The 44753-nt window shown below is 58.4% G+C and carries 42 protein-coding genes and 2 pseudogenes (1 of these 44 running past the window's edge); 14 read left to right on the top strand and 30 right to left on the bottom strand.

The genetic code is table 11. The features are described from left to right. Nucleotides 1–312: 312 nt before the first annotated feature. The 5 genes from hcnC to ACP7EE_RS17255 all read right to left on the bottom strand — a co-directional run bounded on the left by hcnC (nt 313) and on the right by ACP7EE_RS17255 (nt 5244). Nucleotides 313–1572, bottom strand: coding sequence for a cyanide-forming glycine dehydrogenase subunit HcnC (gene hcnC, locus ACP7EE_RS17275; protein ID WP_426235505.1), 1260 nt, complete (start codon nt 1570–1572; stop codon nt 313–315). Beyond that, nucleotides 1565–2974 carry a cyanide-forming glycine dehydrogenase subunit HcnB gene (gene hcnB / locus ACP7EE_RS17270; protein ID WP_420648909.1) on the bottom strand — a complete coding sequence of 470 codons (1410 nt, stop codon included), beginning with the start codon at nt 2972–2974 and terminating at the stop codon, nt 1565–1567. The genes hcnC and hcnB overlap by 8 nt, the downstream gene beginning before the upstream one ends. Beyond that, a complete protein-coding gene (locus ACP7EE_RS17265) occupies nt 2971–3285 on the bottom strand; it encodes a (2Fe-2S)-binding protein (protein WP_426205344.1) in 315 nt (104 codons plus the stop codon). The genes hcnB and ACP7EE_RS17265 overlap by 4 nt, the downstream gene beginning before the upstream one ends. A 243-nt stretch (nt 3286–3528) precedes the next feature. Continuing rightward, nucleotides 3529–4068, bottom strand: a complete 540-nt coding sequence (locus ACP7EE_RS17260; RefSeq protein WP_420648911.1) for a hypothetical protein — start codon at nt 4066–4068, stop codon at nt 3529–3531. Between the two features lie 237 nt (nt 4069–4305). Next, a complete protein-coding gene (locus ACP7EE_RS17255) occupies nt 4306–5244 on the bottom strand; it encodes a hypothetical protein (RefSeq protein ID WP_426235503.1) in 939 nt (312 codons plus the stop codon). 299 nt (nt 5245–5543) lie between these two features. On the opposite strand from ACP7EE_RS17255, the gene ACP7EE_RS17250 reads away from it, so the two are divergent. After that, nucleotides 5544–6227, top strand: a complete 684-nt coding sequence (locus ACP7EE_RS17250; protein ID WP_420648913.1) for a response regulator transcription factor — start codon at nt 5544–5546, stop codon at nt 6225–6227. Next, a complete protein-coding gene (locus tag ACP7EE_RS17245) occupies nt 6205–7599 on the top strand; it encodes a sensor histidine kinase (protein ID WP_426235501.1) in 1395 nt (464 codons plus the stop codon). Before ACP7EE_RS17250 ends, ACP7EE_RS17245 begins: the two co-directional genes overlap by 23 nt. Nucleotides 7600–7719: 120 nt before the next feature. On the opposite strand, the gene ACP7EE_RS17240 is transcribed toward ACP7EE_RS17245, so the two are convergent. The 3 genes from ACP7EE_RS17240 to ACP7EE_RS17230 are packed head-to-tail and all read right to left on the bottom strand — an operon-like array spanning nt 7720 to nt 9969. Further along, complete coding sequence (locus tag ACP7EE_RS17240; RefSeq protein WP_426205347.1) at nt 7720–8130, bottom strand: SRPBCC family protein; 411 nt, start codon at nt 8128–8130, stop codon at nt 7720–7722. 22 nt (nt 8131–8152) lie between these two features. Continuing rightward, on the bottom strand, nt 8153–8950 hold the full coding sequence (locus ACP7EE_RS17235; protein WP_426235499.1) for an SDR family NAD(P)-dependent oxidoreductase: 798 nt from the start codon (nt 8948–8950) through the stop codon (nt 8153–8155). Then, a complete protein-coding gene (locus ACP7EE_RS17230) occupies nt 8947–9969 on the bottom strand; it encodes an aldo/keto reductase (protein WP_426235497.1) in 1023 nt (340 codons plus the stop codon). The genes ACP7EE_RS17235 and ACP7EE_RS17230 overlap by 4 nt, the downstream gene beginning before the upstream one ends. Nucleotides 9970–10083: 114 nt before the next feature. On the opposite strand from ACP7EE_RS17230, the gene ACP7EE_RS17225 reads away from it, so the two are divergent. Next, nucleotides 10084–10977: a LysR substrate-binding domain-containing protein gene (locus tag ACP7EE_RS17225; RefSeq protein ID WP_426235495.1), complete on the top strand. Its 894-nt coding sequence runs from the start codon at nt 10084–10086 to the stop codon at nt 10975–10977. Nucleotides 10978–10990: 13 nt separating this feature from the next. Here the strand turns inward: ACP7EE_RS17225 and ACP7EE_RS17220 are convergent, their stop codons facing one another. Both ACP7EE_RS17220 and ACP7EE_RS17215 read right to left on the bottom strand, forming a co-directional pair. After that, entirely contained in the window at nt 10991–11659 is a 669-nt protein-coding gene (locus ACP7EE_RS17220) for an HAD family hydrolase (protein ID WP_426235493.1), read from the bottom strand. Between the two features lie 63 nt (nt 11660–11722). Further along, on the bottom strand, nt 11723–12139 hold the full coding sequence (locus tag ACP7EE_RS17215; RefSeq protein WP_426205352.1) for a response regulator: 417 nt from the start codon (nt 12137–12139) through the stop codon (nt 11723–11725). 190 nt (nt 12140–12329) lie between these two features. Here ACP7EE_RS17215 and ACP7EE_RS17210 point away from each other — a divergent pair, with 190 nt between their 5' ends. Continuing rightward, entirely contained in the window at nt 12330–13271 is a 942-nt protein-coding gene (locus ACP7EE_RS17210; RefSeq protein ID WP_426235491.1) for a class I SAM-dependent methyltransferase, read from the top strand. Between the two features lie 18 nt (nt 13272–13289). Here ACP7EE_RS17210 and ACP7EE_RS17205 read toward each other — a convergent pair whose 3' ends face one another. Beyond that, nucleotides 13290–13871: an NAD(P)H-dependent oxidoreductase gene (locus ACP7EE_RS17205; RefSeq protein WP_420648922.1), complete on the bottom strand. Its 582-nt coding sequence runs from the start codon at nt 13869–13871 to the stop codon at nt 13290–13292. 66 nt (nt 13872–13937) lie between these two features. On the opposite strand from ACP7EE_RS17205, the gene ACP7EE_RS17200 reads away from it, so the two are divergent. From ACP7EE_RS17200 to ACP7EE_RS17190, 3 genes are all read left to right on the top strand, one after another. After that, nucleotides 13938–14570, top strand: a complete 633-nt coding sequence (locus tag ACP7EE_RS17200) for a TetR/AcrR family transcriptional regulator (protein WP_426235489.1) — start codon at nt 13938–13940, stop codon at nt 14568–14570. Nucleotides 14571–14800: 230 nt separating this feature from the next. Beyond that, entirely contained in the window at nt 14801–16318 is a 1518-nt protein-coding gene (locus ACP7EE_RS17195; protein WP_426235487.1) for a hypothetical protein, read from the top strand. Then, nucleotides 16315–17121: a C1 family peptidase gene (locus ACP7EE_RS17190; protein WP_426235485.1), complete on the top strand. Its 807-nt coding sequence runs from the start codon at nt 16315–16317 to the stop codon at nt 17119–17121. Before ACP7EE_RS17195 ends, ACP7EE_RS17190 begins: the two co-directional genes overlap by 4 nt. 94 nt (nt 17122–17215) lie before the next feature. Here ACP7EE_RS17190 and ACP7EE_RS17185 read toward each other — a convergent pair whose 3' ends face one another. From ACP7EE_RS17185 to ACP7EE_RS17175, 3 genes are all read right to left on the bottom strand, one after another. After that, entirely contained in the window at nt 17216–17902 is a 687-nt protein-coding gene (locus tag ACP7EE_RS17185) for a GNAT family N-acetyltransferase (RefSeq protein ID WP_426235483.1), read from the bottom strand. Between the two features lie 66 nt (nt 17903–17968). After that, nucleotides 17969–18526, bottom strand: coding sequence for a YceI family protein (locus tag ACP7EE_RS17180; protein ID WP_426235481.1), 558 nt, complete (start codon nt 18524–18526; stop codon nt 17969–17971). Between the two features lie 92 nt (nt 18527–18618). Continuing rightward, the gene (locus ACP7EE_RS17175; RefSeq protein WP_426235479.1) at nt 18619–19980 is read right to left on the bottom strand and encodes an MATE family efflux transporter; all 1362 of its coding nucleotides are present in this window, start codon (nt 19978–19980) and stop codon (nt 18619–18621) included. Between the two features lie 265 nt (nt 19981–20245). Between ACP7EE_RS17175 and ACP7EE_RS17170 the strand changes: the two are divergent. After that, nucleotides 20246–20527: pseudogene (locus ACP7EE_RS17170) on the top strand (hypothetical protein); the annotation flags it as partial. An 82-nt stretch (nt 20528–20609) separates the two neighbouring features. Here ACP7EE_RS17170 and ACP7EE_RS17165 read toward each other — a convergent pair. Further along, on the bottom strand, nt 20610–20945 hold the full coding sequence (locus tag ACP7EE_RS17165; RefSeq protein WP_426205360.1) for a hypothetical protein: 336 nt from the start codon (nt 20943–20945) through the stop codon (nt 20610–20612). A 179-nt stretch (nt 20946–21124) separates the two neighbouring features. Between ACP7EE_RS17165 and ACP7EE_RS17160 the strand changes: the two genes are divergently transcribed. Next, nucleotides 21125–22765, top strand: coding sequence for a sensor domain-containing diguanylate cyclase (locus ACP7EE_RS17160; protein WP_426235477.1), 1641 nt, complete (start codon nt 21125–21127; stop codon nt 22763–22765). Here ACP7EE_RS17160 and ACP7EE_RS17155 read toward each other — a convergent pair whose 3' ends face one another. Next, entirely contained in the window at nt 22766–23854 is a 1089-nt protein-coding gene (locus tag ACP7EE_RS17155) for a polyamine ABC transporter substrate-binding protein (RefSeq protein ID WP_426235474.1), read from the bottom strand. 51 nt (nt 23855–23905) lie between these two features. After that, on the bottom strand, nt 23906–25207 hold the full coding sequence (locus ACP7EE_RS17150; RefSeq protein WP_426235472.1) for an NAD(P)/FAD-dependent oxidoreductase: 1302 nt from the start codon (nt 25205–25207) through the stop codon (nt 23906–23908). Nucleotides 25208–25367: 160 nt separating this feature from the next. On the opposite strand from ACP7EE_RS17150, the gene ACP7EE_RS17145 reads away from it, so the two are divergent. Then, nucleotides 25368–26255 carry a LysR substrate-binding domain-containing protein gene (locus ACP7EE_RS17145; protein WP_426205364.1) on the top strand — a complete coding sequence of 296 codons (888 nt, stop codon included), beginning with the start codon at nt 25368–25370 and terminating at the stop codon, nt 26253–26255. On the opposite strand, the pseudogene ACP7EE_RS17140 reads toward ACP7EE_RS17145, so the two are convergent. Both ACP7EE_RS17140 and ACP7EE_RS17135 read right to left on the bottom strand, forming a co-directional pair. Then, nucleotides 26237–26608 (bottom strand): annotated as a pseudogene (locus ACP7EE_RS17140) (c-type cytochrome); the annotation flags it as partial. The gene ACP7EE_RS17145 and the pseudogene ACP7EE_RS17140 overlap by 19 nt on opposite strands. 170 nt (nt 26609–26778) lie before the next feature. Continuing rightward, complete coding sequence (locus ACP7EE_RS17135; protein ID WP_426235470.1) at nt 26779–28110, bottom strand: PLP-dependent aminotransferase family protein; 1332 nt, start codon at nt 28108–28110, stop codon at nt 26779–26781. Between the two features lie 91 nt (nt 28111–28201). On the opposite strand from ACP7EE_RS17135, the gene ACP7EE_RS17130 reads away from it, so the two are divergent. Further along, nucleotides 28202–29095, top strand: a complete 894-nt coding sequence (locus ACP7EE_RS17130; RefSeq protein ID WP_426235468.1) for a DMT family transporter — start codon at nt 28202–28204, stop codon at nt 29093–29095. A gap of 3 nt (nt 29096–29098) precedes the next feature. Here ACP7EE_RS17130 and ACP7EE_RS17125 read toward each other — a convergent pair whose 3' ends face one another. Then, nucleotides 29099–29920, bottom strand: a complete 822-nt coding sequence (locus ACP7EE_RS17125) for a cupin domain-containing protein (RefSeq protein ID WP_426235466.1) — start codon at nt 29918–29920, stop codon at nt 29099–29101. Between the two features lie 130 nt (nt 29921–30050). On the opposite strand from ACP7EE_RS17125, the gene ACP7EE_RS17120 reads away from it, so the two are divergent. Beyond that, nucleotides 30051–30569 carry a carboxymuconolactone decarboxylase family protein gene (locus ACP7EE_RS17120; RefSeq protein WP_420648936.1) on the top strand — a complete coding sequence of 173 codons (519 nt, stop codon included), beginning with the start codon at nt 30051–30053 and terminating at the stop codon, nt 30567–30569. A 19-nt stretch (nt 30570–30588) separates the two neighbouring features. On the opposite strand, the gene ACP7EE_RS17115 is transcribed toward ACP7EE_RS17120, so the two are convergent. The 9 genes from ACP7EE_RS17115 to ggt all read right to left on the bottom strand — a co-directional run bounded on the left by ACP7EE_RS17115 (nt 30589) and on the right by ggt (nt 42821). Further along, nucleotides 30589–32034 (bottom strand): SulP family inorganic anion transporter, encoded by a 1446-nt coding sequence (locus ACP7EE_RS17115; RefSeq protein ID WP_426235463.1) that lies wholly within the window; start codon nt 32032–32034, stop codon nt 30589–30591. 392 nt (nt 32035–32426) lie between these two features. Beyond that, nucleotides 32427–32687 (bottom strand): PAAR domain-containing protein, encoded by a 261-nt coding sequence (locus ACP7EE_RS17110; protein ID WP_426205369.1) that lies wholly within the window; start codon nt 32685–32687, stop codon nt 32427–32429. A 175-nt stretch (nt 32688–32862) separates the two neighbouring features. Then, nucleotides 32863–33186 (bottom strand): hypothetical protein, encoded by a 324-nt coding sequence (locus tag ACP7EE_RS17105; protein WP_426235461.1) that lies wholly within the window; start codon nt 33184–33186, stop codon nt 32863–32865. 58 nt (nt 33187–33244) lie between these two features. Continuing rightward, nucleotides 33245–34411 (bottom strand): T6SS immunity protein Tli4 family protein, encoded by a 1167-nt coding sequence (locus ACP7EE_RS17100; RefSeq protein WP_426205371.1) that lies wholly within the window; start codon nt 34409–34411, stop codon nt 33245–33247. A 107-nt stretch (nt 34412–34518) separates the two neighbouring features. After that, a complete protein-coding gene (locus tag ACP7EE_RS17095) occupies nt 34519–36225 on the bottom strand; it encodes an esterase/lipase family protein (protein ID WP_426205372.1) in 1707 nt (568 codons plus the stop codon). 75 nt (nt 36226–36300) lie between these two features. Next, nucleotides 36301–38799 (bottom strand): type VI secretion system Vgr family protein, encoded by a 2499-nt coding sequence (locus tag ACP7EE_RS17090; protein WP_426235459.1) that lies wholly within the window; start codon nt 38797–38799, stop codon nt 36301–36303. Between the two features lie 606 nt (nt 38800–39405). Then, nucleotides 39406–40461 (bottom strand): lysozyme inhibitor LprI family protein, encoded by a 1056-nt coding sequence (locus ACP7EE_RS17085; protein ID WP_426235457.1) that lies wholly within the window; start codon nt 40459–40461, stop codon nt 39406–39408. A 35-nt stretch (nt 40462–40496) separates the two neighbouring features. After that, entirely contained in the window at nt 40497–41030 is a 534-nt protein-coding gene (locus ACP7EE_RS17080; protein ID WP_426205374.1) for a cysteine hydrolase family protein, read from the bottom strand. Between the two features lie 63 nt (nt 41031–41093). After that, a complete protein-coding gene (gene ggt, locus ACP7EE_RS17075; protein WP_426235455.1) occupies nt 41094–42821 on the bottom strand; it encodes a gamma-glutamyltransferase in 1728 nt (575 codons plus the stop codon). Nucleotides 42822–42956: 135 nt separating this feature from the next. On the opposite strand from ggt, the gene ACP7EE_RS17070 reads away from it, so the two are divergent. Continuing rightward, a complete protein-coding gene (locus tag ACP7EE_RS17070) occupies nt 42957–43472 on the top strand; it encodes a methylated-DNA--[protein]-cysteine S-methyltransferase (RefSeq protein WP_426235453.1) in 516 nt (171 codons plus the stop codon). Here the strand turns inward: ACP7EE_RS17070 and ACP7EE_RS17065 are convergent. Further along, nucleotides 43469–44059 (bottom strand): NUDIX domain-containing protein, encoded by a 591-nt coding sequence (locus ACP7EE_RS17065; RefSeq protein ID WP_426235451.1) that lies wholly within the window; start codon nt 44057–44059, stop codon nt 43469–43471. The genes ACP7EE_RS17070 and ACP7EE_RS17065 overlap by 4 nt on opposite strands. Before the next feature lie 202 nt (nt 44060–44261). Here ACP7EE_RS17065 and ACP7EE_RS17060 point away from each other — a divergent pair, with 202 nt between their 5' ends. After that, a protein-coding gene (locus ACP7EE_RS17060) for an RHS repeat-associated core domain-containing protein (RefSeq protein ID WP_426235449.1) crosses the window boundary here: on the top strand, nt 44262–44753 show its 5' end (the start). It continues 4293 nt past the right edge of the window; the window shows 492 of its 4785 coding nt (coding positions 1–492); the start codon lies at nt 44262–44264; its stop codon lies off the right edge, out of view.

Below are 44753 nucleotides of genomic sequence, written 5' to 3'. Positions count from 1 at the left end.
CAGGCTGAGTGGAGGGATTGATCAGGGGGTGGGAGCGCAGCGACCGTTTGGCGCAGCCAAACACATCGAGAGGAGGTGCAGCGCAGCAAACCGGAGGCGATGCCCCCGGATCAATCCCGGAGCGAAGGAACCCGAGCCCCAGCGAGGGCCGAACGTCAGGGTAAAGCCTTTTGGGTTACCTTTTCGGCGTCTGGAAAAGGTGACCCGCCGTAAGGGCGGAACCCCAGGAAGCCGTTACCGCAACAACGGATATGTACTCAGTCAAAAACAGGTTTGGGGGCTTCCCCCCAAACCTAGAATCTCCCAAAGGGGTCAGGCCATTTCCAGCTCCCGTTCTGCCGCGACCGGTGCCACTTCGAAGCGATCCGCCAGAAACGGTGTGATATCCAGCGGCAACGGTTCATCGTTGACCAGTTTGTCCAGCAACACCCCGGTAATCGCCGACGTCAGAATCCCCGTGCGGAAATGCCCGCAAGCATTCAAATAGCCTTCCACCCCCCGCATCGGCCCAAGAATCGGTAGCTCATCCGGCGAACCCGGACGCAGCCCCGCCCACGTACGCTTGAGGTTGATGTCAGCCAGTTCCGGCAGGCAACGCACCGCGCCCTGCACCAGCCCGGCGATTTCCGGCCAGGTGGTGGTGACGTCGAAGCCTTTGTCTTCGGTGGTGCTGCCAATCAGGATCTCGCCGTTGTCCTTTTGCGCCATGTAGCAATCGCTGGTGGTCAGGCAGCCATTGAGAATTTTCGGCAGGCGTTCGGTGAGCAGAATCTGACCCTTGACCGGTTTCACCGGGATGCGAATGCCGGTGGCCCACTCGCTCAAATCTGCAGCCCAGGCACCGGCAGCGTTGATCAGGGTTTTACAGTGGAATACGCCGGCCTCAGCCGTTTGCACGCCGGTCACGCGCGTGCCGTGGTGCAACACGCCGGTGATGTTGGTGTTGACGTACATGTCGACGCCGTTCTGGCGCGCGCCTTCGGTGTAGGCATCGGAGAGACGGAACGGGCTGACCTGATGGTCGCAGAGAAATTCCAGCGCCCCGCGCGCTTCGTGGCTGACGCTCGGTTCGGATTCGCGCAGTGCCGCCTGATCGAGCCAGCGCACCTGATCCGCCAGGTGCGGAATGCAGCCGACGATGTGTTCGGCGTAGGCGCGATCCTCGTCGTCATAAATCACGAACTTCAGCCCGGTCTTCTCGAACTTGAAATCCATGCCGTGATTGTCTTTCAGCTCGCGGTGCAGCGCCGGGTACAGCGCGTTGGACTGCAAGGCAAAATCGAAGAACGAATCCGGCAGGATGTGCGGCGTACTCGAATCCACCGCCACCGCCGCACCCTGGGTTTCGCGCTTGCGGTTGGCCGACATCATGCGGAAGAAAATCACCCCGCAGCCCAGCCCCACCGACTCGCCAATCGCCCACAAGCCACCGGCCGAAGCGCGGGTCGCATTGCCCGGACGCTTGGCGTCGATCAGCGCGACTTTGAGGTTTTTGCGCTTGGACAATTGATAGGCGATGGACGCGCCGATCACACCGCCGCCAGCGATGACCACGTCATAGAACTTACTCATGGGAAACGGCCTCCGTGCCGAGGGACTGGAATGCGGAAAAAGGAATCGGATCAATCGGGAAACGCGGGCGCAGCCAGCCGACATCCTGGCGACCTGTAGCCTGACGCAAGCGGTCGCTGCAATAGCCGACGCACATCCGTCCCTGACAGTCGCCCATGCTCACGCGGGTGCGCATTTTCAGGCTGGCGATGTCTTGCACGCCTTGCTCCAGCGCCAGATCGATATCGGCGCGGGTTGCGTGTTCGCAGCGGCAGATGACTGTGTCGGCGGCCGGCAACGCGGTTTGGCCGACACCGCGTTCGGTGTAGCGATCAACCGCCGCACGGAAGCGCACGATGGCTTTGAGCTTGCCCAGATAACGGTCACGACGAACTCGCGCCAGGTCTTCTTCGAGCACACCGCGTTGCAGCAGGATCGAGGTCGCGGCGATCTTGCCGGCGAGCATCGCTGCTTCGCCGCCGCGAATCCCGCCCATGTCACCGGCCAGATGCACGTGCGCCTCGTTGCTTTGCTGCCATTCATTGGCGTTGGCGCGCAGATAACCGTCATCGCTGAAGCCGTGATCCAGCCCCATCTGCTGACTGAGTTGAGTGCGCGGAATGAAGCCGTAGCCGACCGCCAGGGTCTGCGCTTCGAAGCGCTCGACGCGGCTCATGTCGGCCTCCCATGTCGCCGAATACGGCGCCACGCTGACGCTCTTGAGTTCGCCTTCACCGTGCGCTTCAACCACGCCCCAGCCGTAATTCATCGGGATGCCGTGCAATTTCAGGTAGGCGAGCATGCTTAAGCCATCGAGGAACAGTTGCGGTTTGTTCAACAGTGCCAGGCTCTCGCGGGCGATCTTGCCGAAGGCGCAGGCCTCATACACCCCGGCCACTTTGACCCCGGACGCGTGCAGCTGCGTCGCCACCAGCGGCAACAACGGCCCGGTGCCGGCGATCACCACCGGGCCTTGCGGTTTGACCACGCCGCTTTTGATCTGCAATTGCAGACCGCCCAGCATGATCACTCCCGGCAGGGTCCAGCCGGGAAACGGCACGCTGCGTTCGTGGCAACCGGCGGCGAGCAGCAACTGCGGATACTCGATCTCGTGCAGATGCTCATCGCCATCCAGCACCACCAGCGAACGCGTGCCCTCAGCGCCGACCACCCGGTGATTCAGGCGCACGTCGATCAGCCCGGCCTGTTCCTGAAATTCGCCATGCAGTTTGCTCAGCGCTTCGGAGTAGCGCGGCCCCAAGTAGTCAAGCTGCACGCCATCGCGCAGCGGCCCGCGATAAACCACGCCGCCGAGGCGCGAGGCTTCTTCGAGCAGGGTCGAGCGCACGCCGTGGCGCGCCAGTTCAATGGCCGCCGCCATTCCCGCCGGACCACCGCCGACGATCACCGGTTGCAGGCTCATACGACCTCCTGCCCGTGGATGCGGTTGACCTGGGTTTCAATCAGCATGCCGTCGCGCACCACGGTCTGGCAGGCGCGGCGTTTGTGGCGGCCGTTGATTTTCACCAGACAGCATTGGCACACGCCCATGCCGCAATAGGCACCGCTGATCTGATCGTGATCATTGCGTGCAACCTGGCGCACGCCGAGGGCTTGAATGACGCTGAGGACGGTTTCGCCGATGGCGGCGCTGACCGGTTGGCCGTTGACGTGGACGGTCATGTCCGCCTGCGCCAAAGGCTGGATATCGAAGGTTCTTTCTTGGCAGTGCATTGCGTTGATCTTCCGTGAAATGTTCAGTGAGTTTGCGACAGCTCCTTGCTGCACTACACCTGACCGGCTCGTGGGGGTTATCTCTCTATCGGGCCGGCAGGGTTACTCCGTCAGCGGCACAAGGTGCGCGCGCAAGCAATGTAGTCGATCCAGCGGCAAGGGCCGGGTTATTTCACGGTAGGGGATATTGCGCGGTGAAATATTGATCCAGGCCAGTGAAACCGCTGGGGGCATTTCCGTCGGTCAGTTGGAGAACACGAACTGCCCTTTGATCTTTTTCGCACCGATGAAGCCGAGGTCCGGGAACAGCAGGGTTTTGACCCAAGCGGTGTAAAACACCAGCGCCAGAGTGATGGCGACGATAATCAGAGTCGACACCGGCTCCTCGGCGTAGCCTTTGAACATGCGCGGCATCTGACTGATCGTCAGCAACACGAACACGGTGTAGAACGCGGCGATATTTTTGTAGAAGCCCCAAGCGAACAGCAGCGGAATGCCCCCCACCATCAGCGTGACCGCCAGGGCGACTCCCAGACTGACTTCGTAAAACAGGAAAAACCCTGCAAACGCGCCAAGCAGTGCCTGAAGGCAGGTCAGCACTACCAGAATGGTGACCTTTAGCGAGTGCCGCTCTCTAAGCGCCGGATCCGGGCGAGCGCCAATCCATGCGGCGAGAACCCGATCCTTGACCTTGCCACCCGACAACGCCTTGAACGTTTCGGTTTTGGAGCGTCCGGCATCGAGCATCTCGACCAGTTGCCGTTTGATTTCCTTCTTGTCCAACGTGCTCATCCTTAAAAACAGACAGAAGCGGCCAATCCCCTTCCGCCGCGAGATTGTCCCTGCTCGTCCTGCAGAAAGCAAAAAGCCGCTTTCACCCGAAGGTGAAAGCGGCCGAGGCAGATGCCTCAATCAATCAATTACGTGAACAGAGCGATCAGGATGATGATCGGGATCGGGATGCCAAGGAAAAACAGCAGTAGTGAACGCATGGAGGTACTCCTTGATCAAGAGATCTGATTAACGAACCGGAGGAATGGTGGTCGTGGTGTAGGTTTCGACTTCGACGTACTCGACTGCATCCCGGCGGCGACCGCCGAAAGTAGCGGCGAAACTGGCGAAGAACGCACCGGCCAGCAGCGCGACGAACATCCACAGCGCAGTCAGGGCAGCGATTTTTGCAGCAGCATCAGCCACCTGTTGCGCTTTGACTTTGGCATCGGCAATGGCTTTCTGAGTGCGAGCGTAGACTTCATCAACCCGACGTTCGGCATCGGCCTGAGTCAGGTTGGTACGCTGGGCCACCAATTGCGCGAGGTAGGTACGGTCTTCGGCGCTGAGCTGACCGTTGGCCAGACTTTGCGCGAAGATGCGGGCAACAGCGCCATGCGCAGCATCGTCGCTGACAGCAACCGGACGATCATCGCGGAACAGGCTGTCAATGAAGTAGCCGTACTGATTGCTATCGGTATTGGCCGCTGCTGTACCAGCCGCTTGCGTTACGGCACTGGCTGCACCGCCGGCCACACTGGCACCGGCCTGCACGCCACCACTGATGACGCTACTGACCGAGCCGACCACCAGAATCGCGGTGACCAGAGTCGCTACGCACCAGGCCAGGAAGCCATGCGCGGTGTCGCGGAAATACACCTCGTCACCGTGCATGTTCGCCCACTTGACCCGCAGGCGACCGGCGATATAACCACCCAGACCGGAAGCGATGATTTGCGTCGCAGCCAGCCAGACGATTGTCGAAATACCCAGGCCCTTGGCGCTGACGCCCTCTCCGGCCCACGGTGAAACAGCCGAGAAGCCCAGACCGAAACCGAGCAGCACCAGGATCAACGACAATGCCGCAGCCGCAGCCGCGCCAGCGAAGATCGCGCCCCAGGACACACCTGAGACGTTGCTCGAATCTCCTTCAAAGGCAGGATAAAACCCATCAGAGGATCTATTCATTGTTGTTCTGCTCCAGGCATGAAAAATGGTGTTACAACTCGTCGAGAGAGGAATTGCAGCGACCGTGCCAGCCGCACAAATAAAATAAATCGTTATTTTTCAGATGATTACAAAGACTGAACTTCCCTGAACCTTGCAAATTGCAATAAATGATCGAAAACAGCGTGCTTTCTGCACTGGCGCAAAAGCCTCGGCGATCTGACTGTGCATCAGCCACAACATGAAAGTTAATTTAAAGCGGGACGCTAAAATCTTGGCAAAATGCTGCCATTGCGTTTAACCAGATCAGCAGGCCCCTCATGACTCGCATCCTGACCATCGAAGACGACGCCGTGACCGCCCGGGAAATCGTTGCCGAACTGAGCAGCCACGGCCTCGACGTGGATTGGGTCGACAATGGCCGCGAAGGCCTCGACCGCGCCGTCAGCGGCAATTACGACTTGATCACCCTCGACCGCATGCTCCCCGAGCTGGACGGTCTGGCCATCGTCACCACCCTGCGCACCATGGGCGTGTCGACGCCGATTTTGATGATCAGTGCCCTCTCCGACGTCGATGAGCGCGTGCGCGGCCTGCGCGCCGGCGGCGACGATTACCTGACCAAACCGTTCGCCACCGACGAAATGGCCGCCCGCGTCGAAGTATTGCTACGGCGCCAGAGCAGCGGTGGCACCCAGCCGACGACGTTGCGTGTGGCCGACCTGGAGCTGGATCTGATCAGCCACGAAGCACGCCGCGCCGAGCAGGTTCTGACGCTGTTGCCGACCGAGTACAAGCTGCTTGAATTCCTCATGCGCAACTGCGGTCAGATCCTCTCGCGCATGATGATTTTCGAGGAAGTCTGGGGCTATCACTTCGACCCCGGCACCAACCTGATCGACGTGCACATCGGCCGTCTGCGCAAGAAGATCGACCCGCCGGGCAATGTCCCGCTGATCCGCACCGTGCGAGGCTCGGGTTATGTCATTGCCGAACCCGTCTGACGGTTGGCGTTCCTCCAGCAGCCGACTGCTGGCGCTGTACAGTTCGTTGTTCGTGGCGTGGAGCGCGATCCTCATGGGGGTCATGTATTACGAGGTCTCCGGCTACCTCGACAACCTCGCCAAGCATTCGCTGATGCAACGCCAGCACCTGTTTTCGCACTTTCGCGGCGAGCAACTGGAAGACGCCTTGGCCGCAAGCATGACCTTCGACATTCGCGGAATCGACGCCTACGGCCTGTTCGATGCGCAACAACGCTACCTCGGTGGCGCGTTGCAGCAAATCCCCGATGGGTTGCCGCTGGACGGCAAGATCCACATGCTCGCCGACTGCGCCAACTCCGATGATCCGACCCTGCCCAACGACAGCTGTGATGCGGTTGCGACCCAGACTCGCGATGGTCGCTGGCTGGTGCTGCTGCGCGACAACGGTTCGCTGTTCGCAGTGACGCGGATCATTCTGCATGCGTTGTTCTGGGGCGTGTCGCTGACGATTGTGCCGGGGATCGTTGGCTGGCATTTGCTGCGGCGCCGACCGCTGCGGCGAATTCGGGCGATTCAGGCCAGCGCACAGTCGATTGTTGCCGGTGACTTGACCCATCGGTTGCCGCTCTCGAATCGCCGCGACGAACTGGACATGCTCGCCGCCATCGTCAACGCCATGCTCGATCGCATCGAACATTTGATGAATGAAGTCAAAGGCGTGTGCGACAACATCGCCCACGATTTGCGCACGCCGCTGACCCGATTGCGCGCGCAGTTGTATCGCATGCAACAGCAGGCGGGCGAAGGTTCGCAGGAAGGCGCGCAACTGGATCTGGTACTGGCCGAGGCCGATACGCTGATGGCGCGCTTTCGCGGGTTGCTGCGGATTTCCGAACTAGAGGATCGTCAGCGCCGTTCAGGCTTTGTCGAGCTGGATCCGGTGTTGTTGCTGGAGGAGTTGCACGACTTCTATCTGCCGCTGGCCGAGGAAGGCGAGTTGACTTTCCAACTGGCCATGCCCGAATCGTTGCCGCTGATTCATGGCGACCGCGCGCTGCTGTTTGAAGCCCTGGCCAATCTGCTGAGCAATTCGATCAAGTTCACCCCGGTTGGCGGCGCAGTGATTTTGCGTGGCGTGAATGACGCTGGGCAGACGCGCATTGAAGTGCTGGATTCCGGGCCGGGCATCCCCGAGGCCGAACGCGAGGCGGTGTTTCAACGGTTTTATCGCGCCGAGGGTGGGCAACCGCAGAGCGGCTTTGGTTTGGGACTGTCGATTGTCGCGGCGATTGTCAGCCTGCATGGCTTCAAACTTGAGCTGGGCAACAGTGACCTGGGTGGAGCGCGGTTGGTGCTCGATTGCCGGCAGAGCTTGATCGCACAATCTTGAAAGCACCCAAAAAACCTGTGGGAGCGGGCTTGCCCGCGATGGCGGCAGTTCAGTCGAAACAGTGTTGACTGACACACCGCTATCGCGGGCAAGCCCGCTCCCACAGGTTATGCGTGAATCTCAGGATGGATAATTGGCGCGCAGCGCTTCGAGGCCGCCCTGGTAGATGCCGCCAAACAGCGCCACCACTTCCTCGTCGCTCACACCCTTGGCGTTGAAACGTCCCGACCACGTTACCCGCGCGCCCTGCCCTTGGGCTTCAACGCGAATCGTCGCCAGATAATCAGTCGCCGGGAACGGTGCCTGCTCAATCGAATAGCTGTAAGTCTTGCCGGCGTTATCAAACGTCTGCAGACGCTCGATCACCACCGCGCCGTCCGCCGTTTGCAGGCTGCGCACGCGCCCGCCTTCGCTCAGCTCACTCTTGGGAATGAACGGCAGCCAGTCCGGCAGCGTGTTGAAGCCACCAATCAATTGCCAGACCTGATCGGCCGAGGCCGGGATGTCGATTGTTGCTGATGCAGTTGCCATAAAAATCTCTCTCAACAGGAATTCAGATTGTCATGCTGTCGACCACACCGCCATCGACCCGCAAAGCGGCGCCGGTGGTGGCCGATGACAACGGCGAAGCGATATAGGTGACCAGGTGCGCAACTTCTTCGACGTTGGCCACGCGCTGAATGATCGAGGTCGGGCGGGCCCGACGTACAAACGCGTCAGCTTCTTCGCGCAGGCTGCGGCCGGATTCGGCGGCGGCGTCCTTGAGCATTTCCTCGACACCGTCGGTGAAGGTCGGCCCGGGCAGGATCGCATTGACGGTTACACAAGTGCCAGCCAGACGTTTGGCCAGACCATGCGACACCGCCAGATTGGCGCTTTTGGTAACGCCGTAGTTGATCATGTCGGCCGGCGTTGCCACCCCGGATTCTGAAGAAAGGAAGATCACTCGGCCCCAGCCCTTCTCAACCATCGCCGGCACGTAATGCCGCGACAGGCGCACGCCGGAGATCACGTTGACCTCATAGAAGCGCGTCCACTCCTCATCTGGCGCATCGAAAAAATCCACGGCGTTGTAGATCCCGAGATTGTTCACGAGGATGTCGGCTTTTGGCTCGGCGGCGAACAGCTTTTCCGCGCCTTCGGCGGTGCCCAGATCGGCCGTCAAGCCGCGCAACTGTGCGTTCGGCACGTGCTGACGAATGCTCGCCAGCGCCTGCTCAACCTTGGCCGAGTCGCGGCCAATCACCACCACCGTGGCACCCGCCTCGGCCAATGACTGGCTGATGCCCAAGCCAATGCCAGCGGTGCTGCCGCTGACAATCGCGAGTTTGCCGCTCAGATCGATCTTCATGCTTTCACCTCATCAATTGGGAGTGGCGCACGTTCAGAAATCAATTTCGCTTCACGCAGCGCCTGCCAGAATCCAGCAGGAATGACTGCCGACAACGCAGCCACATCTTCAGCAATCCGCCCAGGCTTGCTTGCGCCGGGAATCACCGCCGCCACTGCCGGATGAGCCAGTGAGAATTGCAGCGCGGCGGCTTTCACATCCACGCCATGCGCGGCGGCGATGCGTTTGATCTGTTCGACCCTGGCGATGACTTCAGGACTGGCCTTCTGGTATTCGAAGTGCGCGCCACCGGCCAGGATCCCTGAGCTATAAGGGCCACCGACGACGATTTCAACCTTCTGCGCCAACGCCGCATCCATCAGGCGCTGCAAGGCGCGGTCGTGATCGAGCAGCGTGTAGCGGCCGGCGAGCAGGAAGCCGTCGGGTTGCGCTTCGCTCAGATCGAGGGTCAGTTCGCACGGCTCGACTTTGTTCACACCCAGGCCCCAGCCTTTGATCACGCCTTCTTCGCGCAGGCGAGTGAGGACTTTGAACGCGCCGGTACGTGCCTGGTTGAAGTATTCCAGCCATTGATCGCCGTAGAAGTCTTGCGCGATGTCGTGGACCCAGACGATGTCCAGGCGATCGGTTTTCAGGCGGTTGAGGCTGTCTTCAATCGAACGCAGGGTCGCATCGGCGCTGTAATCGTTGACGATTTTGTTCGGGCGGCCATGTTCGAATACGCCGCTCTTTTCGCCGAGATCACGGGCCGCAGCGTCTTCGACTTCATCGAGAATGACGCGGCCGACCTTGGTGCTAAGCACGAAGTCATCGCGTTTGTATTGCGACAGCGCTTCGCCGAGGCGGATTTCCGAGAGGCCCGAGCCGTAGAACGGCGCGGTGTCGAAGTAGCGCACGCCAGCATCCCAAGCGGCGTGCACGGTGGCTTGCGCTTCCTCTTCAGGAATGGCGCGAAACATATTGCCCAGTGGCGCGGTGCCAAAGCCGAGTTGGCCGGGGAGTTTGTCTTTCAGGCTCATGAAATTTTTCCTCAAGTACAGTGGGTCGTGGTTGACCGTTGAGCAGATCGTAGATTGCGCGACCCAGACCGTCCAAGACATAATCCGCAGCACTTGAGTCCCTTTAGGTCTGACATGATCGATATCCGCCAATTGCGCTACTTCGTCGCCGTCGCCGAGGAAGAACACGTCGGTCGCGCCGCCGAGCGCCTGCACATTTCCCAATCGCCACTCAGTCGGCAGATTGCCCAGCTTGAAGAACGCCTGGGCCTGACGCTGTTCGAGCGCAGCCAGCAACGCATCCGCCTGACCCGCGACGGCCAGACTTTCCTCGCTGAAACCCGCGCCTTGCTGACCCACGCCAATCGGCTGGAATCCCTCGGCAAGCGCTTGGGCCGTGGCGAGGAAGGTGGGTTGTGCATCGGCTACATAGAAAACGCCATGCATGCCGGGGTTTTACCGAATGCTTTGCGTGTGCTGCGCGTGGATCGGCCCGCCGTGCATGTCGCGCTGTACAACCTGAGTTCCGCCGAGCAACTCGAGGGCCTGCGTCAGCGTAGTCTCGATATCGCACTGGTGAGTGAACCGCCGACGGCTGACGATCCAGACTTGCTGGGGTTTCAAGTACTGGACGATCCGATGCTGCTGGCGCTGCCGGAGCAGCATCCGCTGGCGCAGCAGGCTTCGCTGGAACCCACGGATCTGGCCGGTCAGGAATGGATCAGCGTGCAGCCGCGCCAGGACGCGGGCGACGAGTTTGTCAGTGCGTGCATCCGGGCGGGCTTCACGCCGGATGTGCGGATGCAGGCCACCGAGCCGTTTACTGCGCTCGGACTGGTGGCTTCGGGACTGGGAATTGCGATGATTCAAAAGGGTCTGAGCCACAACGCACCGCCCGGCGTGGTGCTGCGGGAAGTGCCGTGGCTGGTGTTCACCACGCCATTGTGGGCGGCCTGGCATCGGGTGAATTTGCGGCCGTTGGTGGAGACATTTCGCAAAGTGCTGACTGACACCCCGCCAACACTGTAGGGATTGCGTTGGGTCAGATGGGTTGCAGATGCAGGAGGCCGTCGCTGGCGATATTGAGAGTGATCGCGTTGTAACTGGCGATGGTGGCGTGTGGGGTTTCGATCGGATGGTGATGCGTAGCGGTGATGATCATCAATTGCGCACCCGCAGCTTCCGCTGCAAGAATTCCGACCGTGGCGTCTTCGAAGATCAGGCAATCCTGCGGTTCCAGCCCCAGTCGTTTGGCTGCCAACCGGTAACCCGCCGGATCAGGCTTTCCGGCCGTCACGTCCTCAGCCGTGATCATCACCGCAGGCTCGGGAATCCCGGCGGCGGCCATTCGCCGCAACGCCAGATCACGTGGTGCGGAAGTCACCATCGCCCAGCGATCCGCTGGCAACGATTGGAGAAATGCCGCAGCACCCGGAACCTCGACAATGCCGTCGACATCGCCAATTTCCGCCTCGGTAATAAACGCCGCTTGCGCCTCTGCATCCACACCCGGCAGGTTCAACCGACGAATCGTATCAATCGCCCGCACACCGTGAATGGTCGGCAAAAACGCTTCCACATCCACTCCATGACGCACGGCCCACGCTGACCAGATGCGCTCGGCGGCCGCGATGGAGTTGAGGACGGTACCGTCCATGTCGAACAGGAACGCGCCAAACGCGCGGTTGAAAACAGCATCGTGAGCGGACAATGGATTGCATCCTCGCAAGGGGCCGGAAAAATGTGCCCGGCAATGTAGCACTTGCGCTGGCCCTCAATGCAGTTGGTGCGACTCCTTGGAGTTGAACGCATCCTGCACGCAATCGAGCAATTGGCCGATCGCCCAAGGCTTTTTGATAAACGCTACCGGACGCTTGACCCCGGACGTCTCTGGCGTTTCATAACCGGACATGACCATCACCGGTTTGTCCGGCCAGCGCTCGCCCACCAGGTTCGCCAGATCCGCGCCGTTAAGCTTGCCGGGCATGGTGATGTCGGTGAGCAACAGCGCAACTTCCGGCGCGTGGGTTTCCAGATAGATCGAGGCCGCGTCAGCACTTGAATACGGCTCGACGGTGAAACCCTCCTCCTGAAGAATTTCGCATAGAAACTCCAGAATCAACGGATCATCCTCGACCACCAGAATCAACCCGCCAGGAAGGTGCGCGCTCGGCGTCGGAATTGGACTCATGAACTGACTCTCCCTGAATTGCATGAACATTTTGTAGCGGCTTGTTCCGCTGCTTATCTGGTATGAGCGGCGGCCTTTGCAGAAATTCATTTTTGATACAGCTCTTTTTGATAACACCCGACCGTAAGCCCTTCGTGCGGCTGCATTTGTGGTTAAAATGCCCGCCCTTTTGCTTTGCCGATCCCGATTGATGACCCCTGAAGCTCTCGCCACCCTGCACGCCCATCTGCTCACCGCGCTGACCTCCCCGCCGGCTGAAACCCGGCGTCTGTTCCACGGCCGCGGGCGTTGCTGGGCGGGCCTGGAGCAGCTGACGGTCGACTGGCTGCAAGGCGTGGTGCTGGTGGCGTTGTTCAAGGAACCAGAGCCTGCGCAACTTGCTGACCTGAAAGCCTTGCTGATGAACATCACTGGATCGACGCAATGGCAGCAGTCCGGCGCCCACACTCTGCTGATCCAGCATCGCTACCTGCCGCAAAGCACCGCCGAATGGCAGCTCGGTGCGGAAATCGACGAACTGACCATCGTCGAGGGCGGGCTGAAATATCTCGTGGATCTGGGCCGCAAACAGAACGCCGGACTGTTTCTCGACATGCGCTACGGCCGCGACTGGGTGCGCGAGCAGGCGGCGGGCCAACGCGTGCTCAATCTGTTCGCCTACACCTGCGGCTTTTCCGTGACGGCGATCGAGGGTGGCGCCAGCCATGTAGTCAACCTCGACATGTCGCGCGCCGCGCTCAGCCGCGGCCGTGACAATCACCGTTTGAACGGGCATGACCTGAGCAAAGTGACATTCCTCGGCCACGACCTGTTCAAGTCCTGGGGCAAGGTGATCAACAGCGGCCCGTATGACCTGGTGATCATCGATCCGCCGTCGTTCCAGAAAGGCAGTTTTCTGCTGACCAAGGATTACCGGCGTGTGCTGCGCCGTCTGCCGGAACTGCTCACCGAGCATGGCACGGTGCTGGCGTGCATGAACGATCCGGCGTTGGGCTCGGACTTCTTGATCGAAGGCGTGACGCAGGAGGCGCCGAGTTTGCGTTTTGAAAAACGTCTGGAGAACCCGCCGGAATTCCCGGATATCGACCCAGAAAGCGGCCTCAAAGCGCTGATCTTCAAACGCGCCGACTGATCAGATATCCCCACAGCGTCAGCGGAATAACCGGGTTCCGAGTTCGCGCGCCGTTTGCAGATGCTCTGCAGAATCGCGCGACTCGGATTCCAGCAACAACGTCGAACTGCCCACCGTCGCCCCGCAATAATCAAAGATGCCGTGATCGATCTGCGCCTTCATCGCCGCGCCATAACCGTGGCGTTGATAAGTCCCGGCATCCGCCCCGCCGATGCCAACCAGATGCACCCGCAGGCGTCCGAGTTTCTTTTCCAGCTTGGCATCGCTGGCAAAATCAAACGCCCAGCCATTACTGAACACCCGATCGATCCAGCCCTTGAGCAGCGCCGGCATCGCCCACCAGTAAACCGGATAGACCAGCACCAGCGCATCGGCGCGGTCGACTCTTGCCTGCTCGGCCAGTACGTCCGACGGCGGCAGGGATTCTCGGTGATGCACCGCCAGATCCGCCGCTGTGAAGCGCGGATCAAAACCTTCACTGTGCAAATCAGCAATTTCGAAGGTGTGATGCGTAGCGCTAACGCCCTGGGCAATCTGCCCGGCCAACGCGTGGGTCAGCGAACGCGGATCGTGATGGGCGACGACAATCAATGCGTGCATGGGAAAATCTCCAGTTATATACTCTTGGTAAGTTACGAACAGTAAGCTACGTTTGGTATATAAGCGATGTCAACCACTGAAATCCCCGAAGCTGCTCAACCCCGTCGACGCATGTCCCGCGAGGATCGCCAGCGCCAGTTGCTCGACATGGCCTGGCAACTGATCCGTGAACAAGGCACCGACGCCCTGACCCTCGGCTATCTGGCAGAAAAGGCCGGCGTGACCAAACCGGTGGTCTACGACCATTTCAGCACCCGCGCCGGATTGCTCGCCGCGCTGTATCAGGATTTCGACCAGCGCCAGACCACGCTGATGGACACCGCGCTAGCCGATTGCGGCGCGACATTGACGGACACGGCGACGGTGATCGCCACGGCGTATGTCGATTGCGTGTTGACCCAGGGCAACGAGATTCCGGGCGTGATCGCCGCACTGGCGAGCACCCCGGAACTGGAGAAGATCAAGCGTGAATACGAGGCGATTTTCCTCGAAAAATGCCGCAGCGTGCTCTCGCCGTTCGCAACTGGCGGCGCGATTGCTCAGGCCGGATTGCGCGCCATGCTCGGTGCCGCTGAAGCATTGTCCAACGCAGCGGCCACCGGCGAAATCAGCGCCGCAGAAGCGCGCGATGAACTGTTTGCGAGCATCGTGGCGCTAGTCGAAAGAGCCGCTGCCGACGGTGTAACAGCCCAGGACTGATGCAATTTCAGAGAAACCCCGGCCTTGCCATGCGTATGCTGCGCGCGGCTGAATATCGTTCAATCAAAGAGCTTTGCAGCTGTTTGGATTTCTGGTGCAGAAATTTTTGGGCTTGACTTCGCGCCCTGCTGGCGCTTTCGCATTATGGAGCCATACTTTCAATGTTTTGCGAGTTCAGCCGTCACGCTTAACACGGACTCCAGGCGGCAGCAAAAGTAGTTCAGACGTTCTTGCGTATTACCGTCCAGGAAAAATCGATGTCGCGGAATTTTCCGCTTCAAGATATTGGTGACGATATGCGTAACCTCCGAACCATCGTGGTTCTCACCCTCGCCAGCACTCTAACTGCTTGCTCCTCTCATCTTGAGACTCGCGAGTTCGTCCCTGGTGGCTCGACGCCTACCGGTGTGCCGTACCGACTCTCTTTCACTCAGTACGATGTAACGGTCAAATGGCAGGCGACCGGATGCGATCCAGCGACGAATGATTTGACGATCAAAATCAACGCTTCTGTCGAGCAGAAGACGGCGCTTGAACCAAAACTTTATTACATCGACCCACGCTCAATCACCGGTTGGTTCAAAACCGGGGAGAGTTCCTTTGAGTGGTACCCCAATCGAGCAATCAAATCAGTAAATGCCTCGGCTGACGACAAGCTGGGCCAAGCCATCGTAAATGTAGCCACAGGAATCGGAAAAATCATCCCCGCTGTAATAGCTGGGGGGGCGTCTAAAAGCACCTGTACGAGCGCAATGGCCAAGAATGTTTACGCCGTGGATGCCGCCAAGGAAAGCGTCGACCGCAGCATTGAAGATGTCGACACAAAAACACTGGCGTTGACGCGATTGAATGCCCGGGTAGCATCCATGGGTTCAGGCGTTGATCGGGCGACAAGCAAGGCGAAATCCATAGCTTCGAATCAGTTGCGCGCTAGCTCTCTAAATCTCGAAAATGAAAAGCGCGCCTTGGAACAAGCTTTGAAAAAAGTGAGTTTCCAGCAGACTACGACTTGGCCGGATAGTCCCGACGAGCTCAAGTCAGTGACTGCGCTGAAACTGCCGATAATTTTTGTAAAAAAATGGGGGCTGTCCGCAGACGAGAGTCCGCTAGCCACAAAAACCATTAATGATCTGGACGTCTACTTCAAACTCTCACCGACCCAAACTACGGCATATCCTTCATCAAAACCGATCAAAATGGATACCGAACGAGTTGGTGAAGAAGTGGTTACCGTTCATGGATGGGATGGGGTTCCATATAGGGAACCAGTAAATGCAACATTAACTATCTGTGCAAAAAAAGCATGCGCACAACCCCAATCGGTTGTCATCGATACTATTGATGTGCGGTCACTGCAATTGGGTCCACTGTTTGTAATGCCGTTTGAAGGACGCGCCTTTGCGTCCAACAAGGCATCAGCCATTTTTGCACAGGATGGCACCTTGAATTCTGCTGGGTATTCGCAGCTCCGGTCGACAGTAGAGGGGGTCACCGAAACGCTTAAATCCTCTGCGGAACAGCTGGCACCGGCGATTACCGCAGAGAAAGAGGAAGAACTGCGCAGCCTCACATTGAAAACAAAAACTGCAAAAGCCAAAAAGGAACTAGAAGACGCCCGAGCCAAACCGACCGTGGATGAAAGCCTTCTGAAGTCATTGGAAAGCGACTTGGCCTTGGCGGAAGCCGAAACAAAATTGCTCAATGCGCAAAAGGCACTGGATGCTGCTAGGAATGGAGGTGCGCAATGAGTCCCTCGAAAATCAAGAATGCTAATCACAATCCCGAACTGAAAGCAGCGTTACTGGAAAAACAGCTGAGCTGGAAAGTCGTGGAACAACAAGCTCCTCGCTTCATTGCCGAACCAGCAACATTTAATGCTCACACAGTTACCCTCGACGCTGATACAACGGACGTTTTCGCCAAACATTTCGACGTTGTTTTTCCTTCCATTCCCGATACATCCAATATTCAACCAGTCAAGTTCCAAGGAGACACACAAGCCTGTACCAGTTTTGCTCTCGCGTCCACAATAGAAGATCGGCTGCGATTGACCGAGCAGGTCAAACTCACAGTGTCAGCACATTACATCCACTTCTGTATCGCCAAATTGTCTTTAGATAGTCCGTGGGACTTGACCTACGCCATGAAATACGATGTGCCCGACGCTAACTTCGCCTTATCCGAGCCCGGCGACGCTCAAAGCCTGCCGGCACAGTGCAGTGTAAGAAAAGTGGCGGTAAGCCTGAAGAATATATCGCCGGTTATTGGCGACATTGCAGCTCGCACTGCTCTGCAAAAGGGACCGATCATCGCATCTATGGAAGATTGGGAAGATTTCCACAAATTTTATGGTGGAGGTATTTACCGACATGCTTCGGGGGGGGAAAGGCAATCGCACACAATTGAAGTCATCGGCTTTGATAGCGAGAGTTGGATCGTAAAAAACAGCTGGGGGACTTCTTGGGGGGAAGGTGGCTTGGCCAGAATTGCATTTGGTGAATGCAACCTTTTCAAGTTGGCAGCCTTCAGCTTCGAGCCCGAATTGATCTGACGCAAGAATGTCGTGCTTCCATATAGCCTCGATCCGTGCTCCCGACACGGATCGAGTCATAACCCCTTCATGCTGCCAACAGCGACGACGCGACTCAGTGCAGAATCAGACGCTGGCGCACGAAATCTTCGGTGCGCCGCGTGACCTGATCCAGATGCCGATCACGCTGTTTCTCGGCATCGAGCATCGCCCGCTTGCCGTGTTTTTGCAGCAGATAGGTGTGAATCTGCTGCACTTCCAGCGAACGATAAATCGGCGTGGTGTCGATGAAACCGCTCAAGCCGTTAGTGCGATAAGAGCGGGTGTTCATCAGCACTTGTGTGGCGCGCTGGCCGAGCACTTCAAAGCCCAGCGCTTCGAAATACGGGACTTTGCCCACGGTGCAGGTCAGCTCGGCATGCGGATAACGCCCGACCATTTCCGCGATCATCGAGCGCGCCACGCCTTGATGCCGATGGCCCTCGCGAACCGCCAGATAGGCCACATTGCATGCTTCCCAATCGCCCTGCACCGGCAGGTACAACAGGAAACCGATGACTTGTTCCGGGTCGTCATCGTCGGTGGCGACCAGCAATTCCACGTCCATGCCCTTCTCGCCGTTCAACGCCTCCAGATACAAATGCACCTCGTAGCCGACCGCGTACTGATAGACGTTGTACAGCAGGTTGCTCGGGCCGAGGCCGACCGCGCTGATGTCGGTCAGGTAATCGACGACCATCTGCAAGATCTGGCTGTTGACGCCTTCGGGGCATGGCGATTTGTAGTGGGTGATGCGGGGCATGGCGAACGGACTCCGGCGGAAAACCCGGCCATCATACCGCGCCTGTGCGTTCCAGACCGAGCGGCCTCACTGCTGCGGCGCGACAACCTTGAACTTGATCGCAATGTCCTTGGACACCACGCTGTCCGCCCACTCCCCCGCGCCGAGGCCGAACTCGTCGCGCTTGAGCACCAGCTCGCCATCAAAAATGCCAATGGCGTTACCCGGTTTCAGTTCCACTGGAACCTGCACTTCGCGGGTGACGCCTTTGAGGGTGAGCTGGCCGACGATCAGATATCGGTTGTCGCTGACCTGGCTGAATCGCGTTGATTCGAAGACCGCCACCGGGAATTTCGCCGTATTGAACCACGCCGGTTTCACCAGCTCTGTGTTGGCGTCGTCGCTGCCGGCATCGATGCTGGTCAGGTCGATGTGCAGGGTGGTGCGGGCGTTAGCGAGATTGGCGGTATCGAATTCGAGGGTCGCGTCGAACTTGCCAAAAGTGCCGTACATCCGCGAGCCCATCTGGTTGTAGGTGAAACTGATCTGGCTGGCGGTGGCATTGACGCGGGTGTACTCGCCCGCCTGCGCCGCTGGCATGACGATCAGGCAACATGCGGCGGCCAGCAACAATCGGATCGACATGGGATTTCTCCGGCGTGCAAGTGGCGCCTCGGTTGACTTAAGCAAACATCCGCCGGTATCGCCAGTTCGAAATCAGCCCCGCGTAGAGGTCGTCAAACCAGGCGCTGGATCTTCTGATGCTGCCAGACCACTTTGTAATACAGCGTCTGCAACACCAGCATGCCCAGATACGCCACCGGAAACGCCATCCACACACCCTGCAATCCAAAGTGCCCATCCAGCCAGTATGCGGCCGGCAATTGCACGCCAACCACGCAGACAATCGCAATCGCCATTGGCACCAACACCGTGCCACTGGCGCGCATGATCCCGCCGATGATCGCCTGGAAGCCGAACACCAACAGACTCCAGAGCATGATGTGCAGCAGATGCTCGGCCATCACCCGCGTTGAGTCCTCGGTGAGGAACAAGCCCAGCAGCCAGTGCGACAACAGGTAACCGAGCACGATCAGACCACCCGTCAGGCATACGTTGATCCACAACCCGGTGCGCAGAATCGGCCCCATGCGCTCCAGCCGTCCGGCGCCAATCGCCTGAGCGGCGAGGATCGACGCGGTGATCGAAATCGACAGCGCCGGAAACTGCACGTAATTGACGATCTGCGTCACCGCGCCATACGCGGCGGTCGCTTGCGAACCGTGCTGGTTGACCAGCGCCAGAATCACCAGCTCCGACAGCGACAGCACGATCATCTGCACCCCGGTCGGCAGACCAATGCGCAATACCTTGCCGAGAATTGCCCCGTCCAGACGCAGTGATCTGAAAAATTCTCGATCCGGCGCCAGCGGATGGCTCGTGCGAATCAAACGCCACGACAGCCACGCCATCGCCGCGAGGTTCCCCGCCAAACCGGCATATGCCGCACTCTGAATGCCCATCTGTGGCAAACCGAACCAGCCACGGATCAGCGCCGGCGTCAGCGCCAGTCCAACGCAGGTCGACACCACCAGCGCCAGCAGCGGCGTAAGCGTATCGCTGACCCCGCGCAGCAATTGCGTGAACAACACGAACACCAGCAACGACGGCAAGATCCACATCATCACGTGCGCGTAGGCCACCGCATCATCCAGCACATCCGCCGGCGTCCCCAGCCCCTGCAACGCGGAGCGCGCAAACACACTGCCCAACACCGCCGCGACCAACCCGATCAACACCCCGAGCAACAGCGTTGCCCCCGCAATGGCCTTGACCATATGCGTCTCGCGCGCGCCCCACGCCTGCCCGATCAACACCCCGGCCCCGGCGCCGAGACCGATCACCAGCGCGATGAAGAAGAACACCACCGGAAACATCCCCGAAACCGCCGCCAACGCCTGCGTCCCGAGCATCTGACCAATGTAGATACTGTTGATCGTGCCGGACATCGATTGCAGAAAGTTCGACAGGACCATCGGGGCGAGGAACAGCAGGTAGGTTTTCCAGAGGGAGTGGTTGGTGGGGGTTGGGGTTTGCATGGGCTGGAGGTCCATCTCGACTGCTGAAGGGCGATACAGAATAGCTTCGGTGAGTTGAAGGCGAGGTGCAATGAACATCTCATGGATTCTGACGCGCACCCTGCCACCGCAGAGCTGTGCATTCGCTCGCCAGCCCTCTAAATCAGGGCTTCTGCCTGTCATTGCCGGCGTCGATAGTCACCATCACGTCAATGAAGTTCTCATAAAAAATCCCGGGCGTAAGATCGGCTCCATACCAACCAACAACACCCCGGAGCACACGATCATGAAACGCCAAATCATCCTCAGCATCGCTTTCTCGGTTTTTGCACTTAACGCTTTTGCCGCTACTCACTCAGGCACCACGGTCGCTGAAGGCGGCTCTGACCGGTTGATTGAAAGTCGTGTGGCTGAGGGTGGTTCGGATCGTCTGATCGAACGCCGTGTGGCTGAAGGTGGCTCGGATCGTCTGATCGAACGCCGTGTGGCTGAAGGCGGCTCGGATCGTCTGATCGAACGCCGTGTTGCCGAAGGTGGCTCGGATCGGCTGATCGAACGTCGTGTTGCCTGATTGAATAAATCGCCCCAGCGCAACGCCCAATAAAAAGCCCGGCCTGATCAGCCGGGCTTTTTTGCGTCTGAACCGTCGCTTACTGAACGGTTTTCAGCTTGACCACGTCACCGGAAATCTTGGTGGTGTAGCCGGTCAGGACCCAGGCCCAGAACCAGTTTTCCTGGACTTGGGTGTTGATCATGGCATCGCCGCCCTTGGCTTTGATCGCAGCGTTCTGCGCGCGGACGAAGCGGCTGTTCTGCTGGATCGGGATCACGCCGAACAGCAGCAGGCCGGTAGCGGTGGCTTCGCTGTGGCCCAGCACGGTGTACTGGCTGCTGTCGTATTGTTTGGTGTTCATCGGGGTGCCGGTGCAACCTGCCAGAACCACACCGAACAGTGCGGTGGCGACTACTTTGCTGAGGTATTTCACTGCAAAAAAACTCCATGAGGAAACGCCCGGGATCCATCTCTCGGGCGGCGCACACTTTACCGGACGCGTCCGGGCGTTGGTATCGGCTTGATACGTTTGTTGAAATTGCGTTACTGGCCGCGCACCGTCGATTGCGCATACCATGCGGCCACGCCAATCAGAACAGAATCCGCCTGCCCATGATCAAAGCCAGCCTGCGTAGCCACCTGACACTCTGGTTTGCCGGTCTCTCCCTGCTGACGCTGTTGAGCGTGGGTTTCTACGTCGGCCACATCGCCACCGAACAGATGAAGCAGGCCAGCGGCAATGCGCTGTTGAGCACCGCGCGCTCGGCCGCCGTGTTGCTGGGCGAGCAGTTGCGCGAGCGGCAGTTGGAGGTCTACTTGCTCAGCCGCGCGCCGCATCTGGAGCGCGGCAATCTGGACAATCCGGCGATCCTCACTTCAATGGAGTTGCGCACTCGGGCGCGTGCCGAATATGCGTGGATGGGCGTGGTCGATGCCGAGGGCAAGGTGCATCAGGCGGTGAACGGTTTGCTGGTTGGCCAGTCAGTGCAGCAGCGACCATGGTTTCAGGCCGGGATGCGCAGCGAATACACCGGCGACCCGCATGAAGCAGTTCTCCTGGCCAAACTACTGCCGGGCTTACCCAATGGCGAGCCGCTGCGTTTCATCGATTTCGCCGCGCCGATTCACAACGCCGAAGGTCAGGTCATCGGTGTGCTCGGTGCCCACGCGCACTGGAGCTGGGTAACGCGAATCGTTGATTCGGCGGTTTCGCACAAGGGCGCGGCAGCGGACATCGAAGCGTTGATCATCGATCACGACGGCAAAGTCTTGTACCCCGAAGCACTGGTCGGTGAGCAACTGCCCGCAAGCGATCCGAAGTCGCAGGGCTGGACCGTCGGCAATGGTTTTCTGACCAGCATGGTGACGGTACCCACGCCGTCGAGTACCGCGTTGTCGTGGTCGATTGCCGTGCGTCAGCCACTGGAGGCCGCGCTGCAACCGGCGCGATTGCTGCTCTATAAATTATTGCTGCTGGGGGTTGTGGCTGCGGTGGTGTTCGGCTTGGTCGCCTATTACCTGGCGCTTTATCTAAGCCGCCCGATCGAGCAATTGGCGCGGTCGGCCAAACAGGTGCTGAACAACCAGCCGGGGGCGCATTTCCAGTTGCAGCATCCAGTGCGGGAGATTGCGCAGCTCGGCCAATCCATCGATGCCATGACTCAATCGCTGCTCGGCAAGGAGCGCGAACTGCAAGAAGCCAATGCTTCGCTGGAAGCGACTGTCGCGCAACGCACCGCTGCCCTCACCCAGGCCAACGCCGAGTTGTTGCAACTGGCGACCCACGATGCCCTGACCGGCGTATTCAACCGCCGGCGCTTCGACGAAAAGCTTACCGAATACAGCCTGCTGTTTCGCCGCACCGGCCGACCGTTCGCACTGCTGTTGATCGATGCCGACCACTTCAAGCGGATCAACGACAGCCACGGGCACGCGGTGGGTGATGAAGTGCTGCAGCAATTGGCGCAATTGATTCAGTCGACTACCCGCACCACCGATTTCGTCGCCAGATACGGTGGCGAAGAGTTCGCTGTTCTGCTGCCGGAAATCGCCAAACCAGACAGCCCCGACACCGTCGCCGAAAAGATTCGTGCAGCGGTCGCCGGGGCGGTTTTTCCTGTGGTCGGACATCTGACGGTGAGCATTGGCGTGGGCCTGGCCGACCCTGCCGACAACAACCAGACCGCGCTGATCAAACGCGCGGACCAGCAGCTGTATCAAGCGAAAGCCGCGGGTCGCAATCAGGTCGCTTGATCAGGTATTGGTTTTCAGTTTGGTCCACAGCCGCGTGCTCAACCGGGCAATCGATGCCGGCAGCTCTTCCACGGTGAACAACCTCTCCATCACGCTCTTCGGCGGATAAATCGCCAGATCTTCTTTCACCGCCGGGGTCACGAATTCATCGGCCGCCGCGTTGGGGTTGGCGTAGTGAATGCTGTTGCTGATGTTGGCGATTACCTTGGGTTCGAGCAGGTAGTTCATGTAGGTGTAGCCGTTCTTTTCATGCGGAGCGCTTTTGGGCATGACCACCATGTCGAACCACAAGGTCGTGCCTTCGTCAGGAATCGAATAGGCGATGTCGATTCCGTTTTTGGCTTCCTTGGCACTCGCCGCTGCCTGAACCACATCGCCGTTGAAGCCGATCACCGCGCAGACGTTGCCGTTGGCCAGATCACTGATGTACTTCGACGCATGGAAGTACTGCACGTACGGACGGATTTTCAGCAGTGCCTGTTCAGCTTTTTTGTAATCGGCCGGTTCATGGCTGTGCGCTGGCAGGCCCAGATAGTTGAGGGTGATCGGCAACACCTGGGTCGGGTTGTCGATGATCGCCACGCCGCACTGGCTCAACTTCTTGATGTTGTCTTCGTCGAAAAACAGCTTCCACGACTTGGTCACATCGGTGTTGCCGAAGATCGCCTTGATCTTCTCGACGTTGTAACCGATGCCCGCCGTGCCCCACATGTACGGATAACCGTACTGGTTGCCGGGGTCGTTGACCTCAAGTTTTTTCAGCAATAGCGGGTCGAGGTTTTTCCAGTTCGGCAGTTGCGACTTGTCGAGTTTCTGGATCGCTCCGGCCTTGATCAGCCGCGACAAGAAGTGGTTGGACGGGCTGACCACGTCGTAACCGGTGTTGCCGGTCATCAACTTCGATTCGAGCACTTCATTGCTGTCGTGGATGTCATAAGTAGCCTTGATCCCGGTGGCCGTGGTGAAACTGACCAGGGTGTCATCGGCGATGTAGCCGTTCCAGTTGGAGATGTTGACGGTTTCGTCGGCCAGAGCGGCCGTCGAACCTGTAGCGAGCAAGACCGCCAGCGAGAGTGTGTGGATGCGCATGTTCTGTCACCTGGGTTGAGTGTTTTTTGTTGTTGTCTGGATTGCTGAAAGTCAGATTTCGCTTCTGGCCCTGACGGCCTCCACGCGCATACGCAGCATGGCACCGATATCGAAAAACGGGCGCGGCGGCAGCCAGCCGGGTTCGGCGCGTTGCATCACCTGTTGCAGCAATGGCGAGTCGACGCCCGACGCCAGTTCCGCCAGCAACCGCCCCCACAAAGTGCCGCGCGCCACGCCGGAACCGTTGCACCCGGCGACGGCAAACACGCCCTCTTCCACCCGGTCGAAATACGCCTGACCACTGCGCGTCGCACTCAAGTGACCGGTCCAGGTGTACTGAATGTCTTGCACGCCGAGAAACGGAAAACGCCGTTGCAGGCCACGCACATGGTGTTGCTGGCGCAAGGCGAGGTCGCTGTTGGACAGGTCGCGCGTGCGGTATTCGGCGGTGTTACGGATCATCACCCGGCGATCCGGCGTCAGCCGTACGGTGGCGCCAAGCGGCCGGGTCGAGAGCACGCCCCAGGGCTCTGGAGCGCCGATGGCTTGAAATTCTGCATCACTGAGCGGGCGCGTCAGGCTGGCGCTGAGTTCCATGGGAAATGTGGCGCTGTCGGCGATGCCTACCCGCGGAATGAAAGCGTTGAGGCAGACCAATACACGTTGAGCTTCGATGCAGCCTTCGGTGCTATTGGCGCGCAGACGTCCCTGGCTCAGGCGTTCCAGACCCGTGATATCGGTGTCTTCGAACACGGTGACATTGGCCGGAAGCGCACTGAGCAAACCCTGCACGTACTTGGCCGGTTGCAACAACGCATTGCCTTTACCGCACCAGATCGCCGCTTGATAGTGAGCAGTCCCGAGTTTGCGACTCAGTTGCTCACCCTCAAGAAATTCTGCGCTGGCGCCAAGTGCCCGCAGCGTGGCCAGTTTGGTGCCGACCTGATTGAGTTTGGCCGGATCATTCACCGCGAAGAAGTAACCGCTGTCACGGAAATCGCAGTCGATGGCATGCCGGGCGATACGCTGGCGCACTTCTTCGCTCGCTGCGCGGGAAATGCCGGTGTCGATTTCAAATCCGGCGTACCCGGCCACGTCGATCAGCTCGCTTTCGGCCGGATGTTCGTGGGCCACGACGAAACCCGAGTTGCGCGCCGATGCGCCCTGCGCCGCGCGCTGCCGATCGACCACCACGATGCGCGCCTGAGGGTGCATTTCAGCCAGGTTATGCGCGGCGCTGAGCCCGGTGATGCCGGCGCCAATCACCAGCCAGTCAGCCTTCTGCGCGCCACTCAGGCGACCGCGTGCCGGAGAGTTTCCGGTCTGAGCGATCCAGCCACATACGTTTTCCATGCAACACCTCATTCGACTGTCGTTCGGCGGCTTGCCTTCTGTCCCTCGCCATGCGTGAATCGCATGCGCAGGTGGTGAAGATCGCCGCCAGAGCTAGAATCTATTAGGTCTTTGCAGCGCCAACCAACGTTATAAAATCATCGAGCCATTCCGAAAGCGCATGGATAAAATTCGTCACGTCCCGTCCCTGCAAGCCATGCAAGCGCTGGTGGAAGTCGCCGACTCCGGCAGCTTCACTCAGGCCGCGCAGAAGCTGTGTCTGACCCAAAGCGCCGTCAGCCGGCAGATTCAGCAACTGGAAAGTCATTTCAATGTCGCGCTGTTCCTGCGTACCAGCCGCAGCCTGCGCCTGACCCCGGAAGGCGAACAGGTGCTGGCCAGCGCGCGCAATATCCTCGCTGAACTGAAAACCCTGGAAGAGCGCCTCGCCCCGCAGAAGCGCCCGTTCCGCATTCGCATGCATGTGTCGTTGGCGGTACGTTGGCTGTTGCCGAAACTCAGCGACTTTTATCTGCGTCATCCCGAGATATCGCTGGCAATTGAAACAGTCGCCACTGAAGTCGTCGAACCGGCCAGCGACAGCGATGCGTACATCCTTTATTTGCCGACGCCGTCCAACGCTGCCGATTGCCTGACGCTATTTCAGGAAACGCTGGTGCCGGTGTGCGCCCCAACCCTGGCCGGGGCGCCGCGCTCGGTGGAAGATCTGCTGCGTTTCCCATTGCTGCACCGCTCGGCGGATCGGCAAGCGTGGATTGAATGGCTGGCAGCCAACGACGGCAAAGCGCTGGAGGATTACCGGCACATCCCGTTCAACCTCGATGAGTTGGCACTGGATGCAGCGGCACGAGGATTGGGCGTGGCAGTGACGGACATGACGCTCGCGGCGGAATCCCTTGAACGCGGCGTGTTAGTGGTGCCGTTTGGCCAGCCGCTGAAAACCGGGGGGATTTATTCGCTGTGTTTGCAGCCGGCGGCTTCGTCGCATCCGGCATGTGGGGTAGTGCTGGAATGGTTTGCCGGCAAGGCGGAAAACGACTGCAAATAAGCCAGCAAATTATCAATCTTCTCCTGGTCACTCAGCCCCCAGAAAATCATCCGCGTGCCCGGCACCACGCCTTTCGGATCTTGCAGATACGCCGTCAAGGTCGCGGTATCCCAAGTCACGCCGGAGTTTTTCATCGCGTCGGAATAGACATAGTTGGCCGATGTCCCGGCAGCTCGGCCGAAGATGTCATTGAGCACCGGGCCGAATCCCGGGCGGGCGGATTCGCCGACCTGATGGCAGCCGCCGCACAGGCGCGGAAAGATTTTGCTGCCGGCCTCGGCGTCTCCAACCGCGAGGGCTGGGGTGCTGAGCAGGCAGGCGTTGAAGAAAATCAAGAAGGCAAAGCTTTTCATCAGGGTTCCGGATCAGTAAATCGGCGGTGCAAGGGTAACAACTTTGTGGCGAGGGAGCTTGCTCCCGCTGGGTCGCGAAGCGGCCCTCGCTTTTCATCGCAATAGCCGGGGCCTGCTGCGCAGTCCAGCGGGAGCAAGCTCCCTCGCCACAGGAATTCATTCAACTCGGGCTAGGTGTAAGCACCGACAATCTGCCGGACTTTGCTCAACGCCTCGCGCAACACATCCATATCCACCGACCCCAACGCAAGGCGAATTGCATGTGGGACATGGGCCGATACGGTGAATGGCTCCGCGCTGGTCACCGAGACCTGCGCCTGCATCAACTCGACCACAATCTGATCCGCCCGCACATCTTCCGGCAACGGCAGCCAGACGAAATACGAGGACGGATGGCCAATGGTCGGCAAGCCTTTGAGGATTTCGGCGGCCAGCGCTTGGCGTGCCCGGGCATCATTGCGTTTCTGCGCTTCCAGCGCGATGACAGTGCCGTCGTCGAGCCAGCCGCAGGCGATGGCAGTCATCACACCCGGCGTATTCCAGGTGGTTGCGCGGATAATCCGCTCCAGCGCCGGCACCATGGGCACTGGCGCGGCGATAAAACCTACACGTAAACCGGTGGCGATATTTTTTGATAGGCCCGATACGTAAACCGTCCGCTCCGGCGCCAGGTCGGCCAACGGCGGCGGTGGGTTATCGACCAGAAACGCGTAGGCCGCGTCTTCGATTATGGTCAGATCATGCCGGCGGGCAACGGACACCAGTTCTTCACGCTGCGCCCGCGACATCACCCAACCCAGCGGATTGTGCAGGGTCGGCATGCTGTAAACCGCACGCACCGGTCGGCTACGGCAGAGTTTTTCCAAGGCGGCCAAATCCGGGCCATCAGCGCTGACAGGGATCGCCACCAGCTCCAGATGCAGCGCTTCGGCCAGCACCTTGAACCCCGAATAGGTCAGGGCGTCAGCGGCGATCACGTCACCGGGTTTGAGCAGCGCCATCAGCGTTACTGCGAGTCCCTGTTGCGCGCCGTTGACGATCAACACCTGCTCGGCCTCGACACTCAATCCGCGAGTTTGCAAATGCCGAGCGACCGAGGCCCGTTCATGCTGACGTCCGGCATGAGGCTGATAGCGCAGCAGCGCCTCGAGATCGCCGGACAACGCCAATTGTCGCAACGCAGTGCGCAACATATCCGCCTGACCGGGTAACGACGGGTAGTTGAAATTCAGGTCGATCATCCCGACCGCGACGTCTTTCTGATCAATGCCCTGCCCCGTCGACAACGATGTCTCGCGCACAAACGTGCCACGCCCGGTTTCGCCGCTGACCAGGCCCATCGCCTCCAGCTCGGCGTAAACCCGTGAAGCAGTCACCAGCGCCAGACCTTCGCTGGCTGCCAGTTGCCGGTGAGTGGGCAGGCGCGTGCCTGGCGCCAGTTGCCCGGAACGAATGTCCGCGGCGTAAGTGTCGACCAGGGTCTTGTAACGGGAGCGCGGCATGTCGAGGTGTATCCATGACAATTCTTTGATTGTCCTGATTCTCAGCCATAGGATCGAAACCACGCAACCCCACAACCGAGCACGACTTCGAATGGAACGAACATCGAATCTGACCAACCCGGCCCTGGAAAAAACCAGCGGCTGGGTCAACGGCTTCATCGGCGTGCTGATCTTTAGCGGCTCGCTACCGGCTACACGGCTCGCGGTGCTGGAGTTCGATCCGGTGTTTCTCACTGTTCTGCGCGCAACCATCGCCGGCGTCTTGGCGCTGTGCTTGTTGTGGGCGTTCCGTGAACGGCGCCCGGCGCGCAATCAGTGGCTGTCGTTATTGATCGTGGCGCTGGGCGTGGTGCTCGGTTTTCCGTTGCTCACGGCACTGGCGCTGCAATACGTGACGTCAGCACATTCGATTGTGTTTGTAGGATTGCTGCCGCTGACCACGGCGATTTTCGGCGTGCTGCGTGGCGGTGAACGGCCACGACCGGTGTTCTGGATCTTTTCGGTATTGGGCAGCGCGCTGGTGGTCGGTTTCGCTGTTTCCCAGGGACTGAGCGCCTCGCCCACCGGTGATTTGCTGATGCTGGCGGCGATTATCGCGTGCGGCCTCGGTTACGCCGAAGGCGCAAAACTTTCGCGCGCTCTCGGTGGCTGGCAGGTAATTTGTTGGGCGCTGGTGTTGGCGTTGCCGCTGATGGCCGTGCTCAGTCTGTGGCTCGCACCCGCTTCGTTCAGCGGTATCAGCGTTTCGGCGTGGGTGTGCCTTGGCTACGTCTCGCTGTTCAGCATGTTGATCGGGTTTGTGTTCTGGTATCGCGGTCTGGCGCAGGGCGGGATTGCGGCGGTCGGCCAGCTGCAGCTGTTGCAGCCGTTTTTTGGCTTGGCGCTAGCGGCGACGTTACTGCATGAGCAGGTCAGCCTCGGCATGCTGCTGGTCACTTTGGGGGTGATTCTGTGTGTGGCCGGGGCGAAGAAGTTCGCCAGGTAGCCCTCAACTGGCACTGGCCTTCCAATCACGCGGACTCAACCCGGTCTTGCGCCGAAACGCCCGGGCCAGCGCCGAAGGACTTTCATAACCGACCTCTTCGGCAATCAGCGCAATCGGCCGGCCTTCGCGCAGACGTTTCTGCGCGAGGCTGACGCGCCAGCTCAACAAATAATCCAGCGGCGTCTGCCCCACCACCCGGCGAAATTGCTCGGCAAAACCGGCGCGCGACAGATTGGCGACGGCCGCCAGTTCGGCAACGCTCCAGGCTTTGGCCGGTTGCTCATGCATCAAACTCAAGGCACGGGAAAGTCGTGGATCGGCCAGCCCCGCCATCATCCCCGGACGTTGATCGCGACTGCTGATGATGTGCCGCAACAACAGAATCACCAGCAGTTCGAACAGCCGATCCATCACCGCTTCGCGCCCGCAATGTCCGTCGAACGCTTCCTTGAACAGCCATTCCAGCGTGCTGCCGAGTTCAGGAATGTCAGCGAGTTTCAGCACCAGATAATCCGGCAAAGCCGCCGCCAACGCGTTGCCGGCGCCGCCGTCGAAGGTCAGCGATGCACACACCAGTTGCGTGCCCATGGCTTCATCGGCGAACAGCCGATGGGCAAACGGTCGCGGAAAGAAAATCAGCGTCGGTTGATTCAGGGTGATTTGCGGCTCATTGCCCGGCTTCAGTAACAACTCGCCAGCCTGCAACAAGTGCACATGCCCGCATGTTTGCTCGCCGCCGTACGCGCTGATACCGCAGAAAGTCCCGCTATGGAAGGTGCCGGCATTGACGCCGAAATGACTGAGCAAGGTCGACAGGCGATCCATGGATGATTCCCCGGCAGGTTTGGACGATCTGTCGCATATCCTCGACGATATGCCGCCAAAGCACCAGCCGCGCTGCATAACATGAGCTCCATCCCCGGCGCACCTCGCGCCGGACTTTCGGAGAAACACCATGAGCCGCATCAGCCCAGTCAGCCTCGAAACCACCACCGACGCCACCCGCACCGTGCTTGAAGGCGTGCAAAAGAAAATCGGCTTTCTGCCGAACCTGTTCGCCACCCTGGCCACCGCGCCGGTAGCGCTGGATGCCTACGTGCAGATCTCCGCCACGCTAGGCAAAACCTCGCTGAGCGCCAAGGAAAAAGAAGCGGTGTACCTCGCCACCTCGCAGGTCAACGGCTGCGACTACTGCCTGGCGGCGCACACGTTTTTTGGCGGCAAGGCCGGGCTGTCCGGGGAGGAAATTGTCGAAGCACGACACGGTCGGCTGAATGCCTTCGCCGCCCTCGCCCAACAATTGACTGAAACCCGTGGACACTTGAGCGCCGAGCAGATTTCGGCCGCACGCGCAGCGGGTATCGACGACAAGAAGATCATCGAAGTAATCGCCATCGTCGCCGCGCAGACGCTGACCAATTACCTCAACAACGTCGCCCTGACCGACATCGACTTTCCCGCCATCGATGCCTGATCAGTGACTGGGGTTGATCTCACTCGTGATCAACCCCGGCACGTTTGAGCAGTTTCTTGCAGCGTTCCGACAGATGAAATACCTGCAAATGTTTGCCAGCCTTCTCATAGCGTTCGCGCAAGGTTTTCAGCGCAGCAATCGCCGAATAATCGACGAAACTCAGATGCCGGCAATCCAGCGTCACCCGATCAGGATCGCTGGCCGGGTCGAACTGGTTGAGAAACGGTGTGGTCGAGGCGAAAAACAGCGTGCCATGCAGCCGATAAAGTTTGCTGCCGTCGGCCTCTAGATGCTCGTCCGCATACAGTTCGCGTGCCTGTTGCCAGGCGAAGTTCAGCGCTGCGATGATGATCCCGCACAACACCGCTGTCGCAAGATCGGTGAACACTGTGATGGTGGTCACAGCGATGATCACCAGCACGTCGTTGAGCGGCACTTTGTTGAGCACGCGCAACGAGGCCCAAGCGAAGGTCTGCTGCGACACCACGAACATCACGCCGACCAACGCCGCCAGGGGAATGCGCTCGATCAGCGGTGACAGAAACAGAATGAACAACAGAATCAGCACGCCCGCGACCACGCCGGACAGGCGCCCGCGCCCGCCGGAACTGAGGTTGATCACGGTCTGGCCGATCATCGCGCAACCACCCATGCCACCAAACACACCCGAGACCATATTCGCCGCGCCGAGCGCCACGCATTCGCGATCCGGATAGCCACGGGTTTCGGTGATTTCGTCGGTCAGGTTCAGGGTCAGCAGGGTTTCCAGCAGGCCAACCATGGCCATCAAAATCGCGTAGGGCGCGATGATGCGCAGGGTTTCGAAATTCCACGGGATGTCCGGCAGCGCGAAGGTCGGCAGACCACCGGCAATGTGCGCCATGTCGCCCAAGGTGCGCGTCGGCAGGCCGAACAGGTAGACCAACAGGCCGACGCCGAGGATCGCCACCAATGCCGGCGGCACGGCCCGGGTCAGGCGCGGCAGGATGTAGACGATGGCCATGGTCAGCAGCACCAGCCCGGTCATCAGGTACAACGGCGTACCGCTGAGCCACTGCTCGCCGCTTTTGAAATGCTCCAGCTGCGCCAGCGCAATGATGATCGCCAGACCGTTGACGAAACCCAGCATCACCGGGTGCGGCACCATGCGCACCAGTTTGCCCAGGCGCAACAGCCCGAACGCCATCATGATCAAACCGCCGAGCAACACCGTCGCCAGCAGATACTGCACGCCCTGCTGCACCACCAGCGCAACGATCACCACCGCCATCGAACCTGCCGCGCCCGACACCATGCCCGGCCGACCGCCAAACAACGCAGTCAGCGTACAAATGATGAACGCGCCGTACAGGCCCATCAGCGGATTGAGGTGCGCCACCAGCGCAAACGCAATGCATTCGGGCAACAGGGCAAACGAGGTGGTGAGTCCGGCCAGGACATCGGCGCGCAGACGAATCGGTTTCATGGCTTACCTGACAGAGCGACCGACGAACGCGGCCGCTGAAATTCGCGGAGAAAAGAGGGTTGCGGATGTTACGCAAATGCGTGGGTGCGGGCCAGTGATCAGGGACTGTGCGCTGCACTCTGGGCAGCCTTTGGCGGTCGGACTCATTAGCGTGACGGTAGTCGTGCTGAAGAGGTGTCCGTACAAGCAAGTGAATTGGTATTTCACATGCCAACCAGACCAAAGAGTTTCATCGCTCGACAAACCCAAACGTCCAGTGGCTTGGCGCAATCGCTTGGAACGATCCAAGACCACATGTAGCGGTGGTTTCTTTGACATAAAAGGTTCGTTTAGCTGGTTAGACTCAAATGCAGCACACGCTAAGTGATCATCGAAAATACCCTCTGCAGTTTTCAACGATCGGCGTTGCCGTTGGGATTACTCGCTATCAGGCTGGCACCGCAGGCGGTTTTCATTCCGTGAAGCGCCACGGGCACACCACCGACATCCAGCGTGGCGCTTCCTTCAGATATGGGAAATGTTCCTTTGCATTTAGGACAGTCGACCTTATGTCCCACGCCAGACATGGGTTTGCCATATAAGTCAGTTTGGCTGAAAGCTTCAATTACGGTTCCGCCGTGACTGGTGGAGTCGCCGAGTCGAATGATATCCATGTCTCTTCCTTTGAGGTGCACCAACGAAGCTGACCCGTAAACGCTTAAAGGTTGCTTGCTTGACGAGCCCCTGCGGACCTGTGTGAACGCAGGGGTGTTGCTCGCATTCCTGTTGCGAACGGGAGATTGCCTGAATCAACTATCGGGATGTCCGCGATTAGTTGACCTACCTGCACTACCAGAAACGTATCTCTCCGCCCAGCATGAAAAGAATCAGTGCTAGGCCGGACTGTCCGAACAGCAGTGGGGCGATCGTAATCAGACCTTGAGCTACAACAGCAACTTTATATGGCCCCGACAAACCGTAGCGCTGCCAATACAGCGCATGCAGGACCATTGTCAGGCTGTTCGCTACCCAGACCGCGCCAATGGCCATCACGTAATTTTGCTGAGCGATACGCAGCACCATAAACAGCAAGCCAAATATCACGACCAGGACTGAAGCGACAGCAAGTCGAGAGTGATCCGGTTTGATCGAGTCGGTGCTAGGTGGGTGCATTACTTTTCCATCCATGTGTGCGTTCGAAGGGTTGATATGTACCAAGTGCTGATCAGCCCTAAAGCTTATCCATCCAGTCCTGGGAAGGTGGTAGCCCAGTCAGGAACTCCTCCAGAGCGTAGTCATTTGTTCCTGGCTTGGTGACCGGAGTTGATGTCACCGGGCTAGGAGGACTAATGAGGGGTTTTCCACCTGATGGTGGCGTCAGGGCTCCTGGACGAAAGCGCACGCTTTCAATTATGGCGTCCCAGATCTCGAAGAACTCTGCCTCGGTTGGGCCTCCAGAAACATCTTCAAAATTAGGAAACTCGCCCAATGTCGATGGTTTTCTAGATGTCAGATAGGTAGTGTCCATACCCAAATTAACACTTGGCAATGGCGTAGGAGTTCCACGTCCGACAAAGTTCCATTCACCGCCAACATTCGTTTTGAATTCTTGTGGGCCTTTGCCTTCTGTTCCACCCATGACGTATTCCTCGCCATCCATCTCTCCAACAACACGCGTTGCAGCTCGATATTCTTTGCGCCCAGCAACGACACTCGGGTCCGCGAGCATGCGAGCTATTAATCCAGCACTTTCCCTGTCGGCTTCACGACGCCGTTCAAGCATAGGCTGCTCAGGCTCCCATATCATTCCGTGTCGCACTACCACGCCCAAGTTGCGAGGCAGCGTAAATCCCCAGCTCACCTCTTCCTGATCACCGTTGGCGAGATCGTAGTACCCATCCACGAATGCGCCGCTCAAGCATAAGCCAGGGCGACTCGGTATTTCATCCGCTGCTCGCGCATGCAGTCGAGGAAACAGTTTGGCAATGGCATCTTTGCTATTGAGTGATGGGGTGATTTTGAAGAGAGTGCCGTCGCGCCATAGGTAGCCTTCGGCTTGGTGAAAAAGCTGCTGCACGACAGTCTCGTCATCCTCAGCCAAACCATCCACGTGTTCAAACTCATAGACAAAGACGGCTCCTCCCTCGGGCGTTGCAATGCGTTCCGAGGGTCGCAGATAAGCTTTTCCATTGTTGTCTGTCTTGATTGCCAGCACTTCTTGCCATCGGCGCTCAACTAGCTCGTCGTATTGCTGCTGGGTGACGTCAGTAGTCACGGAAAGTGCCATGTTGCCTAATTGCGCTCCACTTGCCTGGGAGGTCCAAGTGGTCCCTTTTGGCAGGTCGATTAGTAACCGACCGACGCAGTAGGTCTGCATATTTTGTGTCAAGTCACTCATGGTATGGCTCTGGTTGGAATGGGGTAAGCGCCACTGGTGCCATCCGTATGCGGATGCCCCCAGTATTGAGACTACAAGGGCAACGATTAGAAAATGGCGGCGAGCGATCATGCCGAGAGCTTCTTGGCATTGGCACCTATTCTCAGAACCGAATACAGCGTTAGGTTCTGTACGTTGCGGTTCTTGTAGGAGCCCTGATGGTCATAGCCTGTCATACGGGCAGCGAACACTGCTTGCTCCGCAGCGTCTTCGGCGGCATGTGCAGGCACGGTGCCGTCGCCCGCTTGATCCTGGCCTTGAAGATCTGCGAAGTAACCATCCCCACGGGTGTTATGGCCAATTCCCACACCGTACTGGTTAATCAACTGGTCCTCGCTGATGTCATCAACCATCCACGCTCGCCCTTCGTGATTTTCACCCCTCAGTCGCAGAGACAAAGCATGTTCGCGTGAGGGCGTCGGAACGGGGGTAGCGGGCATTCCTGGCTTATGGGAAGGGATAACTCCAGTGCCAAGTTTCCATGTGACTCGATGGAACGCCTGATGACTGCTATCTGCCCCGTAATGAACGAAGCTGTTGGGGTGATAATAAGTACCTAGCCCAGCGTGAAAAGACTTTGCTTGACTGAGCATTTTTTCATAGTTGCTCCAAGCGCTGGCTAGCGTACCCGGGGATGAATTCCCGATTGGATTTATCCAGGCGGCATCCATCAGTTTCCACCACGCGTTCTTCTTTAAGTAAATCTGCGTGTATGGATCTGGCCCAGTAGGCATCTGAAATAATTCTTTTCCATTGCAAGTGATGCTCAACCAACCAGTGCCATAACGCTGATTAGGTAACAACTCCAAGGGCCCCGCAGCATTTGCAAAGATTGGCATGATCTTTTTGCCAGTCCCGCCGAGCCCAATGGCCCCTGCCATATCCTCCCATCCCGCTCGAACACGACGATAGGCGGTTGCTGCACCGATGGCTGGTTGGACACCGTGAACCACGCCTTGGATCAGGTTTGGGTTGCGCTTGGCACACATGCGCGCCACTAATCCACCCATGGAGTGAGTGACCAAAATCACACCATGCTCACACTTAACGCCCAGCTCTTTTCTGCATCGTTCAAGAACGGCTTGGATTCGACCTGCAAGATAGTCAGCGGCTTGGGCATTGGAGTTGAGCCAGTTGTAACCCACCGCATACACGGGGTACCGAAATTCAGCCGCAGCTTTCAATGCTTCTGGTTTCAGTGGACTGTAGCCCTTGAGCTCGCCCCAAGCCGGGGCATTATTTGGCACCGCAGCCATAACCCCTGGGTAGGGTTTGCCCTCCGGGGTTGCAATGAAACGTAGCTGTACTTCAAGGAAGTTAAGAATACTCCCATACGAATCGAGCGACACGGATCCCCAACCACGATTCCTTGCCTCTTGAACCGGCAAGGTACTGACAAATTTGCTCACCGTTTCAAGATCGGAATCCTGAGGATTCGACAGCGCGCGGGTTAGTTGCGGATCGAGCAGCTGCTTGCGTTCGACCGGGGTCAAACTGTTGTAGCTTTTCCATTTGGTGACTCCCGCGACCCAACCAGCGGCATCGTCGGGAAACCACGCCCATCGATTATCGTTACCCATGATGCGAGCATTAGCGCCTGTCGCTAATAACGGACTGCCCATGATGCCGGGAACAAAAATGATGGGGATGGCTTTGTCCGGAGGTGCATGGACTTCAGCGCGGACGTTGTTAGATGTGCGGCTCATGGTCACACGCGCGGTAACGTTTCCGTCCGGGCCAATTTGGGTTGGCACTGGCCTTGTTGGCTCACTCATTAGGCTCTCCCTGCCTTGTTTTGACGACTTTAAATGTGGATTCTGACTTTTCCGATATAGGGATTTGCATGATGGTCATGTCTCACTTGGACCAAGCAGATGGAACTCATAACCTTCAGTCGTGAGACCCTGCTGCATTGCGGCCCAACCATCACCATCAGTAACGCCTTCCACCCGGGCACCATCACTTCGCGTAAGTGCATAACGGTAATTCGGTAATGGCGTCCCATTGCGTACCACCCGTACTCGCTCATTGAACGGAGTTTGGGCCCACGTGTTGAAGACAGTGGACGCGTGAGCTGGGGCGATAAAGCTGTGCTTGGCCGACTTGACGATAAAATTGCCGGGCATACCCAGTTCGATGTTGCCTCCCTTAAGGGTTAGGTAGGCGCCGCCGCAGGTCAGGGTGATGTGCTCCTTGGCAGAGATCACCACGTGTTGAGTGCTCGCGCTAATCTCTACGCTTTGATCCGCCTCCAAGCTGATGTTGTTCTTTTGAGCCTGTAGGAGCATCGGTCCTTGGTGAGTGATATGTCGCATCTCACCGCTTTGAGCGAATAGCCCCAAGTCGGTGCCTGCGTTAACTACGAATTTCTGACCCGAGGTGAGTTGCTGATTTTGTTGCGCAACGCTATCGATATGCTCGCCAGCTGCCAGAGTGACGCTATTTGGAGACACCGCCGCAATACCGGCCTGACCACTCAAAGCAATAGCAGGTTTACCACCGTTGGTTTTCCCAGACTCATCATTCGCACCATTACCCAAGTCGCGAACCGCCTCACTGAGCGTCTTCTGTGGCTCGGTGTCATGGCCAACACCCTGATGATCTGCGGCGTAGTCACCCAACTCTTTAGCCAGTTGAAGAGCTGCCTCCAATACCTGAACGGCAGTGGCACGATTGAGATGCCCACCGTTGGCATTCAGTTGCTCTTCAGTACTGAGCAGCAGGCCCTTGGCTGCGCGCAGCGCGCCATGTTCGTCTGTGCGCAGCTCGAAACCTTCACCGCGTGGCTCTCCACCACTTGGACGCGGGTGAGTCAGATAGCCCAGGTGCAATGCGGTACTGCCATGATCACTCATCAATGCAGCACTGATTTGTTTGGTAGTGTCGTCGATGCGCAGCTCGTTGGCCCTGGTCCCTTTGTACTCTTTGCTTTTGATGGTGCTCAGAATTTTGTGATTCGGGAGTTGGTATGGCGGAGAGTTGGTCGCACGGTAGGTGCGGCCAGTGATGATCGGTTGGTCACAATCTCCATCGAGATAGTCGACGATAACTTCCTGCCCGATGCGCGGAATCGCCATGTGCCCCCATTCCGCGCCGGCCCAGTTTTGCGACACTCTGATCCAGCAAGTGCTGAACTCATTGTTCTTGCCTTCCCGATCCCATGGGAACTGGATTTTTACCCGCCCCCATTCGTCGCAGTAGATTTCCTCGCCTTCAGGCCCCACCACGCTGGCGATCTGTGGCCCATCAATACGGGGCTTCGACATTGGCGCAGGGCGCCACTCTGTTTCCTCGGAAATGATCTCGGCGGTAAAGTCGTAACTAACCCCCATCTCCGCGCCGGCAGATTCTTCTTGCTGGCTGGCGTGCTGTACACCTTTATGGGTGATTCTGACCGAACGCCACCACCGGTTGAAATCTTCTCTAGGGTGACCAGTAAGCTGGAACGACAGGCCGGGAATCAGACGAGGATCATCTCCTTCGACCACTGCAATCTGCGCATCCCGGCGATGACCACGCAGGCGATTCTCAGTAAAAGATTTGCCGACCGCACTGACCTTGTAGCGTCCAGGGTAATCGTAACGTTCGTAGTCTTGGGCCTGATGGTTCAGATCATCACCGGCAAGATTTTGCTGCTGGTCGAAGGTGGGCCGTTTAAAAGTGTAATCGCGCTGCGTCTGCTCAGCCGTGCGGACGTTTTCGGTGTAACTGAACGCATACAGCACCGGTTGCTCGGCATCTGCTGCTGGCTGAGTGGTGTAGAGCACCGGCCCACCCTTGATACGCTCCTGAACATAGAGCTTGTCACCATGAACTAGCGTATGAGTGCTTGCGTCGAATTTGAAATAGTAGAAAAGTCCTTCCTCGGTAGAAAGCCTGTCGAACAGGTAGAGGTCGGTATCGCCCGCCTGAGCGCAGTATTCACGGGGCAAGTGTTCTACATTGATGTTTTGTTCATAGTTCATCACTCCATGCTCGGTCAGTACTGACTTGAGTATGTCGGGCACATTTTTTTGCTGAAATATGCGCCAGTTCGAACTCAGAGCCAACCGGGCCAGTTGAGGCTCAACTACGACTCGGTAACGCGTGCGTCGGAACCCGGTTTTGCCTTGAGTGAAGCTTGACACCAAGCCATGAACGTAACGGACAGCCATAGAACCTTGCCAGATCGTTAGCAGCGCTGGTTGATCAAGTACCTGCTGAAAGTCGATATTGGAATTGTCACTGGCAAGCTCGACCGTTAGCCGGAAAGGCTCGCAAAGCGCCTCCTCCAACGTGAACTCTACGACCTCGAACTCGGTCCGCCCGGACAGCACGGAAAAGGTGAATCTCAAGTCCCTTTGGCGCATATAACTGTTCCCTAGTCAAAATGGTGAGCGACACGTGAGGAAAATTGCCTCACATGACAGTTAAAAGCGGTGCGCGCTTACCGCGCTCTTCGAGCGCCCAAAAGGTTGGTTTTTGCGGCACGCCATTGAGGCTCTGATCTCGGCGCGCAATGACGAATTCGACATCGAACACACAAGGCTGCTAATGGATTTCTTTGCCGTTAAATGCGAGGAGTAGAAGGGCAGAGTGAGGTCATTGACCGTCAAATTGGAGTGCAACTGAAGGAAGGTAGTGAACATCCATTGTTCCTTTTTGCAGTGGCGCGGCACGAGGATTCAACGCTGATACCGCAGGCGTCAAAAGCACGATGAACCTTACCCCGGCCTGCATGTATACATTAGCGGACACGCTAGCAAGGTGGCAGCACAATTGCTGTAGAACGCGTCTTGAACTTCATCCGAGCTTTCAATCATTAGAAATATTACCTCAGAGAGTGACAACGACGGTAAAAATGGTGCAACGATCATTTCCCACAGTCAGATGCGTGACTTTGCTTGAAGCAAACCACCTAAAAGAAAAGTTCTTTGGCAGCGGCATACCGGCATATGGCCGGCGAGTTTGAGACTTCAGGGCATGAAGTCGAGTGGCAGGGTTCCGTCATAGGTATCTTTGTGCCATGCCTGCATGACATCGGGCAGACGTCCCTTCCATTGCGAAACGTTGGTGTAGTAACGGACACGGGGGTTACCCTGCACATCGTAGGTCATCAACATCACCCAAAGCCGAGCGTCGGGAGTGTTCATCAAGATTGATGTAGCTCCGAGACCACGCCCCCACAATCGGGTGACCTTGCTTCCCGGTACATCTGCGCTCGGGTCGCCTTCCATTATTGAGCCGGCAAGGTTCACCATCACCTGATAGTCATTCTTGAGCAAAGCGTGCAGTGCAGCGTTTTCCTGAGAGGAGCGGGCCAAACCGAGTGAGAGCAAATCGTAATCGAGCAGTAACGGTTGGTCAGAGGCCACATAGGTACCGGAGTAATAAACCCCCATTCCCGCGCTGCACTCGCCGTCGGAACCATCCTGCGTCACGTTGAGTATTCCGTTGACCGCAGTGAAACTCACCGCACATTGCCCTTCGACGTAATTGGCCTGGTTGCCCTTCAATAACGCGACGCCATCCAGATCGCCAGAATTACCACCCTCCGCCGCCGAAATATCGAACGAGATATGCGTGGTGTCGAGCTGCTTGGTGTTCAGCGTTGCGCCCGATGAGGGAGTGCCGGGGATGCGTTGCCAGGTGGCGTTCCAATTGAACGGCTTGGTGGCGTATTCAAGTTCGGTGAGACGCATCAGGTAATCGCGCCGTAAGCATGCAGGCTCCTGGCCGCAAGCACTGCGATTCTTCAGCCATTGCCGCTGACTGGCCTTCAACGCTGTCGGATCTGCGACTTTCGCCAACGTCGTCTTCCACACCGCACCGAGCTTCTCGTCCAGATCCGAAAGGTACGGATCCGCACAAATCGCTTTTTCAACAGGACTGGCAGCACTGGCGCAATCAAAACTGCTGGCGTGGGTAATGGAGACAAAAGCGAGGGACGTCACGCACAGGGCGTGACGCAATGTAAAAGTGAGCATCGGCAGATTCCATTCTTCGGGCGGCGGCAGTATGCCTTCAGCCACCCCCGACGTCATTCAGGGAGCAATTGCGCAGATTTTCAGAAGGTGATTTGTGCCGCTGGTTTCACATCGATCCGCGCAACAGATCCGGTCAAGTGCGCCAGATCCTTGTTGTGCTCGGCAATGATGTCTTCGGCACTCATGTTGCCGTTGTCGATGGTGGAATGCGCGTCTGACGCCAGTTCCACGTCGTAACCCAGTTGATGGGCCTGGCGCACCGTGGCATTCACGCAGTAATCGGTTTGCAGACCGCAGATCACCAGACGATCAAAGTCTTCACGGGGAATCAGTTTCGAAAGGTTGGTCTGGTAGAACGAATCATTGGCGGTTTTATCCACGCGCAGATCGCCGGGCGCGGTGTTCAAACCATCAGCCAGTTGCCAGCCTTCGGCGCCGTGAGCCAAGGGGCTGTCCTTCTCATTATGCTGAATCACAACAACCGGAATGCCCGCTGTGCGCGCCCGAGCGCTGAGGCCGTTGATGGTGTCGATCACGCGTGTGATGTCGTGGCATTCATATTCGCCGGAGCACAGGGCGCGCTGGACATCGATGATCAGCAATGCGGTGGTCATGGTGAGCCTTCCTTGATCGAACCTTGAGTCAGGGGCGGTGTGCCCGCCCCCTTTTTACGCTGCTCAGTAACCCAATGACAACCCGGTATTGCGCCGTGGATCGTTGGCGCCGTAGAAACGGTTTTTGCCTACCGGTTTACCGTCCAGCGAGGGCGCGCCAACCAGGATCGCCGCGATGTGGTTGGCGTCCTGCGGTCCGGCAAACTTGTGGCCCCAGCTCTCGAGAAGCTTCCTTGTATCAGGGCTGGCGGCGAAGTCTTCGAGATTGGTTTCTTCCGGCATCCACTGCTGATGGAAGCGCGGCGCATCGACCGCTTCCTGCAAGCCCATGCCGTAGTCGATCACGTTGAGCATGGTCAGCAGCGTGGCGGTGATGATGCGGCTGCCACCCGGCGTGCCGACTACCATCACAACCTTGCCATCCTTGGTGACGATGGTCGGGCTCATCGACGACAACGGTGCCTTGCCCGGAGCGATGGCGTTGGCCTCGCCCTGCACCAGACCGTACATGTTCGGCACGCCGACTTTGGAGGTGAAGTCGTCCATTTCATCGTTGAGGATCACCCCGGTCTTGCTCGCCATCACGCCCGCACCGAACCAGTCGTTGAGGGTGTAAGTCACCGATACCGCGTTGCCCCACTTGTCGACAATCGAATAGTGGGTGGTGTTGCTGCCCTCATGCGGTGCCACACCGGGTTTCAACTCGGCCGACACGCCGGCCTTCTGCGGGGCGATGGCGTTGCGCAGCTTGGTCGCGTAGTTCTTGTCCAGCAGATGCTCGATCGGATTTTTCACAAAATCCGGGTCACCGAGGTAGCTGTTGCGATCTACATACGCGTGGCGCATGGCTTCGATCTGATAGTGCATGCCCTGGGCCGAATGAAAGCCCAGATCCTTCATCGGATAGCCTTCGAGGATGTTCATGATCTGGCAGATGACTACGCCGCCGGAGCTCGGAGGTGGCGCTGAAACCACGTGATAGCCGCGATAATCGCATTCCACCGGTGCCAGTTCGCGGGTCTTGTATTTATCGAGGTCGGCTTGAGTGATGATGCCTTTGTTGGCCTGACTGGAAGTGACGATGGCGTCGGCCACCCAGCCCTTATAGAACCCATCGGCGCCCTTCTCGGAAATTTCCCGCAGGGTTTTGCCCAGATCCTTTTGCACCAGTTTCTGCCCGACCTGCATTGGCTCGCCGTTGCTGAGGAAAATCGCACCGGAGTCTTTGATGTCCTTCTTGAACACATCGGTGGCGTATTCCAGCATCTCGACATCGCCCTGCTCCAGCGCGAAGCCGTCTTCAGCCAATTTGATCGCCGGGGCAATCACTTCCTTGCGCGGTTTGGTGCCGTATTTGCTCAGCGCCATTTCCATGCCCGAGACGGTGCCTGGTATGCCGACCGCCAGATGACCGCGAGTGCTCAGCTCGGGAATGACGTTGCCGTCCTTGTCCAGGTACATATTGGCGGTGGCGGCCAACGGGGCTTTTTCGCGGAAGTCGAGGAAGGTCTTGCGCCCGTCAGCCAGCTGAATGGTCATGAAACCGCCGCCACCGAGGTTGCCCGCGGCGGGGTAAACCACCGCCAGCGCGTAACCCACGGCGACTGCCGCATCGACGGCATTGCCGCCGCTCTTCAAAACATCGACGCCAACGTGGCTGGCCAGATGCTGGGCCGTGACAACCATGCCGTTTTCGGCGGCAACCGGCGCCACCGAGGCGGCGTGAGCCATGAGACAACTGAGGGCCAACGAGGTCGCAATCAGCGATTTGGCAAAAGGTTCGTACTTCATGAGTCGATCTCTTCTTTTTATTAGGTAGGAAAACGCTTCAAGAGCAACAGCCAGTATGGTCGCGATTACGATTTGCGCCTCCCCGGTCAGGCAGTATGCTGAGCGTCGTTCCCGCCTCGCCCCGGAGTTTTCCCCATGGCCCACACGTTCATCACCCTGCCCTCGCCGGTCGGAGATTTGAAGCTGGTCGCGAATGGTTCACGACTGGTGGCCATCCTCTGGGAAAACGACAAACCGAACCGGGTGCGTCTGGGGCCTATGAATGAATCACCGGACGATCCGGTTCTGATGAAAACTGCGCAGCAATTAGAGGAATATTTCCTCGGCTCGCGTAGTAGCTTTGAGCTGGAACTGGATTTCGTCGGCACGGAGTTTCAGAAAAAAGTCTGGGCCGCGTTGCTGACCATTCCGTTCGGTGAGACTCGCACCTATAGCCAGATCGCAATCCAGATCGGCCACCCCAGCGCCGTGCGTGCAGTCGGCGCGGCGAACGGGCGCAACCCGATCTCGATCATTGCGCCGTGTCACCGGGTGATCGGCGCATCGGGGAAACTGACCGGATTTGCCGGAGGCCTTGAAGCCAAAGAGCGCTTGCTCACGCTCGAAGGTGGCCAGTGGACCGTTATCGGCAAGACCGGCGAACTGTTTTAAGCACCGAAGAGGTTATTCATCGCCGCGTACTGCAACAACATGATGGTCTTGGCGTCACAAATTTCGCCGCGCTGAAACGCCGCCAGTGCTTCGTCGAAACGCCACTCCAGCACTTCCAGTTCCTCGGTTTCTTCTTCCAGGCCACCACCGTCGCTGACCTTCGACGACGAGTCGTATTCGGCAATGAAGAAGTGCAGCTTCTCGGTCACCGAGCCTGGGCTCATGTATGCCTCGAAGACTTTCTTCACGTCATGCACGCGGTATCCGGTTTCTTCCTCGGCTTCCTCGCGAATCCGTTGCTCCGGCGCCACACCTTCAAGCAACCCCGCCGCCACTTCGATCAACAAGCCATCGTGACCATTGACGAACACCGGCAGACGAAACTGGCGAGTCAGCACCACGGTGCGTTTCTCGCGGTTGAACAACAGAATCGCCGCACCGTTACCGCGGTCATAGACCTCGCGGCTCTGGCGCTGCCATTCACCGTTGTTGCGCAGGTAGTCGAAGGTGATTTTTTTCAGCAGATACCAGTCTTCGGACAACACCTGGGTTTCGACAATGTTGACCCGCTCGGCTGTGTTCGGCATGACGTTTGATCCTTTAGTTGTCATTGAAGACTGGCCATCGTAAGCGAAAGCCCACTTGCGTGAATAGAAAGCCCTTCGCTCAGGAGTCGTCGCACGCACATAGCGAAACGCCCTACAGCCAGCGCCTACTTGGCTGACTTCTTTCCTGTTTGATCACCCGCACAGTTCTGCGCCTTCCATCGAATTGCGCGAGCGACTGCGAATGCTTCCACCCGATCCTCTGCTGAAACTCAATAACACCATTGGTTTGCTGGTGGTCGCGGCGCTGAATCCCGAGCAGCCCGACGCCGAAGCGCTGTTCGGCGAATTTCGCCTGTGTTTGAACAACTACGACGCCTGGGCCGAGCAGTTCTGGACTGGAACGGCGCTGGATGTCGAGCAGGTGTTCAAGGTCGGCAACGATGTGTCGCTGACTGCGCCGATCAAGTCGCGTAAGGCCGTCAGTCCGTCGGTGTTCATGTGCCCTGCCCAAGGTCCGTTGACCCTGGTGCACATGTTCGATGCGGCGCAGTTTGTGCCGATTGGTAATACGCCGGTGATGCTGGAACCGGTGGTTGCCGAGGTTGATGGCGTCCTCAGCTACGGCGAACCGCTGCATCACACCATCGGCCCCAGCGGCATTCTCGAGGTGTCCGACTGCAATCGGGGCCAGCGTTATCGCATCACCTTCTTTCCTGATGTTTCCTCCGAGCAT

It is taken from the genome of Pseudomonas sp. TWP3-2, assembly GCF_049897765.1.
Classification (GTDB): Bacteria; Pseudomonadota; Gammaproteobacteria; order Pseudomonadales; family Pseudomonadaceae; genus Aquipseudomonas.
Note: the sequence above shows the minus strand (reverse complement) of the source record. Positions and strands in the feature narration are given on the sequence as shown.

What these genes read in the sequence shown, in the direction of transcription:
- ACP7EE_RS17240 (WP_426205347.1), bottom strand. Translation starts at nt 8,130, where the DNA reads ATGGCAACTGCATCAGCAACAATCGACATCCCGGCCTCGGCCGATCAG.
- ACP7EE_RS17215 (WP_426205352.1), bottom strand. Translation starts at nt 12,139, where the DNA reads ATGAGTCCAATTCCGACGCCGAGCGCGCACCTTCCTGGCGGGTTGATT.
- ACP7EE_RS17200 (WP_426235489.1), top strand. Translation starts at nt 13,938, where the DNA reads ATGTCAACCACTGAAATCCCCGAAGCTGCTCAACCCCGTCGACGCATG.
- ggt (WP_426235455.1), bottom strand. Translation starts at nt 42,821, where the DNA reads ATGAAGTACGAACCTTTTGCCAAATCGCTGATTGCGACCTCGTTGGCC.
- ACP7EE_RS17100 (WP_426205371.1), bottom strand. Translation starts at nt 34,411, where the DNA reads ATGAGTGACTTGACACAAAATATGCAGACCTACTGCGTCGGTCGGTTA.
- ACP7EE_RS17190 (WP_426235485.1), top strand. Translation starts at nt 16,315, where the DNA reads ATGAGTCCCTCGAAAATCAAGAATGCTAATCACAATCCCGAACTGAAA.
- ACP7EE_RS17135 (WP_426235470.1), bottom strand. Translation starts at nt 28,110, where the DNA reads ATGCCGCGCTCCCGTTACAAGACCCTGGTCGACACTTACGCCGCGGAC.
- ACP7EE_RS17155 (WP_426235474.1), bottom strand. Translation starts at nt 23,854, where the DNA reads ATGCGCATCCACACACTCTCGCTGGCGGTCTTGCTCGCTACAGGTTCG.
- hcnB (WP_420648909.1), bottom strand. Translation starts at nt 2,974, where the DNA reads ATGAGCCTGCAACCGGTGATCGTCGGCGGTGGTCCGGCGGGAATGGCG.
- ACP7EE_RS17185 (WP_426235483.1), bottom strand. Translation starts at nt 17,902, where the DNA reads ATGCCCCGCATCACCCACTACAAATCGCCATGCCCCGAAGGCGTCAAC.
- ACP7EE_RS17080 (WP_426205374.1), bottom strand. Translation starts at nt 41,030, where the DNA reads ATGACCACCGCATTGCTGATCATCGATGTCCAGCGCGCCCTGTGCTCC.
- ACP7EE_RS17255 (WP_426235503.1), bottom strand. Translation starts at nt 5,244, where the DNA reads ATGAATAGATCCTCTGATGGGTTTTATCCTGCCTTTGAAGGAGATTCG.
- ACP7EE_RS17160 (WP_426235477.1), top strand. Translation starts at nt 21,125, where the DNA reads ATGATCAAAGCCAGCCTGCGTAGCCACCTGACACTCTGGTTTGCCGGT.
- ACP7EE_RS17130 (WP_426235468.1), top strand. Translation starts at nt 28,202, where the DNA reads ATGGAACGAACATCGAATCTGACCAACCCGGCCCTGGAAAAAACCAGC.
- ACP7EE_RS17125 (WP_426235466.1), bottom strand. Translation starts at nt 29,920, where the DNA reads ATGGATCGCCTGTCGACCTTGCTCAGTCATTTCGGCGTCAATGCCGGC.
- ACP7EE_RS17250 (WP_420648913.1), top strand. Translation starts at nt 5,544, where the DNA reads ATGACTCGCATCCTGACCATCGAAGACGACGCCGTGACCGCCCGGGAA.
- ACP7EE_RS17180 (WP_426235481.1), bottom strand. Translation starts at nt 18,526, where the DNA reads ATGTCGATCCGATTGTTGCTGGCCGCCGCATGTTGCCTGATCGTCATG.
- ACP7EE_RS17150 (WP_426235472.1), bottom strand. Translation starts at nt 25,207, where the DNA reads ATGGAAAACGTATGTGGCTGGATCGCTCAGACCGGAAACTCTCCGGCA.
- ACP7EE_RS17115 (WP_426235463.1), bottom strand. Translation starts at nt 32,034, where the DNA reads ATGAAACCGATTCGTCTGCGCGCCGATGTCCTGGCCGGACTCACCACC.
- ACP7EE_RS17225 (WP_426235495.1), top strand. Translation starts at nt 10,084, where the DNA reads ATGATCGATATCCGCCAATTGCGCTACTTCGTCGCCGTCGCCGAGGAA.
- ACP7EE_RS17245 (WP_426235501.1), top strand. Translation starts at nt 6,205, where the DNA reads ATGTCATTGCCGAACCCGTCTGACGGTTGGCGTTCCTCCAGCAGCCGA.
- ACP7EE_RS17105 (WP_426235461.1), bottom strand. Translation starts at nt 33,186, where the DNA reads ATGCACCCACCTAGCACCGACTCGATCAAACCGGATCACTCTCGACTT.
- ACP7EE_RS17175 (WP_426235479.1), bottom strand. Translation starts at nt 19,980, where the DNA reads ATGCAAACCCCAACCCCCACCAACCACTCCCTCTGGAAAACCTACCTG.
- ACP7EE_RS17120 (WP_420648936.1), top strand. Translation starts at nt 30,051, where the DNA reads ATGAGCCGCATCAGCCCAGTCAGCCTCGAAACCACCACCGACGCCACC.
- ACP7EE_RS17095 (WP_426205372.1), bottom strand. Translation starts at nt 36,225, where the DNA reads ATGAGTGAGCCAACAAGGCCAGTGCCAACCCAAATTGGCCCGGACGGA.
- ACP7EE_RS17210 (WP_426235491.1), top strand. Translation starts at nt 12,330, where the DNA reads ATGACCCCTGAAGCTCTCGCCACCCTGCACGCCCATCTGCTCACCGCG.
- ACP7EE_RS17065 (WP_426235451.1), bottom strand. Translation starts at nt 44,059, where the DNA reads ATGCCGAACACAGCCGAGCGGGTCAACATTGTCGAAACCCAGGTGTTG.
- ACP7EE_RS17205 (WP_420648922.1), bottom strand. Translation starts at nt 13,871, where the DNA reads ATGCACGCATTGATTGTCGTCGCCCATCACGATCCGCGTTCGCTGACC.
- ACP7EE_RS17090 (WP_426235459.1), bottom strand. Translation starts at nt 38,799, where the DNA reads ATGCGCCAAAGGGACTTGAGATTCACCTTTTCCGTGCTGTCCGGGCGG.
- ACP7EE_RS17110 (WP_426205369.1), bottom strand. Translation starts at nt 32,687, where the DNA reads ATGGATATCATTCGACTCGGCGACTCCACCAGTCACGGCGGAACCGTA.
- hcnC (WP_426235505.1), bottom strand. Translation starts at nt 1,572, where the DNA reads ATGAGTAAGTTCTATGACGTGGTCATCGCTGGCGGCGGTGTGATCGGC.
- ACP7EE_RS17070 (WP_426235453.1), top strand. Translation starts at nt 42,957, where the DNA reads ATGGCCCACACGTTCATCACCCTGCCCTCGCCGGTCGGAGATTTGAAG.
- ACP7EE_RS17235 (WP_426235499.1), bottom strand. Translation starts at nt 8,950, where the DNA reads ATGAAGATCGATCTGAGCGGCAAACTCGCGATTGTCAGCGGCAGCACC.
- ACP7EE_RS17265 (WP_426205344.1), bottom strand. Translation starts at nt 3,285, where the DNA reads ATGCACTGCCAAGAAAGAACCTTCGATATCCAGCCTTTGGCGCAGGCG.
- ACP7EE_RS17145 (WP_426205364.1), top strand. Translation starts at nt 25,368, where the DNA reads ATGGATAAAATTCGTCACGTCCCGTCCCTGCAAGCCATGCAAGCGCTG.
- ACP7EE_RS17230 (WP_426235497.1), bottom strand. Translation starts at nt 9,969, where the DNA reads ATGAGCCTGAAAGACAAACTCCCCGGCCAACTCGGCTTTGGCACCGCG.